General features: G+C 61.1%; 46 protein-coding genes and 1 tRNA gene (2 of these 47 running past the window's edge). 21 read left to right on the top strand and 26 right to left on the bottom strand.

What is annotated here, in order from left to right; genetic code table 11:
• Together ACYVNQ_RS19885 and ACYVNQ_RS19880 are read left to right on the top strand one after the other, a co-directional pair.
• Positions 1 to 432, top strand: the 3' end of a protein-coding gene (locus ACYVNQ_RS19885; protein WP_460904276.1) for a metallophosphoesterase family protein. The gene continues 513 nt to the left of window position 1, outside the view; 432 of the gene's 945 nt are visible here — the last part of the coding sequence; its start codon lies beyond the left edge, outside the window; it ends in the stop codon at positions 430 to 432.
• A 35-nt stretch (positions 433 to 467) separates the two neighbouring features.
• Complete coding sequence (locus ACYVNQ_RS19880) at positions 468 to 812, top strand: cupredoxin domain-containing protein (protein WP_460904275.1); 345 nt, start codon at positions 468 to 470, stop codon at positions 810 to 812.
• Between the two features lie 65 nt (positions 813 to 877).
• Here ACYVNQ_RS19880 and ACYVNQ_RS19875 read toward each other — a convergent pair whose 3' ends face one another.
• Together ACYVNQ_RS19875 and ACYVNQ_RS19870 are read right to left on the bottom strand one after the other, a co-directional pair.
• Positions 878 to 1,627, bottom strand: coding sequence for an SDR family NAD(P)-dependent oxidoreductase (locus ACYVNQ_RS19875; RefSeq protein ID WP_460904274.1), 750 nt, complete (start codon positions 1,625 to 1,627; stop codon positions 878 to 880).
• A gap of 93 nt (positions 1,628 to 1,720) precedes the next feature.
• A complete protein-coding gene (locus ACYVNQ_RS19870) occupies positions 1,721 to 2,422 on the bottom strand; it encodes a FadR/GntR family transcriptional regulator (RefSeq protein WP_460904273.1) in 702 nt (233 codons plus the stop codon).
• Between the two features lie 224 nt (positions 2,423 to 2,646).
• On the opposite strand from ACYVNQ_RS19870, the gene ACYVNQ_RS19865 reads away from it, so the two are divergent.
• Genes ACYVNQ_RS19865 through ACYVNQ_RS19835 form a run of 7 tightly spaced genes read left to right on the top strand, consistent with a single transcriptional unit; the run spans position 2,647 to position 10,506 of the window.
• On the top strand, positions 2,647 to 4,200 hold the full coding sequence (locus ACYVNQ_RS19865) for a sugar ABC transporter ATP-binding protein (RefSeq protein ID WP_460904272.1): 1,554 nt from the start codon (positions 2,647 to 2,649) through the stop codon (positions 4,198 to 4,200).
• Positions 4,193 to 5,224, top strand: a complete 1,032-nt coding sequence (locus tag ACYVNQ_RS19860; RefSeq protein ID WP_460904271.1) for an ABC transporter permease — start codon at positions 4,193 to 4,195, stop codon at positions 5,222 to 5,224. Before ACYVNQ_RS19865 ends, ACYVNQ_RS19860 begins: the two co-directional genes overlap by 8 nt.
• A gap of 55 nt (positions 5,225 to 5,279) precedes the next feature.
• Positions 5,280 to 6,227, top strand: a complete 948-nt coding sequence (locus ACYVNQ_RS19855) for a substrate-binding domain-containing protein (protein WP_460904270.1) — start codon at positions 5,280 to 5,282, stop codon at positions 6,225 to 6,227.
• Between the two features lie 29 nt (positions 6,228 to 6,256).
• On the top strand, positions 6,257 to 7,273 hold the full coding sequence (locus ACYVNQ_RS19850) for an aldo/keto reductase (protein ID WP_460904269.1): 1,017 nt from the start codon (positions 6,257 to 6,259) through the stop codon (positions 7,271 to 7,273).
• 25 nt (positions 7,274 to 7,298) lie between these two features.
• Entirely contained in the window at positions 7,299 to 8,309 is a 1,011-nt protein-coding gene (locus tag ACYVNQ_RS19845; RefSeq protein WP_460904268.1) for a zinc-binding alcohol dehydrogenase family protein, read from the top strand.
• Positions 8,310 to 8,339: 30 nt separating this feature from the next.
• On the top strand, positions 8,340 to 9,500 hold the full coding sequence (locus ACYVNQ_RS19840) for a mannitol dehydrogenase family protein (protein WP_460904267.1): 1,161 nt from the start codon (positions 8,340 to 8,342) through the stop codon (positions 9,498 to 9,500).
• Positions 9,501 to 9,549: 49 nt separating this feature from the next.
• Positions 9,550 to 10,506: a sugar kinase gene (locus ACYVNQ_RS19835; RefSeq protein WP_460904266.1), complete on the top strand. Its 957-nt coding sequence runs from the start codon at positions 9,550 to 9,552 to the stop codon at positions 10,504 to 10,506.
• 246 nt (positions 10,507 to 10,752) lie between these two features.
• Here the strand turns inward: ACYVNQ_RS19835 and ACYVNQ_RS19830 are convergent, their stop codons facing one another.
• Positions 10,753 to 11,562 (bottom strand): LabA-like NYN domain-containing protein, encoded by an 810-nt coding sequence (locus tag ACYVNQ_RS19830; RefSeq protein ID WP_460904265.1) that lies wholly within the window; start codon positions 11,560 to 11,562, stop codon positions 10,753 to 10,755.
• Between the two features lie 149 nt (positions 11,563 to 11,711).
• Entirely contained in the window at positions 11,712 to 12,179 is a 468-nt protein-coding gene (locus ACYVNQ_RS19825; protein ID WP_460904264.1) for a LuxR C-terminal-related transcriptional regulator, read from the bottom strand.
• A 288-nt stretch (positions 12,180 to 12,467) separates the two neighbouring features.
• On the opposite strand from ACYVNQ_RS19825, the gene ACYVNQ_RS19820 reads away from it, so the two are divergent.
• From ACYVNQ_RS19820 to ACYVNQ_RS19800, 5 genes are all read left to right on the top strand, one after another.
• On the top strand, positions 12,468 to 15,641 hold the full coding sequence (locus tag ACYVNQ_RS19820) for an efflux RND transporter permease subunit (RefSeq protein WP_460904263.1): 3,174 nt from the start codon (positions 12,468 to 12,470) through the stop codon (positions 15,639 to 15,641).
• 10 nt (positions 15,642 to 15,651) lie between these two features.
• Positions 15,652 to 16,830: an efflux RND transporter periplasmic adaptor subunit gene (locus ACYVNQ_RS19815; protein ID WP_460904262.1), complete on the top strand. Its 1,179-nt coding sequence runs from the start codon at positions 15,652 to 15,654 to the stop codon at positions 16,828 to 16,830.
• Positions 16,763 to 18,301: an efflux transporter outer membrane subunit gene (locus ACYVNQ_RS19810; RefSeq protein WP_460904261.1), complete on the top strand. Its 1,539-nt coding sequence runs from the start codon at positions 16,763 to 16,765 to the stop codon at positions 18,299 to 18,301. The genes ACYVNQ_RS19815 and ACYVNQ_RS19810 overlap by 68 nt, the downstream gene beginning before the upstream one ends.
• A gap of 83 nt (positions 18,302 to 18,384) precedes the next feature.
• Positions 18,385 to 19,299, top strand: coding sequence for a LysR family transcriptional regulator (locus ACYVNQ_RS19805; RefSeq protein ID WP_460904260.1), 915 nt, complete (start codon positions 18,385 to 18,387; stop codon positions 19,297 to 19,299).
• 134 nt (positions 19,300 to 19,433) lie between these two features.
• Positions 19,434 to 19,841, top strand: coding sequence for a GlcG/HbpS family heme-binding protein (locus ACYVNQ_RS19800; RefSeq protein WP_460904966.1), 408 nt, complete (start codon positions 19,434 to 19,436; stop codon positions 19,839 to 19,841).
• 11 nt (positions 19,842 to 19,852) lie between these two features.
• Here ACYVNQ_RS19800 and ACYVNQ_RS19795 read toward each other — a convergent pair whose 3' ends face one another.
• Genes ACYVNQ_RS19795 through ACYVNQ_RS19780 form a run of 4 tightly spaced genes read right to left on the bottom strand, consistent with a single transcriptional unit; the run spans position 19,853 to position 23,290 of the window.
• The gene (locus ACYVNQ_RS19795) at positions 19,853 to 20,149 is read right to left on the bottom strand and encodes a hypothetical protein (RefSeq protein WP_460904259.1); all 297 of its coding nucleotides are present in this window, start codon (positions 20,147 to 20,149) and stop codon (positions 19,853 to 19,855) included.
• Between the two features lie 15 nt (positions 20,150 to 20,164).
• The gene (locus ACYVNQ_RS19790) at positions 20,165 to 21,328 is read right to left on the bottom strand and encodes an enoyl-CoA hydratase/isomerase family protein (protein ID WP_460904258.1); all 1,164 of its coding nucleotides are present in this window, start codon (positions 21,326 to 21,328) and stop codon (positions 20,165 to 20,167) included.
• Positions 21,325 to 22,119 (bottom strand): enoyl-CoA hydratase, encoded by a 795-nt coding sequence (locus tag ACYVNQ_RS19785; RefSeq protein WP_460904257.1) that lies wholly within the window; start codon positions 22,117 to 22,119, stop codon positions 21,325 to 21,327. Before ACYVNQ_RS19785 ends, ACYVNQ_RS19790 begins: the two co-directional genes overlap by 4 nt.
• A 37-nt stretch (positions 22,120 to 22,156) precedes the next feature.
• The gene (locus tag ACYVNQ_RS19780) at positions 22,157 to 23,290 is read right to left on the bottom strand and encodes an acyl-CoA dehydrogenase family protein (protein WP_460904256.1); all 1,134 of its coding nucleotides are present in this window, start codon (positions 23,288 to 23,290) and stop codon (positions 22,157 to 22,159) included.
• Positions 23,291 to 23,568: 278 nt separating this feature from the next.
• On the opposite strand from ACYVNQ_RS19780, the gene ACYVNQ_RS19775 reads away from it, so the two are divergent.
• The gene (locus ACYVNQ_RS19775; RefSeq protein WP_460904255.1) at positions 23,569 to 24,654 is read left to right on the top strand and encodes an AraC family transcriptional regulator; all 1,086 of its coding nucleotides are present in this window, start codon (positions 23,569 to 23,571) and stop codon (positions 24,652 to 24,654) included.
• Positions 24,655 to 24,734: 80 nt separating this feature from the next.
• On the opposite strand, the gene mmsB is transcribed toward ACYVNQ_RS19775, so the two are convergent.
• The 3 genes from mmsB to ACYVNQ_RS19760 all read right to left on the bottom strand — a co-directional run bounded on the left by mmsB (position 24,735) and on the right by ACYVNQ_RS19760 (position 28,583).
• Positions 24,735 to 25,640 (bottom strand): 3-hydroxyisobutyrate dehydrogenase, encoded by a 906-nt coding sequence (gene mmsB / locus ACYVNQ_RS19770; RefSeq protein WP_460904254.1) that lies wholly within the window; start codon positions 25,638 to 25,640, stop codon positions 24,735 to 24,737.
• Positions 25,641 to 25,661: 21 nt separating this feature from the next.
• The gene (locus ACYVNQ_RS19765) at positions 25,662 to 27,188 is read right to left on the bottom strand and encodes a CoA-acylating methylmalonate-semialdehyde dehydrogenase (protein WP_460904253.1); all 1,527 of its coding nucleotides are present in this window, start codon (positions 27,186 to 27,188) and stop codon (positions 25,662 to 25,664) included.
• Positions 27,189 to 27,275: 87 nt separating this feature from the next.
• The gene (locus tag ACYVNQ_RS19760) at positions 27,276 to 28,583 is read right to left on the bottom strand and encodes an MFS transporter (RefSeq protein ID WP_460904252.1); all 1,308 of its coding nucleotides are present in this window, start codon (positions 28,581 to 28,583) and stop codon (positions 27,276 to 27,278) included.
• 121 nt (positions 28,584 to 28,704) lie between these two features.
• On the opposite strand from ACYVNQ_RS19760, the gene ACYVNQ_RS19755 reads away from it, so the two are divergent.
• Together ACYVNQ_RS19755 and ACYVNQ_RS19750 are read left to right on the top strand one after the other, a co-directional pair.
• The gene (locus tag ACYVNQ_RS19755; protein ID WP_460904251.1) at positions 28,705 to 29,667 is read left to right on the top strand and encodes a LysR family transcriptional regulator; all 963 of its coding nucleotides are present in this window, start codon (positions 28,705 to 28,707) and stop codon (positions 29,665 to 29,667) included.
• A gap of 122 nt (positions 29,668 to 29,789) precedes the next feature.
• Complete coding sequence (locus tag ACYVNQ_RS19750) at positions 29,790 to 30,746, top strand: LysR substrate-binding domain-containing protein (protein WP_460904250.1); 957 nt, start codon at positions 29,790 to 29,792, stop codon at positions 30,744 to 30,746.
• On the opposite strand, the gene ACYVNQ_RS19745 is transcribed toward ACYVNQ_RS19750, so the two are convergent.
• Genes ACYVNQ_RS19745 through ACYVNQ_RS19735 form a run of 3 tightly spaced genes read right to left on the bottom strand, consistent with a single transcriptional unit; the run spans position 30,743 to position 37,436 of the window.
• On the bottom strand, positions 30,743 to 32,023 hold the full coding sequence (locus tag ACYVNQ_RS19745; protein ID WP_460904249.1) for an alpha-hydroxy acid oxidase: 1,281 nt from the start codon (positions 32,021 to 32,023) through the stop codon (positions 30,743 to 30,745). The genes ACYVNQ_RS19750 and ACYVNQ_RS19745 overlap by 4 nt on opposite strands.
• A gap of 39 nt (positions 32,024 to 32,062) precedes the next feature.
• Positions 32,063 to 33,853: a biosynthetic-type acetolactate synthase large subunit gene (gene ilvB / locus ACYVNQ_RS19740; protein ID WP_460904248.1), complete on the bottom strand. Its 1,791-nt coding sequence runs from the start codon at positions 33,851 to 33,853 to the stop codon at positions 32,063 to 32,065.
• Positions 33,854 to 33,911: 58 nt separating this feature from the next.
• Positions 33,912 to 37,436: an indolepyruvate ferredoxin oxidoreductase family protein gene (locus ACYVNQ_RS19735; RefSeq protein ID WP_460904965.1), complete on the bottom strand. Its 3,525-nt coding sequence runs from the start codon at positions 37,434 to 37,436 to the stop codon at positions 33,912 to 33,914.
• A gap of 330 nt (positions 37,437 to 37,766) precedes the next feature.
• On the opposite strand from ACYVNQ_RS19735, the gene ACYVNQ_RS19730 reads away from it, so the two are divergent.
• Positions 37,767 to 38,699: a LysR family transcriptional regulator gene (locus tag ACYVNQ_RS19730; RefSeq protein ID WP_460904247.1), complete on the top strand. Its 933-nt coding sequence runs from the start codon at positions 37,767 to 37,769 to the stop codon at positions 38,697 to 38,699.
• Between the two features lie 83 nt (positions 38,700 to 38,782).
• Positions 38,783 to 39,373 carry an HD domain-containing protein gene (locus tag ACYVNQ_RS19725; protein ID WP_460904246.1) on the top strand — a complete coding sequence of 197 codons (591 nt, stop codon included), beginning with the start codon at positions 38,783 to 38,785 and terminating at the stop codon, positions 39,371 to 39,373.
• Positions 39,374 to 39,823: 450 nt separating this feature from the next.
• On the opposite strand, the gene ACYVNQ_RS19720 is transcribed toward ACYVNQ_RS19725, so the two are convergent.
• From ACYVNQ_RS19720 to fdnG, 7 genes are all read right to left on the bottom strand, one after another.
• Positions 39,824 to 39,916: transfer RNA gene (locus ACYVNQ_RS19720), tRNA-Sec, on the bottom strand.
• Between the two features lie 46 nt (positions 39,917 to 39,962).
• Positions 39,963 to 41,885, bottom strand: a complete 1,923-nt coding sequence (gene selB / locus ACYVNQ_RS19715) for a selenocysteine-specific translation elongation factor (RefSeq protein ID WP_460904245.1) — start codon at positions 41,883 to 41,885, stop codon at positions 39,963 to 39,965.
• Complete coding sequence (selA, locus tag ACYVNQ_RS19710; RefSeq protein WP_460904244.1) at positions 41,882 to 43,345, bottom strand: L-seryl-tRNA(Sec) selenium transferase; 1,464 nt, start codon at positions 43,343 to 43,345, stop codon at positions 41,882 to 41,884. Before selA ends, selB begins: the two co-directional genes overlap by 4 nt.
• Before the next feature lie 13 nt (positions 43,346 to 43,358).
• Positions 43,359 to 44,294 carry a formate dehydrogenase accessory protein FdhE gene (gene fdhE / locus ACYVNQ_RS19705; protein WP_460904243.1) on the bottom strand — a complete coding sequence of 312 codons (936 nt, stop codon included), beginning with the start codon at positions 44,292 to 44,294 and terminating at the stop codon, positions 43,359 to 43,361.
• A gap of 127 nt (positions 44,295 to 44,421) precedes the next feature.
• Positions 44,422 to 45,048 (bottom strand): formate dehydrogenase subunit gamma, encoded by a 627-nt coding sequence (locus ACYVNQ_RS19700; protein WP_460904242.1) that lies wholly within the window; start codon positions 45,046 to 45,048, stop codon positions 44,422 to 44,424.
• Positions 45,045 to 46,007: a formate dehydrogenase subunit beta gene (fdxH, locus tag ACYVNQ_RS19695; protein WP_460904241.1), complete on the bottom strand. Its 963-nt coding sequence runs from the start codon at positions 46,005 to 46,007 to the stop codon at positions 45,045 to 45,047. The genes ACYVNQ_RS19700 and fdxH overlap by 4 nt, the downstream gene beginning before the upstream one ends.
• A gap of 8 nt (positions 46,008 to 46,015) precedes the next feature.
• Positions 46,016 to 49,084, bottom strand: coding sequence for a formate dehydrogenase-N subunit alpha (fdnG, locus tag ACYVNQ_RS19690; protein ID WP_460904240.1), 3,069 nt, complete (start codon positions 49,082 to 49,084; stop codon positions 46,016 to 46,018).
• A gap of 250 nt (positions 49,085 to 49,334) precedes the next feature.
• Between fdnG and ACYVNQ_RS19685 the strand changes: the two genes are divergently transcribed.
• Positions 49,335 to 50,906, top strand: coding sequence for a YihY/virulence factor BrkB family protein (locus ACYVNQ_RS19685; RefSeq protein ID WP_460904239.1), 1,572 nt, complete (start codon positions 49,335 to 49,337; stop codon positions 50,904 to 50,906).
• A gap of 399 nt (positions 50,907 to 51,305) precedes the next feature.
• Positions 51,306 to 52,511 (top strand): porin, encoded by a 1,206-nt coding sequence (locus ACYVNQ_RS19680; RefSeq protein WP_460904238.1) that lies wholly within the window; start codon positions 51,306 to 51,308, stop codon positions 52,509 to 52,511.
• Between the two features lie 165 nt (positions 52,512 to 52,676).
• On the opposite strand, the gene ACYVNQ_RS19675 is transcribed toward ACYVNQ_RS19680, so the two are convergent.
• The 5 genes from ACYVNQ_RS19675 to ACYVNQ_RS19655 all read right to left on the bottom strand — a co-directional run.
• Entirely contained in the window at positions 52,677 to 53,576 is a 900-nt protein-coding gene (locus ACYVNQ_RS19675; protein ID WP_460904237.1) for a peptidase, read from the bottom strand.
• 148 nt (positions 53,577 to 53,724) lie between these two features.
• Complete coding sequence (locus tag ACYVNQ_RS19670) at positions 53,725 to 54,531, bottom strand: transglutaminase family protein (protein ID WP_460904236.1); 807 nt, start codon at positions 54,529 to 54,531, stop codon at positions 53,725 to 53,727.
• Positions 54,532 to 54,543: 12 nt separating this feature from the next.
• Complete coding sequence (locus tag ACYVNQ_RS19665; protein WP_460904235.1) at positions 54,544 to 55,494, bottom strand: alpha-E domain-containing protein; 951 nt, start codon at positions 55,492 to 55,494, stop codon at positions 54,544 to 54,546.
• Positions 55,495 to 55,658: 164 nt separating this feature from the next.
• Entirely contained in the window at positions 55,659 to 57,068 is a 1,410-nt protein-coding gene (locus ACYVNQ_RS19660) for a circularly permuted type 2 ATP-grasp protein (protein ID WP_460904234.1), read from the bottom strand.
• 497 nt (positions 57,069 to 57,565) lie between these two features.
• On the bottom strand, positions 57,566 to 57,671 hold the 3' portion of the coding sequence (locus ACYVNQ_RS19655) for an HU family DNA-binding protein (RefSeq protein ID WP_460904233.1). It continues 344 nt past the right edge of the window; only the last 106 of its 450 coding nucleotides appear in the window; the start codon falls outside the window, past its right edge; the stop codon is at positions 57,566 to 57,568.

The following is a 57,671-nucleotide window of genomic DNA, read 5'->3' as shown; positions in this document are numbered from 1 at the left end:
GTGATGCACTTCAAGCCGAATGGTTTGGGAGCATTGGGCGACGACCAGTTGGCATGGCTGAAGGCAGACCTGAGCGGACGCTCATCGAGTACGCCGATTGTTGTCTTTGCGCACATGCCACTATGGACGATCTACCAGCCGTGGGGATGGGGCACTGCTGACGCAGACCAGGCTATGAGCTACCTGACGCGTTTTGGTTCGGTCACCGTGCTGAACGGCCACATCCATCAAATCGTCTCGAAGGTGGAAGGAAACATCACGTTCCACACCGCGCGCTCCACGGCCTACCCGCAACCGACAGCGGGGAACGGTCCCGGCCCCGTGCCATTGACTGTGCCGGGCGACCAGCTACCCAGGATGCTCGGGGTGACCGACGTGAAGATCGCCCTGTCCCCCGCCAAGGCCACGCTGACCGATTCGACGCTTGCGTGAGCGGTTGAGCCACCATTAGACACCAGGACTCTGTCATGAAATTGCCCACGCTTCGCCGCCTGTTTCTCATAGCCCTCGGGGCAACGTCGATACTGGCCGCATCGGCCGAGCTATGCGTTGCTCAGGCACAGCAAGCCGATATGGTCACAATCAAGGACTTCATGTTCTCGCCGATGTCGACGACCATCAAGGCCGGTACCACCTTGACATGGAAAAATCTCGACGACGAACCTCATACGGTGGTGAGCGACTCCGGTTTGTTCCGCTCCACAGCGCTCGATCAGAACGACACCTTCAAATACACGTTCAGCAAACCGGGCGTCTACAAGGTCTTTTGCGGCATACACCCGAATATGAGGGAGACGATTACCGTACAGTAACGTCGATGCAAGCAGGCGCCGCCAGCGGTTAAGCCGCTGGGCGGCATCGAAGCCATAGCAACAACTCAACGTGCAGTGTTGCCCCCATCCACGATCAATGCGGTTCCGGTGATAAAGCTCGCATCGCCGGACAGGAGAAAGCGTACCGCTTTGGCAACTTCGTCGGGCCTTGCAAAACGTCCCATCGGAGCCCCATCGGCAACTGTCAGCGACGGTGCGCTCGCGCGCTTTTGAGCCCATCGCTCAACCTCCGTATCGCCCGGGCAAACTGCGTTCACACGAATGCCTTCGCGGGCATGATCGAGCGCCATCGCTTTGGTCATCTGGATCACGGCGCCTTTGCTCGCACAATAAGCGACTGCCGACTCGCCGGCGACAACACCCCAGTCGGACGCATTGTTGACGATGGCACCGCCACCGGAGCGCCGCATGATGGGGATGATCGCCTTGCACATACGCCAGACGGCGGTAACGTTGAGCGCCATGACCTGCGCCCAGTCTGCCTCACTGGTCGCCTCTGCGGTTCCGCCGACGACTATCCCAGCATTGTTAAACAGGCCGTCGATGCGGCCATACTTTGTCGAGATACGCTCGACCAGTTCGCTCGTTGCATCAGCATCGGTCTGATCCAGCGGGTAATACTCCGCGGTCAAACCCAATTGAGCGAATCCGGCCGCAATCGCGGCGCCGATCTCTTTACGCCGCCCGGTAAACAGGACGTGTGCTCCGTCGCGTGCGAGGAGTTCTACCGTTGCCTTTCCAATACCTGATGTTCCGCCTGTAACCAGAACTACTCGCGCTTGTGTCGTGGACATATCGTTAGCTGGTGGAAATACGATTCCTTTGCGGGCCCGGTTGCGCTCAACACGTTCACGCGGTGAGCACGCGCACTGCGCGGCCTCGCTGCATCACTCGGTATCACGCTTTAGCGCGCCACTGATCCAGCGCTCTTCAGACGCCCGGAGATGAGCACGCATCGCGGTCTGTGCCGCGATCGGGTCACCTGATTGCAGTGCGCGAAGAATATCTTCATGTTCGCGTACCGCGTCCGTCCACGTCTTCGCGCTCTCAGTGTGGTCGCGCATTGCCGCTGCGATGGGGTCGTGGCGGCTATCGAACAGTTCGCCGACAAAGCGCGCGAGCACCGAATTGCCCGCTGCCTCCGCGATCAGCATATGAAACTGACGGTCGGCATCCACCGGTGTTTTACCGCCCGCGGCCAACTTGCCCATCCGCTCGACAGTACGTCGCAGGCGCTCTGCCATGGCTGCCGTCATGCGCGCGGCAGCAAGCGCCGCCACGCTGCCCTCGATGGCCGCACGCGCCTGCATCAGCTCCGATGGACTGTCGCCTAACGCGTCAACCGTGTTCTCATCGTCCGCGCCTGTGTCACGCACGTACACCCCCGAACCCATCCGGATCTCGACGCGCCCCCCTATCTCGAGCGCAATCAGCGCTTCACGCAATGACGGACGCGACACGCCGAGCCTGAGCGCAAGTTCACGCTCGGGCGGCAGACGCTCGCCGACGGGAAACTCGCCCTGACGGATCAGCGTGAGAATTTGCGCGGCTACCGCCTGGTAAAGCCGCTTGGGTTCGGGTGATTTCATGAACGGCCATGCATCCGGTAAAAAGTTCGCTCGATGATCGGCGAGCCAAGTCTAGCAGCGGGCGAGGCAGCCCCGCAATGACCGGCCCGCACAGGCAATGCATCAACCGGTAAGGTCAATTTATATATTTCTTAACTGGATTGACCAAATGCCCGTGTTGCGGTCTAATTCGTCGAACTGGACCGACCAGCGTCATGCCAGGTCGGCCGTTCGAAGGAGACACGATGAGCTCGCCCCGCAGCCTGCCGGACCTTGTCGACAAGCCCAACAGCCGCACCTGGGAGGGAGCGATCCTGCGGCTTGAAGGCATCCGGAAGCAGTTTCCCGGCGTGCTTGCGCTTGACGGCATCAACCTCGATCTGCGTTGCGCAGAGGTTCACGCCATCTGCGGCGAAAACGGCGCGGGCAAATCGACGCTGATGAAAATCATCAGCGGCCAGTACCGTCCGGATGGCGGCACCATCCACTACCGCGGCGAGCCTGTGCATTTCGAGTCGACGTCCGACGCACAGGAAGCCGGCATTGCGATCATTCACCAGGAACTGAACCTCGTTCCACATCTCACCATCGCGGAGAATCTCTATCTCGCGCGCGAGCCGAAACGCGGACCCTTCATTGACCGACGCAGGCTCAACGCCAACGCGACGCAAAGCCTTGCCCGCATCGGGTTGAACATTGCACCGACGACCAAGGTCGGCGCACTGTCGATCGCGCAGCAGCAGATGGTCGAAATCGCCAAGGCACTGTCGCTCGACGCGCAGGTTCTGATCATGGATGAGCCGACCTCGTCGCTGACTGAATCGGAGACCGTTCATCTCTTTCGCATCATCAGGGAATTGCGCGCCGCGGGCGTTGCGATCCTCTACATCTCGCATCGTCTTGACGAGATGACCGAGATCGTCGACCGCGTGACGGTACTGCGGGACGGCCGGCATATATCGACCGACGATTTCGCGTCGCTAACCGTGAACGATGTGGTGGCGCGCATGGTCGGCCGCTCGCTCGACGATGCTTATCCGCAGCGCCAATCGGTGCCGACAGACGAGGTGCTGCTGAGCGTCGACGACCTACGGCGCGACACGGTGTTCGGACCGCTTTCGTTCGAGCTTCGCAAAGGCGAGATTCTCGGTTTCGCCGGCCTGATGGGCGCGGGACGCACCGAGGTTGCACGCGCGATCTTCGGTGCCGACCCGCTCGACGGCGGAACGGTTTCATTGCACGGTCGACCCATCACGATCAGTTCGCCGCGCGAGGCGATTCGCCACGGCATTGCCTACCTTTCGGAAGATCGCAAGAAAGAGGGCCTTGCGCTCAGCATGCCGGTCGCCGCGAACCTCACGCTCGCCAATGTTCGCGGCATCACATCGCGCACAGGCTTTCTGCGATTCGACGAGGAAGCGCGTATTGCAGCCCGCTATGTGCAGGAACTCGCGATTCGCACGCCATCGGTCAATCAGATCGTGCGCAACCTTTCCGGTGGGAATCAGCAGAAGGTCGTAATCGGCAAGTGGCTCTATCGCGGATCGAAGATTCTGTTCTTCGACGAACCGACGCGGGGCATCGACGTCGGCGCGAAATTCGCGATCTATGGCTTGATGGACCGGCTTGCGGCCGATGGCGTGGGCGTCGTGCTGATCAGTTCGGAATTGCCCGAACTGCTTGGCATGACCGACCGGATCGCCGTGTTTCACGAAGGCCGCATTGCCACGGTTCTTGAAACGAAACACACCAGTCAGGAGGAGATCATGCACTACGCTTCGGGGCGCACTCATGCTTGAGATGACATCGGATCGCACTCAGTCCGCCAACCGGTCCGCACAGCAGCGACGACGCGAGCTCATACAGAAATTTGCGGCACTGGGCAGCCTCGTCATTCTCGTCATCGCGTTTTCGGTCGCGAGTTCGGCGTTCTTCTCGGTCGACAACATGATGACCGTGGGCCTGCAGGTCACATCGATCGCCTATCTCGGCGTGGCCGCGACCTGCGTGATCATTACCGGCGGCATCGATCTGTCGGTCGGTTCGGTACTCGCGCTTGCCGGTGTCTGTGCGGCGCTGCTGGCCAAAACGGGGGTGCCGGTTCCCATCGCGATGCTGGGCGGCATTCTGGTGGGCTCGCTGTGCGGCTTTATCAACGGCGTCTGCGTCACGCGCATGGGTCTGCCGCCGTTCATCGCGACGCTTGGCATGATGCTCGTCGCGCGCGGGATGGCACTGCAGATCACCGGCGCACGACCCGTGTCCGGCCTCGGCGACGCGTTCGGCACGCTCGGCAATGGCGCGTTGTTCCGCATCTCGCACATCGGTGCCGACGGCTTTCCCGACACGACGTTCCCGGGCATTCCGTATCCGGTCGTCATCATGGTCGTGCTGTTTGTGGTCGTCTCCGTTCTGCTTTCCAGAACCTCGCTCGGTCGCCACATCTATGCGGTCGGTTCGAACGCGGAGGCGGCGCGGCTCTCCGGCGTCAACGTTCAGGGCGTCAAGCTGTTCACCTATGTGCTTTCTGGCGCGCTTGCCGGCGTGACCGGGTGTGTACTGATGTCGCGCCTCGTCACCGGTCAGCCGAATGAAGGCGTGATGTACGAACTTGACGCGATCGCGAGTTCGGTGATCGGCGGAACCTCGCTGATGGGCGGCGTCGGCACGATTTCGGGCACAGCCATCGGGGCGTTCGTGATCGCCGTGCTGCGCAACGGTCTGAACATGAACGGCGTGTCGAGCTTCATCCAGCAGATCATCATCGGTGTGGTGATTCTCGGCACCGTCTGGATCGATCAGCTTCGCAACCGCAAGCGGTAAATACAAGCGTTAGTGCAGTCAGAAGAAGTCTAACCACCACAGACAGGAGCGAGACATGAACAAATTCCCGATGCTGGCAGTTTCCGCATTGCTTTGTGCAGCGTTCAGCAGCGGCGCCTATGCGGCAGGCGGCGAGATTGCCGTGATCGTCAAGACAGTCAACTCGAATTACTGGCAGAACGTGCAGAAAGGCGCTAACGCGGCGCTTGCCAACGAGAAGGGCTACACGATGACGTTTCAGGGCCCGGCTGCCGAATCGGATATCACCGATGAAGTCAACATGGTCGTGAACGCGGTGAACCGGCATGTCGCGGGCATCGTGCTCGCTCCGTCCGATCCGGACGCGCTGGTCCCCGCGATCAAGCAGGCATGGAACGCTCATATCCCGGTCGTGCTGATCGATTCGGCCATTTCGGATTCGGGCAAGGGGTACTACCAGTCGTTCCTGTCGACCGACAATGAGAAGGCCGGCGAGTTGTGCGCGAAAGCGCTGATCGATCGCGTCGGACAGACCGGCAAGATCGCGATCATGTCATACGTGCCAGGTGCCGGATCGGAAGTGAGCCGCGTGGGCGGGTTCCGCAAATACATCGCCAGCCACTCGAAGCTGCAAGTGGTCGGACCATACTATTCGCAGTCGCAGATGGCCATGGCCCTGAACCAGACCACCGACGTGCTGTCCGCCAATCCTGACCTGAAGGGCATCTTCGGCGCGAACGAACCGACCGCGGTCGGTGTGGGCCGCGCGCTCAAGCAAACGGGCAAGGCAGGCAAGCTCGTCGCGATCGGCTTTGACGGCAACGAGGATCTGCAAGGGTTCGTGCGCGACGGCACGGTGCAGGCCATCGCCGTGCAAGGTTCGTGGCAGATGGGACACAAGGGCATCGAGACGGTAGTCGGCGTAATCGAGCACAAGCCCGCGCAAAAGCAGGTCGACACGGGCGTCGTGATGGTCGACAAGCAAAACCTCGATTCGCAGGAAGCGAAGAACGTTCTCTATTGACGACAACCGTTAAAGGCGCCCTGCACTTCATGAAGGCAAGTGAAACACGCACCCTGCCGCACAGCGGCCTGTCGATGACTGCGCTCGGTCTTGGCTGTTCGCAGTTCGGCGGGCTCTACGAGCCGATGGCCGCCACCGACGCCGCTGCGCTTGCCGATGCCGCGTGGTCGGCCGGGCTGCGTTACTTCGATACGGCGCCGTACTACGGTTACACGCTCTCCGAGCGGCGCGTCGGACGCGCGCTCAGCGGGCGCGAGCGCAGCGCATTCACGCTGAGCACCAAGGTTGGCCGATTGATGCGCGCTGACCCCGGCGTCAAGCCGGGCGACGATAACTGGGCCGAACCGCTGCCGTTCCGTCCGGAATACGACTACACCTACGACGGCATCATGCGATCGTATGAGGACAGTCAGCAGCGCCTCGGGCTCGCGCAAATCGACATGCTTTACGTTCACGACATCGGCCGCATGACGCACGGCGCGCGACATGCGCACTACTGGACGCAACTGACCGACGGCGGTGGCTTTCGCGCACTGCTCGCGCTGCGTTCGAGCGGCGAGATAGGCGGGATCGGTCTTGGAGTCAACGAGTGGGAAGTCGCCGTCGACGCATTGAATGAGGTAGCACTCGACGCGATCCTGCTCGCAGGCCGCTATACGCTGCTGGAACAGACTGCGCTGGGACCGCTGCTCGACAGGTGCTTGCAAGTGAAGACGGCGATTGTTGTCGGCGGTGTATTCAACTCCGGCGTGCTGGCGGGTAACGGCAAGTTCAATTACTCGGACGCCCCCGCCGAAGTCGTCGCAAAGGTTGATCGGTTGTCGGCGGTATGCAGGCGCTTCGCAGTGCCGCTGCCCGCCGCCGCGCTGCAGTTTCCATTCGCGCATCCAGCGGTGGTGTCGTGCGTCATCGGTGCGCGCAGCGTATCGCAGCTGCAGCAGAGTATCGCGTGGCTGGAGCAGCCGATACCGGCAGACCTCTGGGCCGCACTGCGTCGCGAGCAACTGATTGACGAGCCGGTACCCCTCCCTGAAGCGCAGAACTGATTGAACCGTTCAAAAGGATATCAACATGCTTAGCGTAGTTTGCGAATCCCCCGGCGTGCTGCGCGCGCAGCAATCCGATGTGCCTGTGCGCAAGGCTGGAGAAGTATTGTTGCGTGTCAGCCGTGTCGGCATCTGCGGCACCGATCTCCATATTTTCACCGGCAACCAGCCGTACCTCGAATATCCGCGCGTCATGGGCCATGAGTTGTCGGCCATCGTGGTCGAAGCGGACGGCGATTCAGGGCTCGCGGTTGGCGACGGCGTTTACGTGATGCCTTATCTCTCCTGTGGAAAATGCGTTGCGTGCCGCCAGGGCAAGACCAACTGTTGCGTGAACATCAAGGTGCTCGGCGTGCATCGCGACGGCGCGATGACCGAGTATCTGAGCGTGCCGGCGCAGTTCGTGCACAAGGCAGAAGGCGTGTCGCTAGACCAGGCCGCCATGCTCGAATTCCTCGCGATCGGCGCTCATGCGGTACGGCGTGCGGACGTGCAGGCCGGGCAACGGGTACTGGTGGTCGGCGCGGGGCCGATCGGCATGGCGGCCATGATCTTCGCGAAACTGCGTGGCGGCAACGTCGTGTGTCTGGATACGCGCGCCGACCGCCTCGCGTTCTGCAGTTCGCAACTCGATGTGGACGCCGTGGTGCCGGTAGGTCCGGACGACACCGCGCAATTGTCGTCGCTGACGAACGGCGAATTCTTCGATGTCGTGTTCGACGCGACCGGCAACGTCGACGCAATGAACCGGGGCTTCGGCTTCGTTGCACACGGCGGCAAATACACGCTGATCTCGATCGTGCCCGGCCAGGTCAGTTTTTCGGATCCCGAATTCCACAAGCGCGAGACAACCTTGCTTGCGAGCCGCAACGCAACCGCCGCCGATTTCGAAACCGTGCTCGACGCAATGCGCAGCGGCAAGATTCCGGACCAGGCGCTGAACACGCACCGTATGCGGCTTGCCGACGTGCCGGACGCGTTCCCTCGCCTGCTGGAACCGGGACAGACAGTCGTGAAAGCGCTGGTCGAATGCTAAGGGCAGCCGTCGGCGAACCAGGATTGCACCATGAGCACACCGATACTCCAGTTCGGCACCAGCCGGTTTCTTCTCGCGCATGTCGCGCTCTTTGTCTCCGAGGCGCTTGAGCGCGACAACGCGATGGGGGGCATCAGCGTCGTGCAAACGACGGCAAGCGCTTCAAGTCGCGCGCGGATCGCGGCGCTTGCCGAAGCAGATTGCTATCCCGTACATATACGAGGCCGGGAAGGCGGCAACGTAGTGGACCGGGTGGTCGAGTGCCGCGCGGTACGCAATGCGTGGGTCGCCGATACCGACTGGGCCACTATCCGACGCGCGGTGGTCGAGGAAGTACGCGTGATCGTATCGAACACCGCCGATGCCGGTTATCAGCTCGATAACCGCGACTCGGCCAGCCTGCTTGCAAACGACGCGCTCGTGCCGCACAGCTACCCCGCGAAACTGCTGGTATTGCTCAATGCTCGCTGGCGTGCGCGCCCGCAGCACGGTGTATCGATCTACCCGTGCGAACTCATCGACAGAAACGGCGACACGTTACGCGATATCGTGCTCGATATCGCACAGCAATGGTCGATGCCCGAACCCTTCCTTCGTTATCTGCGGGAGGATTGCGTCTGGGTCAATTCGCTCGTCGACCGTATCGTGTCGGAGCCGATCGAACCGGTAGGCGCGGTAGCGGAACCCTACGCGTTGTGGGCAATCGAGCGGCGTGCGGCTATGGAACTCCCGTGTACCCACGAGCAGATCGTGTTGACCGACGACCTGCGACGCTATGCGCAGCTCAAACTGTTTTTTCTCAATCTAGGCCATACGTGGCTTGCCGACCAGTGGATCGGCGAACGCCGCCCTTCCGAACAAACGGTGCTGGAGGCAATGAACGACGCCCGCGTGCGCAGCGGGCTCGAGGCAGTGTGGCACGACGAGGTATTGCTCGTTTTCGACGCAATGGGTCTGCAAAGCGAGGCCCTTACGTACATCGACAGCGTTCGCGAGCGGTTCCTGAATCCCTTTCTCGCTCACCGCATTTCGGATATTGCCGCCAACCATCGCGAGAAGGTCAAACGCCGGATACTGCCGCTCGTCGAACTGGCCGACTCGCTGTCGTTGCCGGCAGCGCAGCCACACCTGCGCAAGTTGCTGGCCTCACATGATCTGCCATTAGCCAGCAAAGCAACATCGGCATCGTGAAAGATCAGGATCTCATCGATGTCGCGTTATAAGACGAATGGATCGACACATGGTGGATGCAGAACAAAAACGGCCGATCGATATCCTCGCGTTTGGCGAAGCGATGATCGAATTCAGCGAACGTTCTTCGGGCGGTACAGAGTATCTGCAGGGATTCGGCGGTGATACATCGAATTTCTGTATCGCCGCAGCCCGTCAGGGAGCGACGAGCGGCTTCGTTTCAGCGGTGGGTGGCGACCGATTCGGGCGCCTGCTTCTCGCACTCTGGCAGCGGGAAAACGTCGATACTTCGGCTGTTCGAATCGACACGTCGGCACCAACCGGCGTCTATTTCGTCTCGCAGACACCCGCTGGCCATCAGTTCGACTATCTGCGCGCCGGATCCGCCGCAAGCCGTTACGCGGCAGTCGACCTTCCGCTGGATAGACTCGCGGCTGCTTCGGTATTGCACCTGTCCGGCGTGAGTCTGGCGATCGGAACCGCGGCCTGCGATGCGGCATTCAGCGCGATAGCACATGCACGCGAACACGGAGTGCGCGTTTCGTTCGACACCAATCTGCGGCTCAACCTCTGGCCGCTGGCCCGCGCACGCGCGACCATGCTCGAAGTCATTCGCCAGACCGACATTTGCCTGCCGAGCTGGGACGATGTCACTGCGCTGACCGGGCTTGCCACTCGCGACGCGATTATCGACTTCCTGCTCGAGCGTGGGCCACGTGTCGTGGCGCTCAAGCTCGGACGCGAAGGGGCTTATGTCGCGACGCCGGACGAGCGGCGGTTGGTGCCTGCCCATCAGGTGAGTGCGATCGACGCGACCGGCGCAGGCGACTGCTTCGGCGGAGCGTTCGTTGCGCGCCTTCTGGCCGGCGACGATCCGTTTTCCGCTGCGCGTTACGCGAATATTGCGGCCGCTCTTTCTACGCTTGGTTTTGGAGCGGTTGCGCCGATACCTATGCGTGGCGAAGTTGAGCGGGTTCTGAGCGGAGCGGTCAGCGCGTCACAGTGACCGCTGAACGGCACGCGCCGAGCCCGAGATGTCCTGGCCGACGCCAGCAACTGTGTTGCAGCCCGTCAATGAAAGCAGCGTTCCAATCAGCGTTAATACGGCTAATCCGCGTTCAAACGTTCTCATCTTCACAATCCATCATTTTCGGCTACCGGCCGTCATGCGGGGCGCGCGGGGCGCGCCGGACCTTTACCCACTGTCTTTTGTAGTTCCTGTAACGCGGTGCGAAGGCACCTTTCAAATGCGTTAAACAGCCGTGACAATTTCTATTCGTCTGGCCTCAGGGGCACTACCCGGCTTCGCAGGCTCGACGAGATCGAATTCGAGCACAAGAGCACGGGATGGTAACTTCGAAATCGCCGTCGCGTCGACCAGCGAAGCGGGCCGGAAGAACACGGGTTGCGTTTCACTGGCGGTCAACACCGAACTTTGCGGCACCGAAGGCCAATACCCGATGAATCCGTATCCATCGTCGGCAAAGAATCGATTGCAGAGACCGCGCACCCGGCTGCCTGTCTGTCCCCAACGAGCGCGCGAATCGATCGCGTCACGCGTCGGCAGCAGCCCCGGAATCAGATACCCGTTCATGTACTGATCAGCGGCGTCCCGCAACTCTTTCGATACATTCTCGAAACCCAGAACCTCTACCCTGCACCCCTTGCTTTGGAGAGCACGGACAACCTGCACGAAATCACCGTCACCGGTTACAAGCAATACCGTGTCGAGCCGCTCCGATTCCGTCAGAGCGTCAACGGCCATGTCGAGGTCAGCGTTCGATTTGGATGCCTCGTTTCCGTCTTCGTCGGTGAAGTGCTTGACTTGCTTGACTGTCACCCGAAACCCCTGGTCGCGCAAGGCCGACTGATAGCCTCGCGCCTTCGTCGCATATTCCGGGAAACTATCCGCGCGGCGCTGATCGAAGGCCAGATACACGTTGAGACGCTGCGCCTCGCCGCCAGCCCGGCATGCCAATTCCCGCAGCACATCGAACCGCATGCCGTGGCCGCCGTTCATTCCTACGTTGCTAGCGTCGACATATACGCCCACCCGCCTCATTGATGCTCCTTTTCCTGTTCAAACCCGATCGCCAGCGCTCACGGAATGGCTGGACAAATGCCCCGCCCGCTTCCCAGCGGTAAGCCCAGAGTAACAGACGGCGCACCGGTCAAGCTTTTGCTGCTTCGATCAGAAGGATTAGCCGTTCTTCATCGCCGGCTTGGGGAGAGCGCATTGGGCGACGACGGAGTACCGATTCGCGCAGGGATGCGGTACGCGGTGCTGTCGTTTGACTCGATGTCGCACAGCCCCAGTGCATTTGCCTTGATGACAAATTCGGCAAGCGATTTCGCTCCCATTTTCTCCATCGCATTGCGTTTGTGGATCTTTAGCGTGACCTCGGCGATTCCCAGTTCGGCAGCCATCTGTTTGCAACGTTTTCCTCTGACAACCGGCTGCACGATATCGCGTTCGCGTGGCGTGAGAGAGTTGTTGCTCATCCAGCGACCCAGTGATCTCCAGGCCCGCAACGAAAGCCGGGTTCGGTTTTCCGGGCACCATTTCGGCACGCGCGTCCTTCCGTCGTCGCCCACCACCGTTAGCGTTGTTTCAAGCCCGGGCTGCCGGATGATGCCGCAGCGAGCCACATGGGGGAATCTCCGCATCCATGTCGGCATCCCACACCGCGTTGACCCGATACACCTTGTATCGCCGCCGCGATTATTCAAGATTCTAAAAGTCACTCTTAGAGAACGCATCATTGGAATTCCATTGCAATGCATGCATTCTGTCCTCCAGTCACTTTGCGTCGCCGCCGTCGGACGTCAGTCACGACTCTGGCACGGGGCGCGTCAACCGTGTAACACGCTAGCGCATGCGCCACGGAGATCCTGTCAGCGTCGCAAGGACAAAGTTGCAGCAGAGCCCCCTTTTGCTCCGCCGCATCCCTGGATCGTGGAGTCTGAATGCTCGGTATCGTTCGCATCGCTTTGAAGAGGCCATACACGTTTGTCGTATTGGCCATCTTCATTCTTATCGCTGGGTGCCTGTCCATGTTGAGGACGCCCACGGACATCTTCCCGAATATCGACATTCCCGTCATTGCAGTCGTCTGGCAGTACACGGGCCTGCCGCCCGACCAGATGGAAGGTCGCATCATGGCGCCGTTCGAACGCGTGCTGCCAACTACGGTCAACGACGTGCAGCATATCGAGGGCAGATCTGTTTCCGGGTACGGCGTCGTCAAGATCTTTTTCCAGAAGCATGCGGACATCCGCACGGCCAATGCCCAGGTGACGTCGGTCGCGCAGTACATCCTCAAACAACTGCCGCCTGGCGCGACGCCACCGCTGATCCTGTCTTATAGCGCGTCGACCGTGCCCATCGTCCAGCTCGCGCTGTCGGGCGATGGGCTGACCGAGCAGAATCTCGGCGACCTCGGCCTGAACCAGTTACGACCGCTGCTGACCACGGTCGAAGGCGCAGCCATGCCGAATCCGTACGGGGGGAAAACGCGGCAAGTACAGATCAACGTCAAGGCATCTGAACTCGAGGCCCGCGGGCTCTCCGCGCAGGACGTCGCGAACGCGCTTGCCGCGCAGAACCTGATCACGCCGGTCGGCACCGAGAAGGTCGGTGATTACGAGTACATCGTGCAACTGAACAGCGCGCCGTCGTCCATCTCCAGCATTGCGAACTTCCCCGTTAAGTCGGCTAACGGGACCACGGTCTATATGCGAGACGTCGCCGACGTAACCGATGGCAGCCCACCTCAGACGAACATCGTTCACGTCGATGGCAAGCGCTCCGTTTTGCTCACCGTTCTCAAGAACGGCTCCGCGTCCACCCTCGCGATCATTGCGGGTATCAAGCAGAAAATAGCGGACGCGAAAGCGTCGCTGCCGGGCAATCTCAGGGTCGACGTGATTGGCGACCAGTCGGTGTTCGTGCGGGCGGCGATATACGGCGTCGCACGTGAAGGCGTCATCGCCGCCGTGCTGACTAGCCTGATGATTCTGCTTTTTCTTGGCAGCTGGCGTTCCACGATCATCATTGCGACGTCGATTCCACTGGCGATTCTTGGATCGATCACCGCCCTGTCGGTGCTCGGCGAGACGCTGAACATCATGACGCTAGGCGGACTCGCACTCGCGGTCGGGATTCTCGTCGACGATGCGACCGTGACCATCGAGAACATTAACTGGCACCTCGAGCAACACAAGCCGGTAGAAAACGCGATCCTCGACGGCGCGGCGCAAATCGTCACGCCCGCATTCGTGTCGCTTCTGTGCATCTGCATCGTGTTCGTACCGATGTTCTTTCTCGACGGCGTCGCACGTTTCCTGTTCGTGCCGATGGCTGAAGCCGTGATGTTTGCGATGATCTCTTCGTTCATTCTTTCGCGCACCCTTGTGCCGACCATGGCGAAGTATCTGCTCAAACCTCACGCGCCGGATACCCTGCAAGGAATGCGCAAAACATCGAATCCGCTGGTGCGCTTTCAACGCGGATTCGAGGCTCGCTTCGAGCAGATCCGTGCGCACTACAGCGCGATGCTTGAACTGGTACTTATGCAGCGCTACCGCTTCGTCCCTGGCTTCTTCGTGTTCGCGCTGCTGTCGCTCGGCCTCGCGCCGTTTCTCGGTCGCAACTTCTTTCCTGATGTCGATGCCGGCGCAATCCTGCTACACGTGCGTGCGCCCGTCGGGACACGTGTCGAGCGGACGGCAGCCCTCTTCTCCGCGGTGGAAAAGCGCATCAAGGCGTCGATTCCACCCGCTGAACTCGGCACGCTGGTCGACAATATGGGGCTGTCGACCAGCGGACTGAACACTGCCTACAACAACACCGGCACAATCGGCTCGCAGGACGGCGACATCCAGATTTCGCTGAAGGACGGCCACCGCCCAACCGGAGAATACGTGCGCGAACTGCGCGAAACGCTGCCGCAAGCGTTTCCGGGTGTGGTGTTCTCGTTCCCGCCTGCCGATATCGTCAGCCAGATCCTGAACTTCGGCGCACCTGGGCCAATCGACCTGCAGATTCGAGGCGGTCATCTACCCGCGAACTTCGCTTACGCAGATCGATTGCTGCGGCAGATCCGCCATATACCCGGAATCGCCGATGCACGTATCGAGCAATCGCAGGGCGATCCGCAGTTCGACGTCGATGTCGACCGGACTCAGGCGCTGCTCCAGGGCGTGACGGAACGCGACATCACAAACAGCCTGCTGGTGCATATGGCGGGCTCGGGCCAGGTCGCGCCGACCTACTGGCTCAACTCGGCCAACGGCGTCGAATATCCGATCGTTCTGCAAACGCCACAATACGGGCTGAATACGCTGCCTTCGCTCGCCAACCTGCCCATCGGCGGCGGCCCGGCTGCGCTCGATGGGCAAATCCTCGGCGGCGTGGCGACGATTCGCCGCACGGTGAGCAACGCCGTGGTCGACGACTACAACATTCAGCCGATGGTCGAGATCTATGCGGCGACACAAGGCCGTGACCTCGGCGCGGTTGCGTCCGATGTCGAGCGCATCGTCAAGGCCAACGCGAGCACGGTGCCCAAGGGCGCAAAAGTCGTGCTGCTCGGCCAGGTGCAGACCATGAACAGCGCATTCAGCGGGATGCTGTTAGGGCTTCTCGGCGCGGTCGTTCTGATCTACCTGCTGATCGTCGTCAACTTCCAGTCGTGGATAGATCCGCTGGTGATCGTCACTGCGTTGCCTCTCGCACTGGCGGGCATCGTATGGATGCTGTACACGACGCACACGCCGCTATCGGTGCCAGCGCTAACAGGCGCGATCATGTGCATGGGCGTCGCGACCGCCAACTCGATCCTCGTGGTGAGCTTTTGCCGCGAGCGGCTCGCTGTGCACGGCGACCCGATGAAAGCGGCGCTTGAAGCCTGCGCCACGCGGTTCCGTCCGGTATTGATGACAGCGCTGTCAATGATAATCGGCATGGCGCCGATGGCGCTGAGCCTCGGCGAGGGCGGCGAGCAGAATGCGCCGCTTGGCCGCGCGGTGATCGGCGGACTGCTCTTCGCGACAATCGCGACATTATTCCTGGTGCCGGCTGTCTTCTGCATCGCGCATTCCCGTCAGGGACGCAACCCCGCGTCACCCATGCCATCCTGAGTCTCTTCCCATGTCTGATGAACCTACGTCACACTCCGTGCCGCCGCAACGCCTGCTTTCGCTTGCCGGGATCGCCGGCACGGTTGCCGTGCTTGTCATCCTCGGCACCGGCAGCGCAGTACGCGCCAAAGCCAGCCACCAGCTCAAGGACTGGACAGAAGCCCGGGCGATTCCCACCGTCAAGGTCATCGAGCCGCTCGCGCCCGCTTCCGGCGGCGCACTGGATTTGCCGGGGCGCCTCGAGTCATTCACCGACGCGCCAATTTATGCACGCGTGAACGGCTACCTCAAATCGTGGCGTGTGGATATCGGCGACCATGTGAGAGCCGGACAGGTACTCGCGACGATCGACACACCCGAACTCGATCAGCAATTGATTCAGGCGAAAGCCGATCTCGCTAGCGCGCAGGCCGACGCTGCGCTGGCAAAGACGAGCGCCGAACGCTGGCAAGCGCTGCTCAGTTCCGACTCGGTATCCCGCCAGGAAGTGGACGATCGCACGCAAGACTATGCGCAAAAGAAAGCCCGCGTCGCAGCTGCGCAAGCGAATGCCGACAGGCTCGTTGCAATGAAGTCATTCGCCACCATCGTCGCGCGGTTCGATGGCATCGTTACGGCACGGAACACGGATATCGGCGCGTTGATCGATGCAGGCAGTGGCAGCCACGCGCAGCTCTTTTCGATTTCGAGCGTGGACAAACTGCGGGTCTATGTACATGTGCCGCAGTATTACGCGCCGATGATCAAACCCGGCGACACCGCGAAGTTTACGGTTCCCGAATACCCAGGGCAGCGCTTCACCGCCCATGTCGTGGGCCTCGCCGATGCAGTGAACGCAGCGTCGGGTACAACGCTCGTGCAGTTGCAGGTGGACAACCCCGGCCACCGGCTGCTGCCCGGCAGTTTCGTGACACTGCATTTCGCGCTACCCACGCTCCCCGGCGCGATGCGCATACCGGCAAGCGCACTGATCTTCGACGAGCACGGGTTGCGCGTCGCGACTATCGACGCTCAGGACGAGGTCAGGTTCAAGCCTGTGGCCATCGAACAGGATCTCGGCAATGCGGTCGACATTGGATCAGGTCTCCAGACCAGCGACCGCGTGATCGACTCCCCACCCGATGGCATCAGCCAGGGCGATCACGTGCGTGTGGATAACGCGGGCGACAAGGTGGCACATCATGACTAGGCTGCAGATGTGCGCATGGCTGGTGGGCATGGCTGCACTCAGTGGATGTTCGCTCGCCCCGCGCTATCGCGTTCCGGATACGCCTGCCCCGGTCGCATACAAGTCATCTGCTCCGTGGACCGTCGCGGCCCCGGCCGATCGGCTCGATCGCGCGCACTGGTGGAAGCTTTACCGCGAGCCTCAGCTCGACGAACTCGAACAGCGTCTGATCGCCAATAATCATGATCTGCATGCTGCGTACTATCACTATGTGCAATCGCAGGCGTTCGTCAAGGAAGCCAGTTCGCAGTTTTATCCAGACGTCTCCGCAGCCGGTAACATTCAACGTGCGCGCCAGTCCAACACCGGACCGTTTCGCACCACGGCCGTGCCGACCGACTACAACGACGCGACGCTCGGCGTTCAGGTCGACTACGAGGTCGATCTCTGGGGGCGCGTGCGGGATTCCGTCGCTGCAAGCAGGGAAGAAAGCCAGGCGGCGCAAGCCGACCTTGCATCGACGCAGTTGAGTCTGGAAATCGAACTGGCTCGCAACTATCTCGATCTGCGCGGCGACGATCAACAGATCCGGGTGCTCAACGACACGATCGACGCATACAAGAAGGCACTCGAACTGACACGCAAGCGGCACGACGGCGGCGTCGCAGCGGCGCTCGACGTTGCGCGCGCAACGACTCAGCTGTCGTTCGCACAGTCCGATCTCACCCGCGCGCAAGCGAAGCGCGCGCTGCGGGAACATGCGATTGCTCCACTCGTAGGCGCATCGGCATCGGACTTCGCCATTGCGCCGAGCGTCGAGCCGGTGGCACCGCCCCCCATTCCGGTCGGTGTGCCGTCGGCATTGCTGCAACGCCGCCCCGACGTCGCGGGGGCCGAGCGGCGCATTGCAGCGGCCAACTCGGAAATCGGCGTCGCGCGCGCGGCCTGGTTCCCATCGCTTACGCTCAGTGCGCAGGGCGGGTTTCAGAGCTCGGTTTACGCGGACCTGCTCAGCTTGCCCAGTTCCTACTGGGCAATCGGGCCCACGCTGGCAACCTATCTGTTTGATGGGGGCAGGCGTCGTGCGCGACTCGAAGCCACGAAGGCCGCAACGGCGGAGGCTGGCGAGCGCTACCGCAGCGTCGTTCTCACGTCATTCAGGCAAGTGGAAGACGATCTGTCGTTGCTTGCGCAACTAGGCACAGCGACCGCTCAACTGCAACAGGCCGCGGACTCGGCCGGGCTTTCGGTGAATCTGGCGCTTTCGCGCTATCGCGAGGGTGTGGTCAGTTACCTGGACGTGGTCGATGCCCAGACGGCCGAGCTCGCGGCGCAGCGCAGCATCATCGAAACCAGGACGAAGCAACTCGATGCAAATGTGGACCTGATTCGCGCGCTGGGAGGTGGCTGGAGCTATGACGATCTCGGGCCCGGCGCCGATACCGCGCCGTCCGGCCACATCAGCGGGCTCCTTCGCAAAACCGATGGCTAGTGATTAGCCCAACGCTAACCTGTCGATCTGCGAGCGAAGCCGACAAGCGAATGTTGTTCGTCAATTTTTCGAGCGAGCCTTAAATGGATGTCCTTAACGCAATGCGGGTCTTCATTCAGGTCGCCGATGCGGGAAGTTTCACCCGCGCCGCCGAACGGCTCGGTGCGTCCCCGCCGACCATTACACGGGTGATCTCGATGCTCGAAGCGCACCTGAACGTTCGCCTCTTCCAGCGAACCACACGTCACATTTCGCTTACCGACGCGGGTGCCGCCTATCTGGAAGGATGCCAGCGCGCACTCGAGCTTATCGACGAAACGGAAAGCGAGGTGGTTTCGCTGAGCAGCGATCTGCGGGGGCGTCTCAGAGTGGTGGCGGGAAGTGCTGTAGCTTTCTCCCATATGGTTCCGGTCGTTTCGGATTTCGTCCGTCAGTATCCTGCTATCCGGATCGATTTCCTGACGATGGACAAAGCATTCAGCCTTGTCGACGAAGCCGTTGACGTCGCCATTCTGGCCGATTACCTGATTCCTTCGGATTCGGTAGTCGCGCGCCGCTTGCTCACGCACTCTTACGTTATCGTGGCCGCACCGCCCTATCTTGCTGGCGCGGCTTCGTTATCGAAGCCCGTCGACCTGAAAAAATTATGCTTTCTCGGCCGCCCGGCCGATCAACGTGGCACGACCCTTCGTTTGAGGGCAACCGGTCAGGAAGCGGATGATGTCATCGAGCTAACGCCGAATGTTGTCTGCAACAACTCGACAATACTCCAGGAACTGACGTTTTCAGGCTGCGGCTTCGCTATTCTCCCCCGGCAATTCGTTCAAACGGCGATCATCGACGGAAGCCTGGTCGAGTTGTTGCCCAGCTATCGACTTCAGAATTGCGACGTCGATGTCTGTGTTGTTTACCAGAGCAGGAAGCGAAACAGCCGTATTGCAAGCGTGTTTGTCGACCATGTCGTCTCATCATTCGGCTCGCAGGCAAATTGCATGTGACGGAGTAGTCGCGTAATGAATGTATTGAAGCGCTGTTCGAATCGCCACGGGTGCGACAAGTTCACAGTGTGTCCATGCACTGTCATAGCCCGCCGCTCCTCATGGACGATCCTCCTTTCCGATTGAGGTTTGATATGCAGACAAAGAACGTATTGTCATCTTCCGAAATTGCCGCTGCGATGGCGGCTGCACGCACCCAGGCAGCACATATGAAACTGGCAGTCAGCATCGCCGTGGTGGACGATGGCGGACACCCCCTCGCACTTGAGCGCACGGACGACGCCGCACCCATTACCGCGTACATTGCAATGGACAAGGCCCGTACCGCCGCATTAGGGCGTCGGGAGTCGAAGGTATTTGAAGACATGATCAACGGCGGTCGCGTCGCCTGGCTCTCGGTGCCTTTACTGAATGGCATCCTGGAAGGAGGCGTTCCGGTGCTCGTCAACGGTCGCGTTGTGGGCGGCATCGGTGTTTCTGGAGCCAGTCCTTCCGACGACGCAATCATCGCGAAGTGCGGTGCGGATTGCGTGTCTGGATGAAGAGTCGCCCCTTACGACATCGCCTGTTTGTTCAACCGGGTCGACATGCGGCCTGGTGAACGCTTGCCGACCGCGGGCAAACCCAAGCCGCGCTTCGCCGCACCTTCTTTTGCCGCTCTGATTGCATCATCGAAGTTCGGTTCGGTAGCGACATGGACGCGATCGACATTGATCACCCAGCGATCGAACATATATCGCCACCGTACCCGTCTTTCTTCCATCAGCGCGGAAAACCATCGCCAGATCGCGGCATCTTCCGTATTGGCCGCCGCCGCGGCCTCCAGACGAACTCGTTGCATTGCGTCCATCTGCGCACGTCCTCTTTACGGATGAAGGCGTTCTATGTCGTGCAGCGGGTGTGTCGCAATTCTCCAGGGCGACGACAGGAAATATTGCAGGCGTTCGGGCCTGATCTCCCACAGGGACCCTGGCGACCAACGCGGTTTATGGTCCTTGTCGACAAGATGAGCACGCACACCTTCGATGAAATCGCCTTCAGCTACTGCTTTGCTGACGCACCCCAATTCCATCCGGAAACAGTCGGCTAGCGATGCGGCGCGACCGCGCAGTATCGTCTGTCGCGCTACGCAAAGCATCGTAGGTGAATGCTGTTCTAACAGCGCCAGCGTACTGGTGAGCCACTGCGTCGCGTCGCGATCGTGGCTACCGGTCAGCCCCGCCCTCAGCGACATGACGATATTCCCGACATCCAGACGTGGATTGAAATAGTGCTTGATTAGCGGCGACAGCGAAAATGTAGATTCTCCGCGGACCTTGTCCGCGGCAGCGTCGAATACCGCGCGCAAGGATCGCTTCAACCTGTCCGGGAACGCGGGGTCCAACTCGGCCCGTGATACGTTGGCCAGCCGGTCCTCAAACTCACCTAGCCAGCCGGATGGCACGAGCACATCCGCAAGATTCCACCGTAGCGCGTCGGCTCCGTTCAAGGACACACCCGTTAGCGCGACGTAGAGGGCCATCTCGACCGGCATCCTTGCCATGAAACTGCTTGCGCCCACATCCGGAATCAGCCCGATACGCGTCTCCGGCATCGCCATTCTGGTTCGCTCAGTCGCAACGCGCAGCCAGGCGCCTTGCGCAAGTCCCATGCCTCCGCCCATCGTCACGCCGTCGACAATTGCGACAACCGGCTTCTGGAATTTATGCACTGCGTAGTCGAGACGGTATTCGTCGATGAAGAACTCCAGCCACGTTCGATCGTGATTCCGCACGCGGTGATACAGTTCACGCACGTCGCCGCCGGCGCAGAACGCTTTCTCTCCGGAAGCCCGAAGCACGACTGCGACGATACCGTCGTCCGTCCTGCATCGATGCAGGACCCCGGAAAGGGCCTTGACCATGTCGTGCGAAAGCGCATTGAGCGCTGTCGCACGGTTCAACGTAACGATCGCGACACGATTGACGACGCGAAACAACACCGTCGATTCCTCATAGGTCTGCTTCGTCTCTTCCAGCATGGAGCTCATCGATTCGCCTCCCCAGCAGCATTCGACCAGTGCGCCGGCCGCTTTTCGAGGAAAGCATTCACGCCTTCCTGTTGGTCCGGGCCATCGAACAGGTCAACAAAGCGTTCCCGCTCGAGCGCCAAAGCAGCATGTCGCGGCACGCCCTCGCGCGCCTGATGTATCAACACCTTCGAATGGGCCACCGCAACCGGGCTGAGCGACCTCACTCGCGCGGCGATCCGTAGTGCCGCCGCCACCGATGCTCCCGTTTCAACCAGCTCTTCCACCAGACCGATTCGCAACGCTGTCTGCGCATCGATGCGCTCGCCCGTCAGGATCATGCGTTTGGCCCATCCCTCTCCGACGAGCCACGGCAGCGTCTGCGTTCCACACCCACAAGGCAATAGACCGACCGCCGTTTCGGGCAGGCCCAGTTGAGCGTGCTGTTCGGCAACGCGAATGTCGGCGGCTAGCGCGCACTCCAGGCCGCCGCCCAGCGCGTAGCCGTTGATCGCAGCAATCACGACCGCGCGCGCGCTCTGCAGTGCTTCGAAGGCGCTTCCAAAGCGTGCCGCGGCCCTTCGGGCGGATTCCTTATCGCCCGCCGAAAATGCGTTCAGATCCGCGCCCGCACTGAAAAACCTCGTACCATCGCCCGATACGACGATCGCTCTGATCCGCTCGTCTCGATCCAGTTGCTTGATGGTTTGCTCGAACTGCAGCAAGCCCTCAGGCGTGAATGCATTCACGGGTGGCCGCTTCAGCGTGATTAGCGCAATCTCTGCGTTGTCGCGATACTCGAGCTCGATCATGACGACTCTCCTCCAGGCATGGTGAAAATATGGCGCACTAGATATTCCGGGCGATCACCATCCGTTGCACCTCGCTTGTCCCTTCGTAAATCTGCGTGATGCGCGCGTCGCGGTAATGCCGCTCGACGGGATAGTCCTGCAGATAACCGTAGCCGCCATGAATCTGGATAGCCTTTGAACAAATTTTCTCGGCGACCTCGGATGCGTATAGTTTCGCCTGCGAGGCTTCGGATAGACACGGCTTGCCGGCATCGCGCAGTTTCGCCGCGCGGTGCACCAGCAGGCGCGCGGCGTTCAGCTGTGTGGTCATATCGGCAAGCATGTGCGCGACAGCCTGATGCTCGCGCAGCAGCTTGCCAAATTGCTCGCGCTCAGTCGCGTAGTCGCGCGCAGCATCGAACGCTGCTCGAGCAATACCCAAGGCTTGCGCGGCAATGCCAATGCGGCCGCCTTCGAGGTTCGACAGCGCAATCCGCAGCCCGTCGCCGCGATTCCCCAGCAGATTGGCCTCGGGCACCGCGCAGTCTTCGAGTGAAATCGAGCAGGTATCCGATGCGCGAATACCCAGCTTATGCTCCGTCGGACCGACGTTGAAACCTCGCGTCGAGGTCGGCACGATAAACGCTGAGATGCCGCGCTTGCCCGCACCCGGATCGGTCACCGCGAACACGATTGCAAGTCCGGCGCGCGCACCGTTCGTGACGAACTGCTTCGATCCGTTCAGCACCCAGTTGCCGTCGCGCAGCGTGGCGCGCGTGCGCAAGCCGCTCGCGTCCGACCCGGCCTGGGGCTCGGTCAGGCAAAATGCGCCGATCGTCGCACCGGTCGATAAACCCGGCAAATATTGGTCCTTCTGCGCTTCAGTGCCGTAGTTGAGAATGGGACCGCAACCGACCGAGTTATGCACGCTCATCAACGTTGCACAGGCCGCACAGCCCGCTGCAATTTCTTCGATGGCGAGTGCATATGCCACATAGTCCGTGTACGACCCGCCTTGTTCCTGCGGCACGATCATGCCGAGAAATCCGAGTCTTCCCATTTCGGCAACCACCTCCGCCGGCAGTTCGCCTTCACGATCCCACTGCGCTGCGCGAGGCGCCAAACGGTTCACAGCAAAATCGTGTGCAGCGTCACGGACCATGCGCTGCTCTTCGGTGTAAAACTCATCCATCTGAACACGCCTCTCTTCGGTTTCGTCACATGCGCCGGTGCTCCAGCGAATCTCGGCGGCCGGCATGGCAGGGCGCGTCTCCATCCACTAAACTGATAGCCCTTATGTCGTGAATCGACGCGTATTCAGTGTAGGGATGCCTGCATATCAGGACGATGCCCAGCCCGCTCAAATTTTGCGAGCGCAGTTGCCATAGTCATCGCGTCGTGCAACCGCGGTACGTGAGAAGGGAAATGCAGACACGCAAGCTGTCCAGCGCAGAGCGCGGCACGATATCCATGAGTCTTGTCAGGGAGACGCTTCGACTCGCAACGCGCGGCGGTCTGAACCTCGAGCCGCTTGTGCGAACCGCCGGCATTCCCACGCAGGCGCTTGCTTCGGCGAGCGGCCGCGTCACGTCGGCTCAGTACGGAAGACTGTGGGCAACCATCGCCTACGAACTCGACGACGAATTTCTCGGCCAGGATTCTCATCGCATGAAGAGCGGCAGCTTCGTCGCAATGACCCAGGCTGCGCTGACGGCGCGCACCGGCGGCCAGGCGCTGCACCGCGCGGTAGGCTTCATGCGGCTGGTACTGGACGATCTGGAAGTTTGCGTGTCGCGAGGCGACGGTCACGTTCGCCTTGAGTTCGTCCGCCGACGCAATGGCTTCGAACCGGATATGTTCACGTACGCGACATGGTTCATTCTGGTCTACGGTCTCATATGCTGGCTGGTGGGACGGCGCATCCCGTTGCTGCACGCACAATTCCGCTGCCCGAAGCCGGCCGAATCGTACGAGTACCGGTCGATGTTCTGTGAAGACCTAAGCTTCGACGCTGCCACCTCCTTTGTCGATCTCGCGTCGGATTTCGTCGATTTGCCGGTAGTTCAATCGGCGAAGTCGATGAAGGTGTTCCTGTCGGAGGCGCCCGGCAACTTCGTCGTCAAATATCGCAACCCGGATTCGTTCGCGGCGAAGATGCGAACCAGGCTTCGCTCGCTCGCGCCGCATGCATGGCCCCCCGCCGATCAGATGGCCGCGAGCCTGCACATGGCGGAAGCGACGATGCGCCGAAAGCTCATTTCGGAGGGACACACGTATCAATCCCTGAAAGACGATCTAAGACGCGATATCGCCATTGCGGAACTGCAGGGTACGACCCACCCGATTGCGGAGATTGCCGCGGCGGTAGGGTTTGCGGAGCCCAGTGCCTTCTATCGCGCGTTTCGCAAATGGACCGGCATGAGTCCGGCCGACTATAGACTCGGCCGCGATGAACAATGCAACCAGGAAGGCATCAGCGCAAGCGCGCCAAAGCCGGTGTCGACGCGCGGCATGGCCAGTTTCGCCATGCCGCGTTCACGCCCGAAGCAATCGTGAACGGGTACTCGCCCGGCGCGCCACGATCGGGTGGCGCATCGATCGACGCGCCGGACGACGCACCGCTACTCGCTGTTCGGTTACGACTGGTCGGCGACGCTGCGCTCGCCCCGATACAGATTGATCACCGCCGAAAAATCCAGCTGCCCATCTCCGCGCGCACTCAGCGCCTGGTAAAGCTGCTGCGTCAAAGCGCCCAGATAGGCCGGCTGGCGTGCGAGCTTCGCGGCATCGGCAGCAAGGCCGAGATCTTTCAACATCAAATCGGTACCGAATCCGCCCACGTAGCCGCGTGAAGATGGCGCCGAATCGATCACACCCGGAAATGGGTTATAGGTATCGGAACTCCAGCAACGTCCAGTCGACGTGTTGATGATCCCGCCCAGCACCTTCGGATCGATTCCCAGCGCCTCACCCAGAGCCATCGCTTCTGCAACGCCCGCCATCGTGATGCCAAGCACGAGGTTGTTGCAGATTTTCGCAACCTGCCCCGTCGATGTTTCACCGCAATGGACGATATTCCTGCCCATGGCCTGAAGAAGCGGCTTGACCCTGTCGAAACCGGTTGCGCTCGCACCGACCATAAAAGTCAGTGTGCCCGCCGTCGCGCCGCCCGTTCCGCCCGAAACCGGCGCATCGATAAACGTATTGCCGTTGGCGTTGGCGGCTTCTGCCATCGACTTGACCGTCGCCGGATCGATCGTGCTGCAATCGACGATCAGTGAACCCTGCGGCACGGCAGCCAGAACGCCGTCGGCACCCGTCAGCACGGCTTTCACGTGTGCCGCGGCGGGCAGCATCGTGATCACGCACTCGACATCGACGGCTGCGGCCTTTGGCGATGCCACCGCCTTCGCGCCAGCATCGACCAGCGTTTGAACCGCGGCGGAATTCAGGTCGAACACATTCAACGCATGTCCCGCTTTCAACAGATTGAGCGCCATCGGCGCGCCCATATTGCCCAGCCCGACAAAACCGATCTTCATGTCGCTCTCTCCCGAATCTGCTCAACGCAGATTGATCGTGGTGTTGACACCGTCGTTCACTGTTGCATCGTCGAACCAGCGGGCCGTCACGGTTTTGGTCTGCGTATAGAACTGCACGACCTGTTTGCCGTACGGGCCGAGATCGCCGAGCTTGGAGCCGCGCGACCCGGTAAAGCTGAAGAACGGCACCGGCACAGGAATGGGAATGTTGATTCCCACCTGCCCGACGTCGATTTCATTCTGGAATTTACGCGCGGCCGCGCCGCTTTGCGTGAACAACCCCACACCGTTGCCAAAAGGATTGGCGTTCACCAGCTTGATCGCTTCATCGAGTGTATCGACGCTCAGCACCACGAGAACCGGACCAAAAATCTCGTTGGTATAGACGCTCATCCGCGTAGTGACATCGGTGAAAATAGTCGGGCCGATGAAGTTGCCTTCTTCATAGCCTGCCACTTTGACCTGACGGCCATCCAGCGCGAGTTTCGCCCCTTCGCTTACGCCCTTTTCGATCAGATCCAGAACACGCGCTCTTGCCGAGCGTGAAACGACCGGGCCTACATCCGTCTTGGGCTCGTGGCCTGCATTGACCTTGAGCGCTTTCGATTTCTCGACCAGATCGGGCACCCAATCGCGCGCGGCGCCCACCAGCACCACCACCGAGGTGGCCATGCAACGCTGGCCTGCCGCGCCGAAACCCGCACCGACAAGCGCATTCAAGGTCTGCTGCCGATTTGCATCCGGCAACACGACCGCGTGGTTCTTTGCACCCATCATCGATTGGGCGCGCTTTCCATGTTCGCTGGCAAGGCGGTATACGTGCTCGCCGACTGCGGTCGAACCGACGAACGATACAGCCTGCACCCGCTTATGGGTACACAGCGCGTCCACCACGTCCTTGCCGCCATGCACCACGTTCAGCACGCCTTTAGGCAGACCTGCCTCGATAGCAAGCTTGACGAGTTCCATCGTCGACAACGGGTCCTGTTCGGACGGCTTCAGCACGAACGTATTGCCGCACACGATCGCCATCGGGAACATCCAGAGCGGGATCATCGCGGGGAAATTGAACGGCGTGATACCGGCACACACGCCGATCGGTTGACGCAGCGAATACGTATCGACGCCGCCTGCCACGTTCTCTGCGAACTCGCCAAGCTGCAACGTGCCGATCGAACACGCGTGCTCGACTACTTCGAGACCGCGGAAAATATCGCCTTCCGAGTCAGGCAAGGTCTTACCTTGCTCCGCCGTCAGCACCGCTGCAATGCGGGACGTATTCTCACGCACCAGCGCCTGAAACTTCAGCATGATGCGCATGCGTGCGCCAATCGACGTATTGCGCCAGCTCGCAAACGCCGTGTGTGCGGCTTCGATCGCGGCATCGACTTCGGCGGCCGTCGCGAACGGAACCTGCGCCAGCACCTGCTGGGTGGCCGGATTGATCACGTCCCGCCATTCTCCAGTCCGGGATTCGACGAACTCGCCATTGATCAACAACGGTACCTTTCCGACGGTTACGTTGGCATGCTGCTTTGCTGCATTCATTTCTGACTCTCACCGGTTGTCGGCGCAACGATCCAACGCGCCGAAGTTGACTTTAGGGTGTTGCTGCAATACATGGGACGCGCCCGGTCAATACCGGCCGTCCCGCATGAACGAGGTGCACACCAGCGCGATAACGCCGAGGGCGACGATGTATCCGACGATGTAGGCCGGACTGCCCCGGCCTGCTGCCAGAAGCGCTGTCGCGACGATCGGTGCGAGGCCGCCGCCCAGCACGCCGGCCGCCTGCACCGAGATGGAAATGCCGCTGTAGCGCACCTGTGCCGGAAACTGCGATGCAAACAGTTGCGACTCCGGTGCGTAAAGAATCGGGAACACCACACCGAGCCCCAACACCATTGCCCACCAGACCGTAGCGACATGCCGCGTTTCGAGCATCATGAAAAAGGGCAATGCAAATAGACACATCAGCACGAGCCCGATCACAAACAGGCGCTTCTGCCCGATCAGATCGCTGACATATCCAGCCAGCGGCATCGTCACGATCGACACCGCCGCAGCAGCAGTGATCGCGTGCAAGACCTCCGATTTAGGAATATGGAGCTGGTTAGCCGCATACGACAACGCGAATGCCGCGACCAGATAGAACCAGGTGTTCTCAGCGGTACGCGCTCCGATAATTGCAACAACGGTCCACGGATGCCGTGCAAAGGTGGTCAGAAGCGGCGCCTTGACAGGCACGCTATCGCGTTTGACGCGTTCGAAGTCGGGCGATTCAGACACACGCGAGCGGATAAACCACCCGATCAGCAGCAAAAGAACACTCGCCAGAAAGGGAATTCGCCAACCCCACGCGAGCAGATCCGCCTCAGGAAGCGCCGCAACCATCGACATCGCGATCGACGAGAGAATCAGCCCGAACCCGACGCCCGTCTGCGGAAGACTGCCGAAAAAGCCCTTTTTCCCAGCCGGTGCATGCTCGACTGCCATCAACACCGCGCCGCCCCACTCGCCGCCTACCGCTATACCTTGTACGAAGCGCATCGTCACGAGTAGCGCCGCGGCCCAGTAGCCGATACTCTGGAACGGAGGAATCAGGCCGATGGCCATGCTTGGAATACCCATCAGCAACAGCGTTGTCATCAGCATCGACTTACGGCCAATGCGGTCTCCGAAGTGACCGAAGATCAGTCCTCCCAATGGGCGACCAATAAAACCGACACCATAGGTAGCGAACGCCGCAAGCGTCCCCAGAATCGGATCGAGCGCAGGAAAGAAGATCTTGTTGAACACCAGCGCAGCTGCCGTACCGTACAGAAAGAAGTCGTACCACTCGATGGTGGTGCCGGCCATACTCGCCCAGCCGGCAACGACATATTCCTTCGCTGACTTGCGTGCGACTTGCGCAACATCGGGCGTGGCGGGGTATAGGTCCATGCATGTCTCCATGTTTAGATTTCACAAACAATCTATTTTTATGTGCGGCTTCTTGTTCAACTCTTGCTGGAGTATAGTTGGCTGAATTTGCACATGGAACGGCATAAAATGCCCATCAGTTATGCAAAAATCCACAAGCGCGGTTGGCGAAATAAATTGGGACGACCTGCGATATTTCCTTGCGGTGGCGCGGGCGCAAACCATCAGCGCCGCAGCGAAGCGGCTCGGGGTTGACCACACAACCGTGGCGCGCAGAGTACGCGAGCTCGAGGGTTCGCTATCCACCGTGCTGTTCGAGAAATCGCGCTCGAAAGGTTTCGTGCTGACTGCCGAGGGTCTGCGCCTGCTGTCGCATGCAGACAAGGTCGAGAGTGAAGTGCAGCTGGCGAGCGAGCAATTTATCGGCGGAGCGGACGCGCTGTCTGGACACGTCAGAATCGGCTCCACTGAAGGCTTTGGCTCATTCTTCCTTGCGCCGCAACTCGCTCATTTTTCGACCGCCCACCCGGATATCTCGATCGATCTGCTGCCGGTTCCGCATTTCGTCAGTTTGTCCAAACGGGAGGCAGATATTGCGATCATGCTCGAGCGGCCGGAGCGCGGGCAGTATGTGCAGACCAAACTGTGCGACTACGCGCTGCGCCTGTACGGAACCGACGAGTATCTGCAGACGCACCCGGTTTCGGCTAACCTGCAGGACCTGCGCACACACCGGTATCTGAACTACGTCACCGACCTGGCGTTCAGCCCCGAGTTGCTCTATCTCGCGCGAACCATACCCGGCGCGACCGCGAACCTGTCAACCACCAGCATCGTTGCGCAGTATCGTGCCGTGCTGCAGGGCAAGGCGCTTGCGATCCTGCCTTGTTTCATCGCTGAGCCGGACTCGCGGCTGAAGGCGATTTTCACGGATGAACTGGCCATTACGCGCCGGTTCTGGCTATGTTGCCGGGAGGATTTGCGAAGCCTTCGGCGGATCTCCGCGCTGTGGGACTTCTTGCGAGAGACCGCCGAATTGAATCGCTCATTCCTGCTTGGGGAGAGCGCTACGATGAAGTTCCAGCCGGCCATCCAGCCGGTGTGACACATCACCTGCCGATTGATCAGATGAGCAGAAGCGGCGACCAGGATCGACCAGCGCGAAGATCCGTTCCGACGCTGCCCAGACACGCACCCCACAACCATCAGCCTTGATAGCCGCCTGCAATGGAACTCCGCCAGCTGAAATATTTCGTGGTGATCGTCGAGAGCGGGAGCATCTCCAACGCCGCGCAGCGGCTTTTCATCGCTCAGTCCGCGCTGAGCCGGCAGATTGCCGAGCTCGAAGTAGAGCTCGGCTCGCCGTTACTGGTTCGAACCCGAACCGGAGTACGGGTTACCGAGTCCGGCCAGATTTTTTTCGACTATGCAAAGGCCATCCTCAAGCAGCTCAACGACGCGTGCCATGCCGTCAGGATCTCCAACGATACGGTGGTTGGATCGGTCACGCTCGGGGTACCGCAAAGCGCTTCAGTCGCATTGGCACTGCCGCTCCTCGAGGCCACACGGCGCAAGCTCCCCGGCGTGCTGCTTCATGTCAACGAGGAACTGTCCGGAAATCTGTTCGATCAGCTGAGACAAGGTCTGGTCGACCTCGCAATCTTCACCGCCAACGTCCCCGTGTCGGCCGATCTGGAATTCACCCCTGTGCTGCGGGAAGAGTTTTTCTGGATCAGGGGTAAGCACCATGCACCGCCGCCCGATTCGGACGCGATACCGCTGGAAGATATCTGTCACTATCCGCTGGTCATGGCAGCCGCTCACCACGGCCACACCACCCGGGCCGTTATCGAGGCACGATTCGCAGCGCAAGGCCTTCCTTACCCTCCGTTGCTGGCGGAAATCAATTCCGTGCATGTGATGAAGAGTGCCGTTCAGGCGGGCATCGCGACAGCGATTCTTCCACTTGCTCTGGTGAAGGATGAAGTCAATGCCGGCACGCTCTTCGCGCATCGAATCGGTGCCGGGCCCATCGAGCGCGTGCTCGGCATCTGCGTGTCGCGTGAATTGCCGCTGACGAATGCGAAGCGCGCCGTCAGCACGATGCTGCGCGAAGTGATGCATTCGCTGTCGGTGCAGGGGCAGTGGCCAGGCACCGCACCCGCCGCCGAAGGCGATCTCTAGTCTGCACGGGTCGCCTCGACGCCCTGAACAGCTTGGCCCTCGAGCACCTGGTGGGAGCCCGGCAAGTCGCTATCGCTGAATGCACGAGCCGCTTCCGGATAGCTGCGAGTATCCGCACGTCGCAGCATACTGCTGACGGTCCTGTCCACCAGAACGCTGCGGTCCACGCAAGCGATGTCCGTATGCCCACAAAAGGCCATCGTCAGGTCCAGTTCACGGCGGATCAGTTCCAGCGCAAGCCTGACGCCCTTTTCGCCATATGCGCCAAGCCCCCAAAGATGCGCTCGCCCGATCAGCGCTCCTTTAGCGCCCAGCGCAACCGCTTTAAGGACATCTTGTCCGGAGCGAATCCCGCTATCGATCCATACCTCGATCTCGCCGCCCACACGGTCCACAATCTCCGGAAGCACAGACACGCTTGCCGGCGCGCCATCGAGTTGCCGCCCGCCGTGGTTGCTGACGATGATGGCGTCGACCCCAGCCGCGACCGCGGTCTGTGCATCATCGGCATCGAGTATGCCTTTGATGACGAGCTTCCCGCCCCAACGCTCCTTGATCCATTCGATATCGTGCCAACTCAGGCAGGGATTCAATTGCTGCCCAACCCAGGCCGCCAGCGAATGCACGTCACCCACGCCTTTGGCATGGCCGATGATATTCCCGAGGTTTCGGCGGTGCGTGCGCACCATTCCCATACACCACCTCGGCTTGGTCAGCATGTTGGTGATGCTCGAAAGCGTGAGCTTCGGCGGCGTGGACAGACCGTTCTTCGCATCCTTGAAGCGATTGCCGAGCACCGACAGGTCGAGTGTCAGGATCAATGCGTCGCATCCGGCCGCTTTGGCACGGTCGATCAACGAAAGCATGAACTGCTTGTCACGCATCACATAAAGCTGGAACCAGAACGGCGCACGGGTGGCCGCCTGGATGTCCTCGAGCGACGAAATGCTGAGCGTCGAGAGCGTGTAACGACCCCCCGCCGACTGCGCTGCCCTTGCGGCCAGAATCTCGCCATCGGCATGGATCATGCCGGCCAGACCGATCGGCGCAATGCCCACCGGCATTGATACATCGACACCGATCATGCTGGTTTTCAGGGAACGGCCGTCAATCGACCGTCCTACGCGCTGACGTAGAAGAATTTCCCTGAAGCACGCCTGATTCGACCGGTATGTCTGCTCGCTCCATGAACCGGAGTCGACAAAATCGTAGAACATCTTCGGCACACGTCGAGCAGCGATTTTTCGAAGATCTTCAATGTCGCTAACAATCTGCACTTCGTCTCCTTCATTTTCTTTGTCGCACGTCCGGGTCGGCTAAGCGCGGTACCAACGCTCCTCCGACAACATGATCTCGTGGTGCGCCATGCCGGCAGGAATCATCGGAAAACAATTGGTTTGTGCGGCAACGCCCACGTCGAGAAGATAAGGGCCACGCGTGCCGATGCATTTGTCGACCGCGGCGTCGAGCATGCCCGGCTTCTCGACCCGTGCTGCACGCCAGCCAAACGACTTCGCCAGCGCAACGAAATCCGGGAGTGCATCGGTGTAGCTGTGGCTATAACGGCCGCCATAGTTCAGCTCCTGCCACTGCCGGACCATGCCCATATAGCCGTTGTTCGAGATGATCAGCTTGACGCCGCAACCATGCTGCTTCGCCGTCGACAGTTCCTGAATATTCATCAACACCGAAGCATCGCCGGAAACGCATACGACAAGCTTGTCCGGTTGCGCGATCTTCGCGCCGATCGCCGCAGGCAAACCAAAGCCCATCGTCCCGGCGCCGCCGGAAGTGATGAAACGGCGCGGGTGATCGATCGGCAGATGCTGCGCGGCCCACATCTGATGCTGTCCGACGTCTGTCGTGATGACGGGGTCCAGCCCGCGTAGACGTCTGGCCAGCGACTGCAGCAGCATCTGCGGAAGAATATGTTCGTCGCTCGGCTCGACGTGGAACGAGCGCAGCGCACGCCATTGCGCGATCGATTCCCACCACGGCTGCAGTCTTGCGAGTCGTAGCCCGCCGCTCGCGGCAAGCGCCGTGCGCAGTGCCACCAATGCGTCGAGGCAATCCGAGACGATGGGCACATCCGCGTTGACGATCTTGTTTATCGAGGCGGGATCGATATCGATATGCACGATTTTGGCATTCGGGCAGAAGCCATCCAGCTTCCCGGTGACCCGGTCGTCGAAGCGCGCGCCGACGCAAATCACCAGGTCTGCATGATGCATCGCCAGATTCGCTTCGACGGAGCCGTGCATACCGAGCATGCCGAGAAATTGCGTATCGCTGGATGGGAATGCACCGAGACCCATCAGCGTCAACGTGCACGGAGCGCCGGTTTCTCTCACCAGCGAAGCGAACGCAGCACAAGCGGCCTCGCCTGAAATCACGAGCCCCCCTCCCGCGTAGAAAATCGGTCGCTTTGCCGCCATAAGGAGCGCGAGCGCCTCCTTGATCGAGCCGCGGTGTGCCGGCCGTTTCGACGGGTTGTACCGGTGCAGGCCCGTTATGATGTTCGGAGGTTCATGCAGACCGATCGTCTTTGCCTGGATATCCTTGGGAAAATCCAGCAGCACCGGTCCGGGACGCCCGCTTGCCGCAACCGTCAGTGCCTTGACGCAAAGCGACGCGATTTCGCCGATATCGCGAATCTGGTGAGACCACTTCGTGACCGGCCGCGTGATGCCCATCGCGTCGCATTCCTGGAATGCGTCCGTACCAATCGCGTTCGTCGCGACCTGCCCACTGATACACAACACCGGGACGGAATCGGCAAGCGCATCGAGCAAGCCCGACACGGTGTTCGCCACCCCTGGGCCCGAGGTCACGAATACCACGCCGACCTTGCCGGTCGAACGTGCATATCCCTCGGCGGCATGCACGGCCGCCTGTTCGTGCCGCACCAGAATGTGCCGCAGCCGTCCGTCTGCATGTAACGCGTCGTAGAGTGGTAGAACGGCTCCGCCCGGGTAGCCGAAAACGGTGCTGACGCCACATCGCACCAGCGTCTCGATCAGTACTGCAGCGCCTGTACGCAACGTGTCGAGCGGTTGATCCGACTGTTTCGCAACGCATTGCGTCGCGTCGTGGGTTGGCAGATCCATTCGCTCCCCGACAGTCTCGTCAACCCGATTGTATGTAGCCATCTTCTCCTCTGGTACGTCAGCTCGCGAGACGCTGGTCCACGGGTTGTTGCCGTGTGCTTGCACGGTTCTCGAGCCGCGCCATTACTGCGGCAACGCTGGCCTCTTTCACATACCCGAATCCGCGCACCCGTTCCGGCCAGCATGCCTTCTCCACGGCTTCCGCGAGATTCGACGGGCTGAGCCCCGGCAGCAACTGCTCGATGCCTTGCCGATATTCGTCGATGAGACGCCGCTCCATTTTTCGTTCGCCGGTGTGGCCGAACGGGTCGAACGGCGTGCCTCTGAGTACTTTCAGCTTCGCCAGTCCACGCAGTACGTGCCACATCCACGCACCGTATTCCTTCTTGATGGGGCGGCCCTTTGTGTCGCGACGAGCGAAGAGCGGCGGTGCCAGATTGAAGCGCAGCGATAGCTTCCCTTCGAACTGCGCGTGCAACCGGTCAGTAAAGCGGCCGTCGGTATAAAGTCGGGCGACCTCGTATTCGTCCTTGTATGCCATCAGCTTGAAGTAGTACTTCGCCACCGCGGCGGTCAGCTTGCTGCCGTTCCTGAGCGGCTTTTCCACCGCACGCACGCGTTCGACGAGGTCCCGGTAGCGCTTTGCATACGCGTCATTCTGATACGCGGTCAGTTCTTTGACGTTTGCGTCGATCTGTTGATCGAGCGTGGGCGGAAACGAAATCGTGACCGTCTGCGGCGGCATCGCAATTGCACTCACGCGCGGCAGATCGACGGCTGCGTGACGGCCCCAGGCGAACGCGTTTTTGTTGGCCTGCACTGCCACGCCGTTCAGTTCGATTGCACGGGTGATCGCAGCCTCTCCCACAGGGATATAACCCTTCTGAAACGCGAAGCCGAGCATGAACAGGTTCGTCGCAATCGAATCGCCCAGCAGAGCAGTGGCGATTGTCGTAGCGTCGACGAATTCGGCCTTCTCCCCAGCCGATTCGGCGATCAGCTGCACGAGCTCCTGTTCCGGATACTGCCAGTCGGGGTCTTTCGCGAAAGCCCCGGTTGGTTGCTTATGCCGGTTCACAACCGCGGCCGTTCGGCCGCGCTTCATCTTCGCGATCGATTCCTGACCGCCAGCGGTCAACAAATCACACCCTAGAACCAGATCGGCTTCGCCGGCGGGGATACGCGCTGCCGCCATGCTTTCGGGCGATTGCGAGAAGCGCACGTGCGACGTGACTGCGCCGTTCTTCTGGGACATTCCGGTCATATCCAGCACCGAGACGCCTTTACCTTCGAGATGCGCCGCCATTCCCAGCAGTGCGCCGATCGTGATGACGCCTGTGCCGCCGATACCATTGATAAGCACGTTATAGGTGTGCTCGCAAGGCGGAAGCGTGACCGCAGGCAAGACCCCGAGTTCTTCGAGGTTCGCGCCTCCGGCCGTCGGCTTCTTGCGCAGCTTGCCGCCCCTGACGGTGACGAAGCTCGGACAAAAGCCCTTCACGCAGGAATAATCCTTGTTGCAGGACGATTGATCGATCGTTCGTTTGCGGCCGGCGGCCGTCTCCACAGGCAGGATCGAAGTGCAGTTCGACTGCACGCCGCAATCGCCGCAGCCTTCGCACACCGCATCGTTGATGAAAAGCCGTTTGTCGGGATCGGGGAATTGATGTTTCTTGCGACGCCTGCGCTTTTCCGCCGCACAGGTCTGGTCGTAAATCAGCACCGTCACCCCTTCGGTCTGGCGAAGCGCCTGTTGAACCGCATCGAGTTCGCTGCGATCGTTGAATGTGGCTGAATCCGGAAAGTCCGCTCGCGACCTGTAACGTCCGAGATCTTCCGTCACAATCGCGATGCGTTTGACACCTTCGGCTGCGAGCTGCCGTGCGACCCGGTCGACGGAAAGGGTACCGTCGACTGGTTGGCCGCCCGTCATCGCGACCGCATCGTTGTAGAGAATCTTGTAGGTAATGTTGACGCGAGCCGCCACGGCGGCACGAATAGCAAGCGACCCGGAGTGAAAATACGTGCCGTCGCCGAGATTCGCGAACACATGCGAGATTTTCGAAAACGGCGACTGCCCGATCCACGGAGCACCCTCGCCACCCATATGCGTGGTCGTCTTGTTGTGTTCCGGATAAATAGCCGTGGCCATCACATGGCAGCCGATTCCGGCAAGCGCAAGGCTTCCATCCGGAACCTTGGTCGACGTGTTGTGCGGACAGCCGGAACAATAGTAAGCCGGACGTGTCGGCGCGACGAACGAACGTGCAAGCAGTTGCCTTTTTTCGTCGATAAATTTCAGGCGCTCGGCAATGGTGTCGCTCGAATGAAACTTTGCAATGCGCCCCGCGATCACGCGCGCAATTTGCGCCACCGAGAAATCGGTCTTAGCCGTCAGCAGCCATTCGCCACGCGGGCCGCCCCACTCGCCGTTCTCGTCGAATTTCCCGACCACGCGCGGGCGCACACTTTCCTTCCAGTTGTACAGCTGCTCCTTGAGCTGATACTCGACGATCTGCCGCTTTTCTTCGACGACGAGGATTTCCTCCAGGCCATCTGCGAACTCGCGCACGCCCTCAGGTTCGAGTGGCCAGGGCATGGCCACCTTGAACACCCGGATACCGATTTCCGCGGCCTTGAGAGCGTCGATACCCAGCTCTTCAAGCGCCTCCATCACATCAGCATATGACTTGCCTGACGCGACGATGCCCAGACGCGCCCGTGGCGCGTCGATCGTCACATGGTTGAGGCGGTTCGCCCGCGCATAGGCAAGTGCCGCGTAGATCTTGTAGTCCTGCATCAGCGCTTCCTGCTTGCGCGCCTGGACGCCTAGCGGGTCGGTCGACAACCGTGCATGCACGCCGCCCTCGGGCAACGCGAATTCCGGCGGAATCGCCGTGACCAGGCTAAACGGATCGGCGTCGACTGAAGCGCTCGATTCGACTGTGTCCGCCAATGCCTTGAACGCCACCGCGCAGCCGGAAAACCGCGACATCGCCCAGCCGTGCAGCCCGAGCGTCAGATACTCCTCGACATTGGATGGATACAGCACAGGAATCATCGCTGCCGAAAACGCGTGCTCCGATTGGTGCGGCAGCGTCGACGAATAGGCACCGTGGTCGTCTGCAGCGACCAGCAAGACGCCACCGTGCTTCGACATGCCGGCGTAATTCATGTGCTTGAACACATCGCCGCATCGATCCACGCCCGGGCCCTTGCCGTACCACATCGCGAATACGCCGTCGTAGTCGGAATCGCCGAGCAGGTTGACCTGCTGCGTACCCCAAACTGAAGTTGCGGCCAAGTCTTCGTTCACGCCCGGCTGAAACCTGACATGGTTCGAATCGAGGTGTTTTTGCGCTTTCCATAGTGCTTCATCGAAGCCGCCCAATGGCGAACCGCGATAGCCTGAAACGAACCCTGCGGTATTCAGGCCGTTCGCTACATCTCGCAGGCGTTGAATAATCGGAAGACGGACCAGCGCCTGAACTCCGGACAGAAACACACGTCCCGACGTTTTCGTGTACTTGTCGTCGAGCGTGACATCGGCGTGAGCCAAACTGGCCTTCAACGAGCCGTCCATGCCGCGGGGCTCGAGCTGGGTCGCTTCCATTACTGTCTCCATAAACCTGGTATGGTTTGCGCGCCCCGCCCTTCATCTGCCGATATGCAGACTGGTGTTGGAGCGAATCGGCCTCGATAGTGGCCTGCCGACGCGTACTCGCCTGTCGATAACGCGTCCAGCAAGTCTATTCGTGTAGATAAGTGCGCAGGAAATACAGCATCGCGATGGCGCCATCTCGAACTGAGATAGCGCTAGTGAAGTGGTGATCCGAGTCAAGGTGAAAGGGGATATCATGTCCAATCTTTCTAAACAATCCTGAAATTCTGTCCTTTCCTGTTTTGGTGGCGTATGGATGTCCTTAATGGTATGCGGGCTTTTGTTCAGGTAGTCGAAGCTGGAAGTTTTAGCAGGGCGGCAGAACGATTGGGCACGTCGGTGCCTACCGTCACTCGCTTGATAGACCAACTGGAACATAGGCTTGATATAAGGCTGTTTCAGCGTTCGACCCGCCGCGTTTCACTTACTGATGCAGGCACCCGATATCTTGATGGATGCCTGCGTGCCCTGGCTCTAATCGATGAGACTGAAGACGAGGTTTCATCCGCGAGCCGTGAATTGCGAGGACGCTTACGCGTCATTTCCGGAAGCGCGATAGCGTTCTCGCACCTGGCTCCCGCTGTGTCGGATTTCATTTGTCGTTATCCGACCATCAGCATCGAGTTTTTCATGATGGACAATGCGTTCAACCTGGTAGAAGAGGCCAGCGATGTAGCCATCCTGGCGGATTATCTGATTCCATCGGAAACGGTTGTAGCGCGCAGACTGGTAACGCACTCCTACGCGTTAGTTGCGGCGCCGCTCTTGCTCAAGAAAGCCGAGCGCGTGGAAACGCCCTCCGATCTCAAATCGCTAGTTTTTCTGGGACGGCCGCCGGACCGAGGCGGCGCAACGCTTCATCTAAGAGGCACAAATGCTGCGGATGAAGTCCTGGAGCTGGTTCCAACTGTCATTTGCAACAATGCCCAAATGCTGCAGGAGCTCACTGCGCTAGGCTGCGGATTCTCGATCCTTCCACGGCACTTCATCAAAGCGGCTTTAACCAGCGGCACGTTGATCGAGCTGCTCCCGAACTACGAACTACGAGATCGTAGTGTCGATGTTTGCCTTGTGTACTCGAGCAGGAAACGGAACAGCCGTGTCGCCAGTGTTTTCATCGATCACCTCATTTCATGGTTCGAAACATCGGCTGATCCTCATCAAAATGATGAAAAAGACTTTTAGAACCTGTCGCGTGGCTGGCTCGTACTGCTAACGCTAAACTGCTTCGACCTGAACAACCCGACATAACGGGCATGGAGAGAAGCATGTTGACCGTCCCACAGTCTTATAACGCCACGTACACAACCATGGCTGATTCGACGCTCACTGACGTTGAGCACATTGTCGCTGGCCTCGCAAAATACACGGACCCGGAATACCTCACCGAGCTGTATAGCAAACTGCTGGTTCAACTCAAACACAGTAAAGAAGGGTTTCCCATCGATCGTTTCGAACATTCCTTGCAGTCCGCCAGCCTTGCATTTCGTGATGGACGCGATACGGAATATGTTATTTGTGCGCTCTTGCACGATGTGGGTGAACTTTTTGATCCGTATAGCCATGATTCCGTCATCGCTTCCCTACTGAAGAATTATGTATCCCCAAGCAACTATTTCATTCTGAAGAACCATACAACATTCCAGGGCTATTACTACTGGGAGAAGATTGGCCTGGACAAGAATTCTCGCGAGAAATTTTCCCTCTCTCCTTACTACGCAGAAGCAATCGAATTCGTTGACCGATACGACGACAAGGCGTTTGATACATCGTATCAAAACATGAAAATCGATGACTTCAAGCCCATGATGATCGAGTTCTTTTCCAACCGTCGAAAGAGCCCCGCTGTATTCGAATAATTTCGCGTCGCGAGATGCGCCGTGGCTCATCGTCTTTTCTATTTAGAACCCTGAGTATCACCATGAAAATCAAACCTGTTGTGCCCGCCTTGTTTGTCGCATCCATAGCTTTCGCCGCCCCGGCATTGGCAAGCGGTTACGGCCCTGCACCGGTCGATCGTCCCAGCATCGACACGCCCGTGTCTCAGCGGGGCCCAAACACCCAGACCGTGACCACCGACGCGCAGCGAGCGGGCGGAAAGAACGAAACTAGCAGCTATGGCGGCTCAAGTAACGCATCGTCGCAAACGGGCAATCGCGCTACCCCGCCATCGGGACATCGCGCGATTAATTCAGGCCATTGACATCAACGGCTCTACTCATGTTGCCGGCATGCTTTTACAAGAGTGAGCTGCCGGCGGACTGCTTTTCACGGTGAAAAGTGCGCATCATCGATGGGTATGCCTGAGGCGGAAAGCAGCCGGAGTCGAACCGACCAGGGAGTGTCTGACACCCCCTACTGAGTTTGAAGCTCAGCCGCACCACCGGGTACGTATGCCTTCCCTTTCCAGCCAATAAAAAATTGCTCAAAGAACCACAAAACCTGCACTCACAACGTCTCGCCAACCTTGCTATCCGTCCTCAGCATCCGAGCCTCGCGTTGAAACCGCGTATATCCGACGCGATCGAAAAACTCCAGCACCTGAATCGCGCGCTTGCGGCCAAGACCGGTCGCATCGCGAAACGACGCCGCGCTTAGCGTGCCGCCTTGCTGCTGCGCAAGCTGCGCGACGAGTTGCACCAGTTCCCGCACACAGTCGCGGTGATAAAAAAGATCTCGCACAACCTGATACACATCCCCCTGGCGTGCAAGCTTACGAAGCAGCGCACGCACGTCATCTTCCTGCCGATGCACGGCGGCCGCAAGCGTACGTACCCATGGTGGGTCGTAACGGCCTTCGGCAAGCAACGGCAAAAGCCGGGTCGCCAGCGCCTGTTCGTTGCCATCAAGCGAGACCGAATGTGTCGGCAGATGCAGCCATGGTCCACTCTTCGACGCACGTCCTTGCGCCACCAGCGTACCGACCAACGCATGCCATAGCGCATCCGGCAACAAAGGTGCCGCCATGCGACGCAAACGTGCCGCATCGGCCCCCGGCTCATCGGGAAAACGCACGTGAAACTGCTGCAGCGCGCCAGTCACCTGCTCCTGCATGCGCTCCCAATGAGCACGCAACACGATGAAACCGTTGTCATCGCCCTGAGCATGCGACGCGATATCGAGCACATCGGCAGGCAACGTCAATGCGTGATGCGGCAACCCCGTCAACGAGACCAACATCGAGCGCTGCATGCCTCGCGGCGCCTGTTCCAGCAGCGGCTCGAGCCGCCCCTGATCGAGCCATGTACGCAACGCATCCAGCCACGCGTGACGTTCGGCGGTCCTGCGCTTGCGCACAGGGCCAAACGGATCGAGCACTCGTCCGCCGCCCACTGTACGTGTTGCTTGCGCATTGCGCACGATAAAGCGATCGCCCGGCATCGCACACAGTGGCGTGTCGAACACCAGTTGCGCGCGAGCGCTGCTACCCGCCGATAACGCCTCGCCGTCGAGCAACGCGACATGCGCCACTTGATGTGTCGTACCCAGATGCACATGCAGCGGCGTCCAATGCTCGAGTGTGAGCCCCGCATCGGCAAGCAGCCTCAGTTCGACGTCGAGCCGCTCCGACGGTTTCGCAAGCCGCGCATCGACGATCCAGTCGCCGCGCGCGATCGCGTCTTTTTCCACTCCCGCAAGGTTGAGCGCGCAACGTTGTCCTGCTCGCCCGCTTTCCGCCTCGCGATTTTGCGCGTGAATACTGCGCACCCGCACTGTCTCGAGCGCGGGCGCAAGCATCAACGTATCGCCAGTCGACACACGCCCCGCGAAAACAGTGCCCGTGACGATCGTTCCATGACCCGCAAGCGTAAATACGCGGTCGACTGCGAGCCTGAACAAACCGTCGTCGCGGCGCGCCTGCCAAACCACGGCCGCGTCGTATAGATGCGCTCTTAGCCGCGCGACGCCATCATCGTCATCTACCGTCGCGTTGGTCTCGAAGACGGGCGCGCCGGCAAACGCCGTCGACGCGAGCCACGCGCCGATTTCCTCATGCACTTGCGCAAGCCGCGCCGCATCCACGCGATCGATCTTCGTCAACGCAACCGCGGCGCGCGTCACGCCAAGCAGTTCGAGAATCGCCAGATGTTCCCGCGTTTGCGGCATCACGCCGTCGTCGGCTGCAATCACGAGCAATGCGAAGTCGATTCCGCATGCGCCCGCAGCCATCGTATGCACGAGCTTCTCGTGTCCCGGCACGTCGATCACGCCGAGCACTTCACCATTCGGCAGCGGCGTATAGGCATAGCCAAGCTCGATTGAAATACCGCGGGCCTTTTCTTCCTTTAAACGGTCGGTATCGACGCCGGTCAGCGCACGCACTAGCGTAGTCTTGCCGTGATCGATATGTCCCGCCGTGCCGACGATCATAGACGCAGCTCCGCGCATTGCGCGATAAACGCTGCTTCGTCGCCCGCTTCGAGACAACGCAAGTCGAGCCGCAGAGCATCATCGGCAATGCGCCCCACGACGGGGCGAGGCAGTTCACGCAGCGCCGTTTCAAGCTGCACAAGTGCACGCCCGCTGCGTCGCGTCGCCGCGCTGCGCATTACGACGCCGTAACCCGGCAACTGGTCCACCGGTAACGCACCGCTGCCGATCTGGCTGAACATCGGCTCGACGCTTACGCTATAGCGTTCGCCCAGCGCATGTTGCAGCGCCGGCTGAACGCGCAGCGCGCACGCATGCATATCGGCGGAGGGCCGCGTGAGCAAACGCAACGTAGTCAGGCGTTCAGCCAGAAACTCGGGGGCACGGTATAAACGCAGCACCGGTTCAAGTGCCGCCAGCGTCAGCTTGCCGACGCGCAGCGCGCGCTTTAGCGGATGCTTCTTGATCTTGCGAATCAGCTCGGTGCGGCCGACGATCAATCCAGCCTGTGGGCCACCCAGCAGCTTGTCGCCACTGAACGTGACGAGATCCGCGCCCGCGTCGATCGTGCCGCGTACCGTCGGCTCCGCGGGCAGGCCCCATTGCGCGAGATCCGTCAGCGTGCCGCTGCCCAGATCGAACGCCACCGGCAGCGTATGCCTGTGTGCAATCTGCGCGAGCTCTGCGATTTCCACCGTCTTCGTAAAACCGCTGATCGCGTAGTTGCTGCAATGCACTTTCATCAGCAACGCGGTACGTGGATTGATCGCCTCTTCATAGTCTTTCGGATGCGTGCGGTTGGTCGTGCCGACTTCGCGCAGCTTCGCGCCGGCGCGCGCCATGATGTCCGGAATGCGGAACGCGCCGCCGATTTCGACCAGCTCACCGCGTGAGACGACGACTTCTTTGTTCGGTGCAAGCGCCGATAGCGTAAGCAATACCGCTGCGGCATTGTTGTTCACCACTGTCGCGCTTTCCGCCCCGGTGAGTTCGCAAATGAGCTCGTCGATCAGATCGTCGCGGTCGCCGCGTGCACCGGTTTGCAGATCGAACTCGAGATTGGTTGGGTGCGTCAGCGCCTCGACCACGGCGCGCACGGCTTCGTCGGGTAGCAGCGCGCGCCCGAGATTGGTGTGCAGGACGGTGCCCGTCAGATTGAACACCGCGCGCATCGTACTGCGTGCTCGCTGCTCGAGTAACGCGCTGACCTGTGTAACGATGCGTGATTCGTAACTCTCTGCGCTCAACGGCGCGATGTCAGCGTGCCCATCGCTATCGCCAGCGGCTTGCGCAAGCAATTCGCTACGCAGCGCATCGAGCGATGCGCGCGCCGCAGCCAGCACCTGCGTGCGACCATAAACACCGATCATCGGCTGCACGTCATGCGCGGACATGATCCGCTCCACCGCCGGCACGCGCGCCAGCCGCGCTCGCAGATCGCCTGTCGCCAATTCGCTCACGCGCTCTCCCCGCTCAATTGTCCGGCGCCGCTTCGGGCCACAGCAACGGATTGGGGCTGCCGCGCCGGTAGCCCGCCTCGTTCATCAGCAGATCGAGTGTCAGGCTCGCCAGGTCGTCGGCGAGCGGCTCGATCTCCATGTCCTTTTCGAGGTACCCAATCTTGCGATACGTATGGCATTCGTCGCACGATTCGGCCTTCAGCGCTTCGTTACCGCCCTCCACCTCGTGATACGAAATGCCTTTGGTCGAATCGCAATTCGAGCATTTCACGCGCACCATGTGCCATTCGTTACCGCACAGTCCGCATTGCAGATAGCGATAACCCTGATACGGGCCGCCGATCCGCACAATGCTCGCCACCGGCAGCGATCCGCATGCCGGGCACGCGCCCAGGGTTTCGAGGTACGGCAGCGCGCGCGCATCGAGCCGGCTGACCACGTCGGTCCATACCACCTGCAACGCGGCCATGATGAACGGCGCGCTGGCGGGTTCGATTTCGCTAAAACGCTGCGCGAGAATTGCGTCGGCTTGTGCTTCGAGTTGGGCGGGACGGCTCGTGCGCAGTGTATCGGTTAGCTGGCCAAGCGCGAGCGTCATGGCACCGGCGGCTTCGATGCGGTCGAGCAGTTGCCGCAGCACGTCACGCCACAGCGGATCGCGCTGTACGCCGCCAAGCGCCGGCGCGAGCGGCATCGAATTGTGCTGTGCGTGCGCGATCGCGGCGGCCGATGGCATGCTTGCCGTGCAGGTAGCCAGCAGCTGATGCTGCGCGTCGACCAGCGACGCCATCAGCCGCAGGTACGCGCCGATCGGGTTGCGCTCAGCAAGCGAACGCAGGCGCGCGGCCCGCGTGGCAAACAGCGTCGCCCGTTCGGGCAAACGGATGCGCGGAATCGCAGTTCGATCGAGCGACTCGATCTGCCCCACTTCGAGAATGCGCTGTACCAATTGAGTAGCTCCCGTTTGCAACACAGCCGTTGAGCCGGGCGCGGCATGAGCCTGCCGATTTTGGCGCGGATTGGCTCGCCGACGCAAGCGCAACGGGAGCCGTGGCGCCTGCATTCGCCCCGTACTGCTACTTGATGCTCTCCCGGAACCAGCGCGGATGATGCTTGCGCGCCCAACCCAGCGTGACGGTGCCGCGCACCATCGCGCTCACCGAGCCCTTGATCCACAGCGCCGCATAAATGTGCACGATGATCCCGACAATCAGCACGAATGCCGCGATCGAATGAATCAGCGCTGCGGCGCGCACCACATCGATCGGAAAGTAAAACGAGAAATACCGCCGCCAGATCACGATGCCGCTCAGTAGCAGCAGCGCGAGGCATGCCACCATCGTGAAGAACAGCAGCTTCTGCCCGGCGTTGTAGCGGCCGATTTCAGGCAGGTTTTCTTCGCGGTTCGCCAGCACATCGTCGATTTGGTGCATCCATTGCCAGTCGTTCCTGTCCAGATAGTTGTGGTGCCAGAAACGCAGCACCAGAATCAGGAACGAAACGAACATCACCAGCCCAACGAACGGATGCAGGATGCGCGTCCACTGGCCGCCGCCAAATAACGCAGACAGCCAGAACATCGCCGGATGAAACATCGCGAGACCGGACAGCGCGAGCAGCACGAACGTGATCGCGGTGATCCAGTGGTTGGTGCGCTCGTTCGGCGTGTAGCGCACGATCAGGTTCGGGTCGTCATGGCTCATTTGATCGGCTCCTCGGTTCTGCCTTCCGGTGGGTCGCCGGCGGGCCGGTCGCGCTGTTCGCGCAGCCGCCTTGCTTCTTCCCGCGCGGCGATCTCGTCGTCCTCGGTCACTTCGTTGGGGCCGATGCGGGTGTAGTGGAAGAAGCCTGCCAGCGCGGTAAACGCAATCGCGGCCAGCGCGAGCGGTTTGGCAAGGCCCTTCCAGACGCGCACCATCGGGCTGATCGACGGGTTGTTCGGCAGGCCGTGGTACAGCGAAGGATCATCCGCGTGATGCAGCACGTACATCACATGCGTGCCGCCCACGCCCGGCGGATCGTACAGGCCGGCGTGCTCGAAGCCGCGCTCCTTCAGGTCGACGATGCGCTCGGCCGCGTGCACTTTCATGTCCTCTTTGGTGCCGAACACGATCGCGCCGGTCGGGCAGGTCTTCACGCACGCCGGTTCCTGGCCTACCCCGACGCGGTCCGAGCACAGCGTGCACTTGTACACGCGGTGATCGGTCTGCGACAAACGCGGAATGTTGAACGGACAACCGGCGATGCAATACCCGCAGCCGATGCAGTTTTCCTCGTGGAAATCGACGATGCCGTTGGTGTACTGCACGATCGCCCCCGGCGACGGACAGGCCTTCAGGCAGCCCGGATCCTCGCAATGCATGCAGCCGTCCTTGCGGATCAGCCATTCGAGGTTGCCATTCGGGTTCTCGTATTCGGCAAAGCGCATCACGGTCCACGAATGCTCGGACAGGTCGTGCGGATTGTCGTAAACCCCGGTGTTGTAGCCGATTTCGTCGCGCAGGTCGTTCCATTCCATGCACGCGGTCTGACAGGCCTTGCAACCGATGCATTTCGACACGTCGATCAGCTTCGCAACCGTTCCGGTGGCAGGCGCGCGCACTGAAGTCTGCGGCACGGTGGTGGCCGACAGGCGCTTGATATCGAGTGATTGGAATGCCATGGCGCCCCCTATGCCTTCTCGACCTTGACCAGAAACGACTTGAACTCCGGCGTCTGGGTGTTGCCGTCGCCGACGAACGGCGTCAGCGTATTAGCCAGATAACCGGGCCGCGTCAGCCCCTTGAAGCCCCAGTGCAGCGGAATGCCGACTGTCTGGATTTTCTTGCCCTCCACCATCAGCGGTTTGATGCGTTTGGTGACCACCGCTACCGCGACGATCGATCCGCGGTTGCTCGATACCCTGATCCTGTCGCCGGCCTTCACGCCGATTTCGTGCGCAAGGTCTTCGCCGATCTCGACGAACTGCTGCGGCTGGATGATCGCGTTCAGGCGCGCGTGCTTGGTCCAGAAGTGGAAGTGCTCGGTCAGCCGGTAGGTGGTTGCCGTGTGCGGGAACGATGCTGCCTTGCCGAATGCGGCACGATCATCCGGGAATACACGTGCTGCCGGATTGTTGATCGCGAGCGGATTGTTCGGGTGCAGCGGGTTATAGCCGAGCGGCGTTTCGAACGGCTCGTAGTGCTCGGGGAACGGCCCTTCGTTCATACCGTCGCGCGCGAAGAAACGTGCGACGCCTTCCGGGTTCATGATGAACGGCCCCATGCCGGAATCGGGATTTTCGTCTGCCTTGTAGTCCGGAATATCGGCGCCGGTCCACGCCTTGCCGTTCCACGCAATCAGCTTGCGCGTCGGGTCGAACGGTTTGCCGGACAGGTCGCACGAAGCGCGGTTGTACAGCACGCGCCGGTTCGCCGGCCACGCCCACGCCCAGCCGAGCGACTGGCCGATGCCGGTGGGGTCCGCGTTGTCGCGCCGGCCCATCTGGTTGCCCGCCTGGGTCCACGAGCCGCAGAAAATCCAGCAGCCGCTCGCCGTAGTGCCGTCATCCTTCAACTGTGCAAAGCTGGACAACTGGTCGCCGCCCTTCACCAGTACCTTCGACGGATCCTTCGGATCGGTCAGGTCGACCACAGCCTTGCCATTGAATTCCATCGCGATCTCTTCAGGCGTCGGGCTATCCGGGTCCGAGTATGGCCAGCTCAGCTTCAACAGCGGATCGGGATATTTGCCGCCCTTTTCCTGATACGCGCGACGCATGCGCAGGAAAATCCCCGACATGATCTCGAGGTCGCTGCGCGCTTCGTCGGGCGCCTGCACACCCTGCCAGTGCCACTGCAGCACACGCGAGGAACTGACCAGCGAACCACGTTCCTCGGCGAAGCACGTGGTGGGCAAACGGAACACCTCGGTCTCGATCTTCGACGAATCGACGTCGTTGTATTCGCCGTAGTTCTTCCAGAATTCCGAGGTTTCGGTGGCAAGCGGGTCCATGATCACGAGCCACTTCAGCTTCGACAGCGCGGCCGTCATCTTCGCCTTGTTCGGCGCCGCGGCAAGCGGATTGAAACCCTGCGCGAGGTAGCCGTTCACCTTGCCCTGCACCATCAGCTCGTAGATCTGCAGCATGTCGTACGGTTTATCGAGCTTGGGCAGGTAGTCGAAACCCCAGTTGTTGTCGGCCGTGGCGGCGTCGCCGTACCACGACTTCATCAGGCTCACGTGGAACGCTCGGTAGTTTCGCCAGTAGCTCAGCTGGTTCGGGCGCAACGGCTGCGCCGCGCGCACCTTGATGTAGTTGTCGAAGTCCTGCTCGTTTTCGTTCGGCAAGGTCATGTAGCCCGGCAGCAGGTTCGACATCAGGCCGAGGTCCGTCAGCCCCTGGATGTTCGAGTGCCCGCGCAACGCGTTCATGCCGCCACCCGAAAGGCCGATGTTGCCGAGCAGCAGTTGCACCATCGCGCCCGTACGGATCATCTGCGAGCCGATCGAATGCTGGGTCCAGCCGAGCGCGTACAGGATCGTGCCGGCACGGCCCGGTGTCGAGGTGGTCGCGAGCATCTCGCAGACCTTGATGAATTTGTCCTTCGGTGTGCCGCACACGCGCTCGACCAGCTCCGGCGTGTAGCGCGAATAGTGCTGCTTCAGCAGGTTGTACACGCAACGCGGGTGCTGCAGCGTTGCATCGGTCTTCACGTAGCCGTCGTCGCCGCGCTCGTAATCCCATGACGATTTGTCATAGCGGCGCTTGTCAGCGTCGTAGCCCGAATAGATGCCATCGTTGAACGCGTAATCCTCGCGGACAATAAAGGTGAAGTCCGTATAGTTCTTCACGTACTCGTGCTGGATCTTGTCGTTCGTCAGCAGATAGTTGATGACGCTGCCCAGAAACACGATGTCGGTACCGGTGCGGATCGGCGCATAGAAATCCGCCACCGAAGCGGTACGGTTAAAACGCGGATCCACCACGATCAGTTTCGCGCCGCGATGCGCCTTCGCCTCGGTCACCCATTTGAAGCCGCACGGGTGCGCCTCGGCCGCATTGCCGCCCATTACGAGAATCACATCGGCGTTGCGGATGTCGACCCAATGGTTCGTCATCGCACCACGGCCAAACGTCGGGGCAAGACCTGCCACCGTCGGGCCGTGTCAGACACGCGCCTGGTTGTCGAACGCGAGCATCCCGGTCGCGCGGATCACCTTGTGCGTCAGATACCCCACCTCGTTGCTGCCCGCCGACGCCGCGAGCATGCCGGTGGTCAGCCAGCGGTTGACCTTCTTGCCATCTTCGGTGGCCTCGACGAAGTTTGCGTCGCGGTCCTCCTTCATCAGCTTCGCGATGCGGTCGAGCGCCTCGTCCCACGAAATCGGCTGCCACTCTGTCGCGCCGGGCGGCCGATACTCCGGATGTTTCAACCGGCTCGAACTATGGATAAAGTCGATCAGGCTCGCGCCCTTCGGGCACAGTGTGCCGCGATTGACCGGATGGTCCGGATCGCCTTCGATATGAATGATGCTGGCCGTGGCGTTCTTGGCGCCGTCGCCGAGACCGTACATCAGGATCCCGCAGCCGACCGAGCAGTATGGACAGGTATTGCGTGTTTCCGTGGTTCGCGACAGCTTGTACTGCCGCACTTCGGCAAGCGCGCTATCCGGCGAGTAGCCAAGCAGGGCCAGGCTCGAACCCGCCAGCGTGGATGCCGTCACTTTCAGGAACTGACGCCGCGACATCTGCAACATAGTTGCCCTCGCGTTTTCTGTTGTGGGGTGTCAAAAAGTATATGTGGCTTTTTTTCGCTTCGTACTTACTTCGATCGCCATGTGGGGAAACGCAGTTTTTATCCGCTGGACATAACTGGCCCGCACCCGCCCGGGCATACCGCTTGCAATTGCCCTTACCAATGCTGGCTTGCGTTGCGTCTACCTTGGTACGCTAGCGCACGTAGGGCTCGTTGCGCGCGTCACGCTTCTCGACATTAAGGACCCGCCCATGGAACTCCAAAACTTCTCCGGCGACAAGCTGCAGTCCGTGGCCCGCCACCAGGCGTCATGGGCAGTCGGCGCGTTTCGCCAGTTCTTTGAAAACCGCTGCCTCGCGCTGGCGGCGAGCATTGCGTTTTATGCCGCGTTCTCATTGGCGCCGACCCTCGTGATGGTGATTGCCGTGGCCGGCTGGTTCTTCGGCGCGGATGCGGCACGCGGTGAGCTGTATCGTCAGGTGCATAGCGTGCTCGGCAACGATGCCGCAGCAGCAATCACCACCATCGTGCAGAACGCGCACCGCAGCGGCAGTGCCGGCGGCACCGCGGCGCTCGTCTCGTTCGCGCTGCTTGCGATCGGTGCGTCCGCAACCTTTTCGTCGCTCAACAGTGCGCTCAATATCGTGTGGCCTTCGACGGGGCCGCGTGCGTCGAGTGTGATGGCGCTGGTGCGGGTCAGGCTGATTTCGTTCAGCCTCGTGCTGGGCGTAGCGTTTCTGCTGATCGTGTCGCTCGTGCTCGATGCGGCGATCACCTTCGTCGGCAACTGGCTGTGGGGCGATTCGCCCTATGTGTTCATCGGCAATCTGCTGCAGCTGGCGGTTGGGCTGCTGGTGCTGTCGGCGGCGTTCGCCGGCCTGCTCAAATTTTTACCGGATGCGCCGGTGCGCTATCGCGATGCGCTAGTGGGCGGGTTTACCGCGGCGGTGCTGTTTTCGGTCGGCAAGAAACTGTTCGCACTGTATCTCGCGCATGCGGGCATGGCGAATTCGTTCGGCGCGGCCGGCTCGCTCGCGGTGCTGCTGATGTGGCTGTACTTTTCCGCGGTCGTACTGTTGCTCGGCGCGGAGTTCGCTGCCGCGCGCGGCCGGATGCTGGACCCGCGCGGCGCGTGGGCGTTTCTGCACGCACCGCCGTCCGGCAGCCGGGCCATGATGGCCTCGGTGATGGCGGCATCGACGGTCGCGGCGAAGCGGCCGCAGGGAGCGGCGGCCGTGCGTGGTGACTCCACGGAGCGGGCGATGGTTGGAGACTTGCGTGGTGATCCCGCGGCGCAGACGGCGGCTGGAGCCGTGCGTGGTGGCCCTGCGGCGCAGGCAACGGCCGGGGACTTGCGTGGCGGTCCTGTGTTGCAGGCAACGGCCGCGGACTTACGTGGCGGTCCTGTGTCGCAGGCAACGGCTGCGGACTTACGCGCTATGGCTTTGGATGATGCACCGCCTGCCGCTTCGGATCCCGCTGCTACGCAAGTACCGGCGTCGGTTTTGTCGTCAGCGTCGCCGTTGCCGCTTGCCGCGGGTTCATCAGCAAACACGGCTGCCGCGGTCGCTGCGGCCACCACACGCGCCAGCACAGGGCAGCCCGGGCCCATCGGCCAGGCGATCAGGATGGGACGCTCGGTATTGAACGCGGAAACGCGCGCCACCCATGCGGCCGCGGTCACGCTGGTACAAGCCGGCCGCACCGCCAGTGCTGCCGACCGCTACGTGCGGCGCCATCCGTGGAGTTCGGTGTTGCTCGCGGCCGGCACCGCGGCTCTGGTCGCCGCCGTGGCGGGCCGACGCGGCAGCGGCGAGCAGTGAGATTGCGTGCGGACGGGCAGATGGGAGGGGTCGCGCGACCTATGAACCACAAATGTGCACGTCTGTCCACGCCCATTTACCGTAAGGTAAACCTTGAAAAGTCTTACTAAAAACTATCAGCCTCAGAGACTGCTAGGACAGGCGAATGACGAAAATCCGTCATAGATCACCAATATGAGCAATTGTGGGACGTTTCCCCCTAGACAAACAACAATAATGCACAATCAACGATAAAACATTGTCAATCTGGCAATAATCACGGATAAGCTTATGAAACAAGGCTTTCCGGCACCTGTCACATTTTCGATACACCTTTATTTTTTTCAGTTCTTGTGGGTCGAGACCCTGCGTTATTCTCCGTTTCGCAACAACTAAACAATCATCTGCGTGGAGAATTGGATGAAACGAATCGCACTGTCTACCCTCTCGCTGGCTCTGCTAGGTGCTGCCGGCGCGGCGCACGCGCAAAGCAGCGTGACCCTGTACGGCTTGATCGACGAGTCGTTCCAGTGGGTGCATCACGCTAACCCCGCCAACGACAATCTCTACCACCTGGCAGCCGGCAACATCCAGGGCAGCCGTTGGGGCCTGAAAGGTACGGAAGATCTGGGCGGCGGACTGAAAGCAATTTTCCAGTTGGAAAACGGCTTTGACCCGAACAACGGCAAGCTCGGCCAGGGCGGCAAGATCTTCGGTCGCCAGGCATTCGTCGGTTTGTCGGCAGACCAGTACGGCACGGTGACGTTGGGCCGCCAGTACGACCCGCTGGTCGACATGGTCCAGCCGCTCACGGCTGACAACTTCTTCGGCAGCATGTTCACGTCGCCGGGCGACGTCGACAACAACGACAACAGCTCGCGTACGAACAACGCAATCAAGTACGTGTCGCCGACCTTCGCTGGCTTCCAGTTCGAAGGCATGTACGCGCTGGGCGGCGTAGCAGGCACGACGGGCTCGGGTCAATCGTGGGGTGGTGCGGCAACGTACGGCGTGGGTCCGTTCAGCGTCGCAGCTGGCTACTTCCGCATGGAAAACGCCAACGGCCTCGCCGGCCGCGGCGGTGCAGCACCGACGGCAGCAAACCCGGCTGGTATCGCTCCGGGCTGGAGCACGGGCGCGACTTCGGACGCGACCTTCGACGGCTCGACGATCAACGGCGCATACGCATCGGCCAAGGCAATCGACATCACGTCGGTGGCAGGTCAGTACGTGGTTGGCCCGTTGACCTTCAACGTGCGTTACAGCTTCTCGCAATACAAGCCGGACGGCGCTTCGGCGTTCACGAACCAGGAGAAGTTCCACACGGTCGGCGGCTACGCTGGTTACCAGGTCACGCCGGCCATGCTGCTCGGCCTCGGCTACATCTGGGAACACGCGGCTGGCGATACGTCGGCGAACTACCACCAGGTTTCGCTCGGCGGCGACTACTCGCTGTCCAAGCGTACCGACATCTACCTGATGGGCACGTACCAGCACGCCAGCGGCACGCAGCGTGTGAACTCGACGACCACCACGTCGGCCGTGGCTTCGATCGGTTCGTATGGCTTCCAGGCCGGTTCGAACTCGCAGGAAATGGTCAGCCTGGGTATCCGTCACAAGTTCTAATAAGAACATCATGCGCAGCCGCGGTACGGGCTGCGGTTTGCAAAGCCAGCCTGAGGCGTATGCCGAAGGCTGGCTTTTTTGCTGGTGCGGCGGATTTGGGTGGGTATTGGCGGGGTGTGACGGGGCGTGGGCGGTCCGGGCGCAGCGTCGCCAGTGAACTGACTACTAGCGCCGTGCCTTGGGCTTGTCCGCCTGCGCAAGCGTCTGCGCGGGCCGGGCTTCGACGGCACCGTGCACGCCGGACGGCGCACGGTACAGCACCATCTCCGCTTCCATATCGCCGCGCGGCGCGGTTGCCGAGTCCTGCCAGTCGGGGTCCGGAATCTCGCTGAACACCTGGCGCAGCCGCTCGCCCCATGTGCGGTGAATCATCTGGTAGTACGCGTTGTCGCTCGTGACTGTGACAAAGCGCGTGACGCGCAGCGCGTTCGTTTCGTACACCAGCAGATCGAGCGGCAACCCAACCGACAGATTCGAGCGCAGCGTCGAATCCATCGACACCAATGCGCATTTCGCGGCTTCGTCGAGCGGGGTTTGCGGCACCAGCACACGATCGATGATCGGTTTGCCGTACTTCGATTCGCCGATCTGAAAATACGGGCTGACGCTCGACGCTTCGATGAAATTGCCCGCCGCGTAGATCATGAAAAGGCGCGGCCGCGGCAGCGGCGCGGCGCCTTCAGCCGCGGCTTCATGCGCTGCGTGCGCGATCTGTCCGCCCAGAATGAAGCTGCAATTGAAGTCGACGCCGAAATCCTGCAGCGCCTGCGCTTCGCGCTGATGCACGTCGCGCACCGCGCGACCGACCACTTGCGCAGCCTCGGCCATGGTCGGCACATTCCACAGCGTCGTCTGCTGCGGAGTGGCAGGTTCGGACAGCTCGCGCAGCACGGCCTGAGTGAGCGACAGATTGCCGGCGCCCAACAGCACCAGCACGCGCTCGCCCGGCAATTCGAAGACGGACATCTTGCGCGCCGTGCTGATATGGTCGACGCCGGCATTGGTGCGCGTGTCGGACAGGAACACGAGCCCTTCGTCGACGCTCATTCCCACGCAGTAGGTCATGGGCGAATCCTTGAAAGCGGAACGCCGCTATTGTAATCGCCGCGCGTCGGCCAGCGTGTGGCATGTGGCACGGCGTGCGCGCCACCGTACAACGGCGTAAGTGTGCCCATTCAGGCGCCGGCCGTACGACTTTCGCTGGCACACCACGCTATTGGGGTGACTGCTCCGCCGCACTGACCTCGACCGAAACGTCGAGCCGCTCGCCAAGGCCGCCGATACGCCGCCCGCGCACCGGCGAAGCGGCTTCGTAATCGCGCGCCGCCGCGAGCCGGCAGTACCCTCCGCTGGCGAACGTCGCATGGGTGACGTCCACCGACACCCAGCCCGGCCCCGCCAGCCAGACGTCGACCCACGCATGGCTTGCTGCATGCGGCACATCGCCCGGATCGATATAGCCGCTCACATAGCGCGCCGGCACGCCGCGCGCGCGGCAGCAAGCCAGCATCAGATGCGCATGGTCCTGACACACGCCTTGCCCAAGCGCCAGCGCCTGTGCCGCCGTGCTGGTCACCTCGGTCACGCCCGGCTTGAAACTGACGCGCTCGATAATCCGCTCGGCGAGCCCGATCAGCGCGGCCGCCGACGTGAGCGGCGGCGCTGCATGCGCGAGATCGCACAGCGCCGGATCGACGTCGGTGAGGCGCGTCGCGCACGTGTAGTGCTCGAGCGGGATCGGCCCGGCGGGGTCGCCAAGCCGGCCGTCGAGCAAACGCACGGTCTCGACTTCGCCTGCTACCTCCACGTGAATCTCCTGATGCGGCTTGTTCAGCACCAGCGTATGCAGCACGTTGCCGTACGCATCGAAAGTCGAATCCAGCTTGCCCGGCGCATCGAGCAGCCAGCGCCGCACGGTCTGTGCCGCGCCGCTCGACGGCGTGAGCCGCAACTGCTGGATCGAGTAATGAACCGTCGCTTCGTAGCGATAGACCGTATCGTGGCGGATCGTCAGATACATACAGGCACTCCGTCAGGCGACCGGCAACAGCAGATAGGTGCGCGCGACCATGTTGCCGAGTTCGAACACGCGCGCGAGAAACTGCGTGAGCCACGCATGCAGTCCCGCCTCGAAAATCTGCCGGATATCGGCATATAACAGCTCCGCACGCAGCTTGCCGGCGAACCGCTCGCACTGGTTCGAGCCCTGCGTGCGCAGCATCGCGAGGTTAGCGCAGACGCCTTCCAGCGAAGCGAGCAACGAACGCGGCATCTGCGAATTGAGGATCATCAGCTCGACGACGCGCGCGGGCGTCACCACGTCGCGATACACCTTGCGGTAGATTTCGAGCGCCGACACCGAGCTCAGGATCGAGGTCCAGTAATAGAAGTCTTCGAGCTGGCGGGCTGCATCGCGCGAGTTCGGCTCGGCGTCGGCGAAGCGCACGTCGAGAATCCGCGCTGTGTTGTCCGCGCGCTCGAGAAAGGTACCGAGCTGCGTGAAGAAGAACGCGTCATCCTGCAGCGCAGTGCCAAGCGTCACACCACGCGACAGATGCGAGCGGAACTTGACCCACTCGAACAAGCCCACCGGGTTGTTGGTCAGTTGCCCGGCGCCGGTGCGTTCGTTGAACTCGAGCCACGTGTCGTTGATGGTCTCCCACCATTCGGTGGTCAGCGTGCCGCGCACGGCGCGCGCGTTTTCGCGGGCTGCCTGCAGACACGAATGAATGCTCGACGGATTGGTCGCATCGGCCACCATGAAATCGAGCATGTGCTCGCGCGCCGGTTCGTCATGGCGCTGGGCGAAGGCTTCTTCGAGTTCGGAAATGCGCAGAACCGAGCGCTGCGCGCGGGCCTCCTGCTCGGGCGTCTGCGGCAGTAACTGCGCCTTCAGATTGATGTCGAGCATGCGCGCGGTATTCTCGGCGCGCTCCATATAGCGGGCCATCCAGAACAGGTGATCGGCAGTGCGGCTTAGCATGACGGCTTTCCGTGATTGATCGGCACGGGATTGAAACGCGCTGCGCGTGGTTACCCGTAATTACCCATGCGCGCCGGCAAGTGGCATGGCCGGCCGGCCCGGCATCGCTGCGGGCATGGCGCCCGGGCGATACGACGATCGACGAGGTCGCGTGCGCGACGCGGCTAGTCGACCATCCACGTGTCCTTGGTGCCGCCTCCCTGCGACGAATTGACCACCAGCGAGCCTTCCTGCAGCGCGACGCGCGTCAAGCCGCCGGCCACCATCGCGACGGTCTTGCCGGACAACAGGAATGGCCGCAAGTCGATATGGCGCGGCGCGATGCCGGCGTCGACGAAGGTCGGACATGCGGATAGCGCGAGCGTCGGCTGCGCGATATAGCCTGCCGGCTTTGCGATCAGCCGCGCGCGGAAGGCCTCGATCTCGGCGGCCGTCGACGCGGGACCGACCAGCATCCCGTAGCCGCCCGCGCCGTGCACTTCCTTGACGACCAGTTCCGGCAGATGCGCGAGCGTGTAGGCAAGATCGTCCGGCTTGCGGCACTGGTACGTCGGCACGTTGTTGAGAATCGGCTTCTCGCCGAGATAGAACTCGATCATCTCCGGCACGTACGGATAGATCGACTTGTCGTCGGCGATGCCGGTGCCCATCGCGTTCGCGAGTGCGACGCGGCCGGCGCGATACGCGGTCAGCAAACCCGGCACGCCGAGCGCCGAATCCGGACGAAACGCGAGCGGATCGAGGAAGTCGTCGTCGACGCGGCGATAGATCACGTCGACGCGGCGCGGCCCCTGCGTCGTGCGCATGAACACGTAGTGGTCGTCGACGAACAGGTCTTTGCCTTCCACCAGTTCGACGCCCATCTGCTGCGCAAGGAACGTGTGCTCGAAATACGCGGAGTTGTACATGCCGGGCGTCAGCACCACCACCACCGGATCGTCGACGCCTGCCGGCGCCACCGAACGCAGCATGTCGAGCAGCAAGTCCGGGTAATGCGCGACCGGCGCGATACGGTTCTGGACGAACAGCTCGGGGAAGAGCCGCATCATCATCTTGCGGTTTTCCAGCATGTAGGACACGCCGGACGGCACGCGCAGATTGTCTTCGAGCACATAGAACTCGCCATCCAGCCCGGCGCGCACCACGTCGACACCGGCGATATGCGCGTATACGCCGAGCGGCACGTCGACGCCCTGCATCTCCGGCCGATACTGCGCGTTCGTATAGACCTGCTCGGCCGGCACGATGCCGGCGCGTACGATGTTGCGTTCGTGATAGACGTCGTGGATAAACAGGTTCAGCGCCTGCACGCGCTGGCGCAAACCGGCTTCGAGGGTTTGCCACTCGCCGCGCGGAATGATGCGTGGAATCAGATCGAACGGGATCAGCCGCTCGGTACCGGACAGGTCGCCGTTGACCGCGAACGTGATGCCAACCCGCCTGAACAGCAGATCCGCTTCAGCGCGCTTGCGCGCGATCGCGTCGTTTCCCTGTTGCCCCAGCCAGTTCGCGAAACGTGCGTAGTGCGGTCGCACGGCTTCGTCGTGTTGACGCATCTCGTCAAAGCATCGCATGTCACGCCCCGCTCTTTTTGTCGGATTGAAGGCGAATGCGCTGCGCATTCGTGTCCGTAGGATCAAGCAAGCGCTATGCCATTACCGTTGCGCACACAACTCATTGCATGCACAGCGAGTGCGCATGCCTGCCGGCCGCGACCTGTTTGCCATCGTACTGCGCCAGCGGCCGATGCGCTACCGCGGTGCGCGACACCACGCACGTTGGCCAGTTCGATGCACGCTGAACCGACTTAGTGAATCGACCGGGTGAATTGCGTTGATGAATCAGGGCTTGAGGAATCGACCGGGAGAATGAGCACGCACCTACGCATGACGCCTGCACGAAGCGCAGATGCAGCGAAGCGCGAATACATCAACGCATATCGAAGCCCGAGTGGAATAAAAAATCCCCGCGAAGTGTTCGTTCGCGGGGATTTCAAAAACTGCCTGGTGCAGCATGGCCGGCACTACCCTCATCCGAAGACGCCGACGGCCCGACCATCCTGCAACATCGATCAGGCCGATGCTGCGTCTTTCAGCTTCTTCAGTGCACGTGCCTTGATGCGCACGCTAGCCGGCTTGGCCGGGAACCAACGCTCTTCGCCCGTGAACGGGTCTTTG

Source organism: Paraburkholderia jirisanensis, from assembly GCF_054782355.1.
The sequence above is the reverse complement of the archived record's forward strand: the minus strand, read 5'-3'. Positions and strand labels throughout refer to the sequence as shown.

Coding starts and splice junctions, on each gene's coding strand:
- ACYVNQ_RS19850 (WP_460904269.1), top strand. CDS start 6,257: ATGAAGGCAAGTGAAACACGCACCCTGCCGCACAGCGGCCTGTCGATG.
- ACYVNQ_RS19830 (WP_460904265.1), bottom strand. CDS start 11,562: ATGAGGCGGGTGGGCGTATATGTCGACGCTAGCAACGTAGGAATGAAC.
- mmsB (WP_460904254.1), bottom strand. CDS start 25,640: ATGAAGATCGGTTTTGTCGGGCTGGGCAATATGGGCGCGCCGATGGCG.
- ACYVNQ_RS19840 (WP_460904267.1), top strand. CDS start 8,340: ATGAGCACACCGATACTCCAGTTCGGCACCAGCCGGTTTCTTCTCGCG.
- ACYVNQ_RS19860 (WP_460904271.1), top strand. CDS start 4,193: ATGCTTGAGATGACATCGGATCGCACTCAGTCCGCCAACCGGTCCGCA.
- ACYVNQ_RS19815 (WP_460904262.1), top strand. CDS start 15,652: ATGTCTGATGAACCTACGTCACACTCCGTGCCGCCGCAACGCCTGCTT.
- ACYVNQ_RS19845 (WP_460904268.1), top strand. CDS start 7,299: ATGCTTAGCGTAGTTTGCGAATCCCCCGGCGTGCTGCGCGCGCAGCAA.
- ACYVNQ_RS19730 (WP_460904247.1), top strand. CDS start 37,767: ATGGATGTCCTTAATGGTATGCGGGCTTTTGTTCAGGTAGTCGAAGCT.
- ACYVNQ_RS19725 (WP_460904246.1), top strand. CDS start 38,783: ATGTTGACCGTCCCACAGTCTTATAACGCCACGTACACAACCATGGCT.
- ACYVNQ_RS19855 (WP_460904270.1), top strand. CDS start 5,280: ATGAACAAATTCCCGATGCTGGCAGTTTCCGCATTGCTTTGTGCAGCG.
- ACYVNQ_RS19865 (WP_460904272.1), top strand. CDS start 2,647: ATGAGCTCGCCCCGCAGCCTGCCGGACCTTGTCGACAAGCCCAACAGC.
- ACYVNQ_RS19810 (WP_460904261.1), top strand. CDS start 16,763: ATGGCATCAGCCAGGGCGATCACGTGCGTGTGGATAACGCGGGCGACA.
- ACYVNQ_RS19780 (WP_460904256.1), bottom strand. CDS start 23,290: ATGGATGAGTTTTACACCGAAGAGCAGCGCATGGTCCGTGACGCTGCA.
- ACYVNQ_RS19775 (WP_460904255.1), top strand. CDS start 23,569: ATGAGTCTTGTCAGGGAGACGCTTCGACTCGCAACGCGCGGCGGTCTG.
- ACYVNQ_RS19755 (WP_460904251.1), top strand. CDS start 28,705: ATGCAAAAATCCACAAGCGCGGTTGGCGAAATAAATTGGGACGACCTG.
- ACYVNQ_RS19880 (WP_460904275.1), top strand. CDS start 468: ATGAAATTGCCCACGCTTCGCCGCCTGTTTCTCATAGCCCTCGGGGCA.
- ACYVNQ_RS19820 (WP_460904263.1), top strand. CDS start 12,468: ATGCTCGGTATCGTTCGCATCGCTTTGAAGAGGCCATACACGTTTGTC.
- ACYVNQ_RS19760 (WP_460904252.1), bottom strand. CDS start 28,583: ATGGACCTATACCCCGCCACGCCCGATGTTGCGCAAGTCGCACGCAAG.
- ACYVNQ_RS19800 (WP_460904966.1), top strand. CDS start 19,434: ATGCAGACAAAGAACGTATTGTCATCTTCCGAAATTGCCGCTGCGATG.
- ACYVNQ_RS19675 (WP_460904237.1), bottom strand. CDS start 53,576: ATGACCTACTGCGTGGGAATGAGCGTCGACGAAGGGCTCGTGTTCCTG.
- ACYVNQ_RS19670 (WP_460904236.1), bottom strand. CDS start 54,531: ATGTATCTGACGATCCGCCACGATACGGTCTATCGCTACGAAGCGACG.
- ilvB (WP_460904248.1), bottom strand. CDS start 33,853: ATGGATCTGCCAACCCACGACGCGACGCAATGCGTTGCGAAACAGTCG.
- ACYVNQ_RS19835 (WP_460904266.1), top strand. CDS start 9,550: ATGGTGGATGCAGAACAAAAACGGCCGATCGATATCCTCGCGTTTGGC.
- fdxH (WP_460904241.1), bottom strand. CDS start 46,007: ATGGCATTCCAATCACTCGATATCAAGCGCCTGTCGGCCACCACCGTG.
- ACYVNQ_RS19685 (WP_460904239.1), top strand. CDS start 49,335: ATGGAACTCCAAAACTTCTCCGGCGACAAGCTGCAGTCCGTGGCCCGC.
- ACYVNQ_RS19680 (WP_460904238.1), top strand. CDS start 51,306: ATGAAACGAATCGCACTGTCTACCCTCTCGCTGGCTCTGCTAGGTGCT.
- ACYVNQ_RS19875 (WP_460904274.1), bottom strand. CDS start 1,627: ATGTCCACGACACAAGCGCGAGTAGTTCTGGTTACAGGCGGAACATCA.
- ACYVNQ_RS19870 (WP_460904273.1), bottom strand. CDS start 2,422: ATGAAATCACCCGAACCCAAGCGGCTTTACCAGGCGGTAGCCGCGCAA.
- ACYVNQ_RS19785 (WP_460904257.1), bottom strand. CDS start 22,119: ATGATCGAGCTCGAGTATCGCGACAACGCAGAGATTGCGCTAATCACG.
- ACYVNQ_RS19790 (WP_460904258.1), bottom strand. CDS start 21,328: ATGAGCTCCATGCTGGAAGAGACGAAGCAGACCTATGAGGAATCGACG.
- ACYVNQ_RS19700 (WP_460904242.1), bottom strand. CDS start 45,048: ATGAGCCATGACGACCCGAACCTGATCGTGCGCTACACGCCGAACGAG.
- ACYVNQ_RS19805 (WP_460904260.1), top strand. CDS start 18,385: ATGGATGTCCTTAACGCAATGCGGGTCTTCATTCAGGTCGCCGATGCG.
- ACYVNQ_RS19660 (WP_460904234.1), bottom strand. CDS start 57,068: ATGCGATGCTTTGACGAGATGCGTCAACACGACGAAGCCGTGCGACCG.
- ACYVNQ_RS19735 (WP_460904965.1), bottom strand. CDS start 37,436: ATGGACGGCTCGTTGAAGGCCAGTTTGGCTCACGCCGATGTCACGCTC.
- selB (WP_460904245.1), bottom strand. CDS start 41,885: ATGATCGTCGGCACGGCGGGACATATCGATCACGGCAAGACTACGCTA.
- ACYVNQ_RS19765 (WP_460904253.1), bottom strand. CDS start 27,188: ATGAATGCAGCAAAGCAGCATGCCAACGTAACCGTCGGAAAGGTACCG.
- ACYVNQ_RS19795 (WP_460904259.1), bottom strand. CDS start 20,149: ATGGACGCAATGCAACGAGTTCGTCTGGAGGCCGCGGCGGCGGCCAAT.
- ACYVNQ_RS19825 (WP_460904264.1), bottom strand. CDS start 12,179: ATGCCGACATGGATGCGGAGATTCCCCCATGTGGCTCGCTGCGGCATC.
- ACYVNQ_RS19665 (WP_460904235.1), bottom strand. CDS start 55,494: ATGCTAAGCCGCACTGCCGATCACCTGTTCTGGATGGCCCGCTATATG.
- ACYVNQ_RS19750 (WP_460904250.1), top strand. CDS start 29,790: ATGGAACTCCGCCAGCTGAAATATTTCGTGGTGATCGTCGAGAGCGGG.